The 55,458-nt window shown below is 49.5% G+C and carries 73 protein-coding genes (2 of these 73 only partly in view); 7 read left to right on the forward strand and 66 right to left on the reverse strand.

Going from position 1 to position 55,458, the window contains the following annotated elements; genetic code table 11:
• Together RSX24_RS05010 and RSX24_RS05015 are read right to left on the reverse strand one after the other, a co-directional pair.
• A protein-coding gene (locus RSX24_RS05010) for a cupin domain-containing protein (RefSeq protein ID WP_343259823.1) crosses the window boundary here: on the reverse strand, positions 1-57 show its start. It extends 399 nt beyond the left edge of the window; 57 of the gene's 456 nt are visible here — the first part of the coding sequence; the start codon lies at positions 55-57; its stop codon lies off the left edge, out of view.
• 30 nt (positions 58-87) lie between these two features.
• Positions 88-765 carry a class I SAM-dependent methyltransferase gene (locus tag RSX24_RS05015; RefSeq protein ID WP_343259824.1) on the reverse strand — a complete coding sequence of 226 codons (678 nt, stop codon included), beginning with the start codon at positions 763-765 and terminating at the stop codon, positions 88-90.
• A 182-nt stretch (positions 766-947) separates the two neighbouring features.
• Between RSX24_RS05015 and RSX24_RS05020 the strand changes: the two genes are divergently transcribed.
• On the forward strand, positions 948-1,721 hold the full coding sequence (locus RSX24_RS05020; protein ID WP_236416123.1) for a sporulation protein: 774 nt from the start codon (positions 948-950) through the stop codon (positions 1,719-1,721).
• Positions 1,722-1,868: 147 nt separating this feature from the next.
• On the opposite strand, the gene RSX24_RS05025 is transcribed toward RSX24_RS05020, so the two are convergent.
• The 4 genes from RSX24_RS05025 to RSX24_RS05040 all read right to left on the reverse strand — a co-directional run bounded on the left by RSX24_RS05025 (position 1,869) and on the right by RSX24_RS05040 (position 3,849).
• Complete coding sequence (locus RSX24_RS05025; protein WP_236416124.1) at positions 1,869-2,180, reverse strand: hypothetical protein; 312 nt, start codon at positions 2,178-2,180, stop codon at positions 1,869-1,871.
• Positions 2,181-2,198: 18 nt separating this feature from the next.
• Positions 2,199-2,492 (reverse strand): hypothetical protein, encoded by a 294-nt coding sequence (locus tag RSX24_RS05030; protein ID WP_343259825.1) that lies wholly within the window; start codon positions 2,490-2,492, stop codon positions 2,199-2,201.
• 215 nt (positions 2,493-2,707) lie between these two features.
• Complete coding sequence (locus tag RSX24_RS05035) at positions 2,708-3,268, reverse strand: nucleoside/nucleotide kinase family protein (protein WP_339276981.1); 561 nt, start codon at positions 3,266-3,268, stop codon at positions 2,708-2,710.
• Between the two features lie 11 nt (positions 3,269-3,279).
• Positions 3,280-3,849 (reverse strand): DMP19 family protein, encoded by a 570-nt coding sequence (locus tag RSX24_RS05040; protein WP_438286771.1) that lies wholly within the window; start codon positions 3,847-3,849, stop codon positions 3,280-3,282.
• 271 nt (positions 3,850-4,120) lie between these two features.
• Here RSX24_RS05040 and RSX24_RS05045 point away from each other — a divergent pair, with 271 nt between their 5' ends.
• A complete protein-coding gene (locus tag RSX24_RS05045; protein ID WP_339276978.1) occupies positions 4,121-5,281 on the forward strand; it encodes a glycosyltransferase family 4 protein in 1,161 nt (386 codons plus the stop codon).
• Positions 5,282-5,558: 277 nt separating this feature from the next.
• Here the strand turns inward: RSX24_RS05045 and RSX24_RS05050 are convergent, their stop codons facing one another.
• From RSX24_RS05050 to RSX24_RS05210, 33 genes are all read right to left on the reverse strand, one after another.
• Positions 5,559-6,068: an NUDIX domain-containing protein gene (locus RSX24_RS05050; RefSeq protein ID WP_343259826.1), complete on the reverse strand. Its 510-nt coding sequence runs from the start codon at positions 6,066-6,068 to the stop codon at positions 5,559-5,561.
• Positions 6,069-6,109: 41 nt separating this feature from the next.
• The gene (locus tag RSX24_RS05055) at positions 6,110-7,084 is read right to left on the reverse strand and encodes a S66 family peptidase (RefSeq protein WP_343259827.1); all 975 of its coding nucleotides are present in this window, start codon (positions 7,082-7,084) and stop codon (positions 6,110-6,112) included.
• A gap of 37 nt (positions 7,085-7,121) precedes the next feature.
• Positions 7,122-7,784 carry an HAD family hydrolase gene (locus tag RSX24_RS05060; RefSeq protein WP_343259828.1) on the reverse strand — a complete coding sequence of 221 codons (663 nt, stop codon included), beginning with the start codon at positions 7,782-7,784 and terminating at the stop codon, positions 7,122-7,124.
• Between the two features lie 184 nt (positions 7,785-7,968).
• Positions 7,969-8,340: a DUF3139 domain-containing protein gene (locus tag RSX24_RS05065; protein ID WP_343259829.1), complete on the reverse strand. Its 372-nt coding sequence runs from the start codon at positions 8,338-8,340 to the stop codon at positions 7,969-7,971.
• A gap of 136 nt (positions 8,341-8,476) precedes the next feature.
• Positions 8,477-10,030 carry a PH domain-containing protein gene (locus RSX24_RS05070; protein ID WP_343259830.1) on the reverse strand — a complete coding sequence of 518 codons (1,554 nt, stop codon included), beginning with the start codon at positions 10,028-10,030 and terminating at the stop codon, positions 8,477-8,479.
• Positions 10,030-10,557 (reverse strand): PH domain-containing protein, encoded by a 528-nt coding sequence (locus tag RSX24_RS05075; RefSeq protein ID WP_339276974.1) that lies wholly within the window; start codon positions 10,555-10,557, stop codon positions 10,030-10,032. Before RSX24_RS05075 ends, RSX24_RS05070 begins: the two co-directional genes overlap by 1 nt.
• Positions 10,558-10,602: 45 nt before the next feature.
• Entirely contained in the window at positions 10,603-11,163 is a 561-nt protein-coding gene (locus RSX24_RS05080) for a GNAT family N-acetyltransferase (protein ID WP_343259831.1), read from the reverse strand.
• Positions 11,164-11,191: 28 nt separating this feature from the next.
• Positions 11,192-11,887: a zinc dependent phospholipase C family protein gene (locus RSX24_RS05085; protein WP_343259832.1), complete on the reverse strand. Its 696-nt coding sequence runs from the start codon at positions 11,885-11,887 to the stop codon at positions 11,192-11,194.
• 46 nt (positions 11,888-11,933) lie between these two features.
• Positions 11,934-12,725: a hypothetical protein gene (locus RSX24_RS05090; RefSeq protein ID WP_343259833.1), complete on the reverse strand. Its 792-nt coding sequence runs from the start codon at positions 12,723-12,725 to the stop codon at positions 11,934-11,936.
• 125 nt (positions 12,726-12,850) lie between these two features.
• The gene (locus tag RSX24_RS05095) at positions 12,851-13,327 is read right to left on the reverse strand and encodes an NUDIX hydrolase (protein ID WP_339276968.1); all 477 of its coding nucleotides are present in this window, start codon (positions 13,325-13,327) and stop codon (positions 12,851-12,853) included.
• Between the two features lie 10 nt (positions 13,328-13,337).
• Positions 13,338-13,946: an HD domain-containing protein gene (locus RSX24_RS05100; protein ID WP_343259834.1), complete on the reverse strand. Its 609-nt coding sequence runs from the start codon at positions 13,944-13,946 to the stop codon at positions 13,338-13,340.
• A 23-nt stretch (positions 13,947-13,969) separates the two neighbouring features.
• A complete protein-coding gene (locus RSX24_RS05105) occupies positions 13,970-14,818 on the reverse strand; it encodes a GNAT family N-acetyltransferase (protein WP_343259835.1) in 849 nt (282 codons plus the stop codon).
• On the reverse strand, positions 14,802-15,650 hold the full coding sequence (locus RSX24_RS05110; RefSeq protein ID WP_343259836.1) for an inositol monophosphatase family protein: 849 nt from the start codon (positions 15,648-15,650) through the stop codon (positions 14,802-14,804). Before RSX24_RS05110 ends, RSX24_RS05105 begins: the two co-directional genes overlap by 17 nt.
• Positions 15,634-16,089, reverse strand: coding sequence for a GNAT family N-acetyltransferase (locus RSX24_RS05115; protein WP_343259837.1), 456 nt, complete (start codon positions 16,087-16,089; stop codon positions 15,634-15,636). The genes RSX24_RS05110 and RSX24_RS05115 overlap by 17 nt, the downstream gene beginning before the upstream one ends.
• A 64-nt stretch (positions 16,090-16,153) precedes the next feature.
• Positions 16,154-17,041, reverse strand: coding sequence for a PhzF family phenazine biosynthesis protein (locus tag RSX24_RS05120; protein ID WP_343259838.1), 888 nt, complete (start codon positions 17,039-17,041; stop codon positions 16,154-16,156).
• A gap of 22 nt (positions 17,042-17,063) precedes the next feature.
• Positions 17,064-17,570: a YcxB family protein gene (locus RSX24_RS05125; RefSeq protein ID WP_343259839.1), complete on the reverse strand. Its 507-nt coding sequence runs from the start codon at positions 17,568-17,570 to the stop codon at positions 17,064-17,066.
• A 177-nt stretch (positions 17,571-17,747) separates the two neighbouring features.
• Positions 17,748-18,413: an HAD family hydrolase gene (locus RSX24_RS05130; protein WP_343259840.1), complete on the reverse strand. Its 666-nt coding sequence runs from the start codon at positions 18,411-18,413 to the stop codon at positions 17,748-17,750.
• A gap of 355 nt (positions 18,414-18,768) precedes the next feature.
• The gene (locus RSX24_RS05135) at positions 18,769-19,251 is read right to left on the reverse strand and encodes a hypothetical protein (RefSeq protein ID WP_343259841.1); all 483 of its coding nucleotides are present in this window, start codon (positions 19,249-19,251) and stop codon (positions 18,769-18,771) included.
• 54 nt (positions 19,252-19,305) lie between these two features.
• Positions 19,306-19,707, reverse strand: coding sequence for a hypothetical protein (locus tag RSX24_RS05140; RefSeq protein ID WP_343259842.1), 402 nt, complete (start codon positions 19,705-19,707; stop codon positions 19,306-19,308).
• A gap of 51 nt (positions 19,708-19,758) precedes the next feature.
• Positions 19,759-20,106, reverse strand: a complete 348-nt coding sequence (locus tag RSX24_RS05145; RefSeq protein WP_343259843.1) for a hypothetical protein — start codon at positions 20,104-20,106, stop codon at positions 19,759-19,761.
• Positions 20,107-20,114: 8 nt separating this feature from the next.
• Positions 20,115-20,483, reverse strand: coding sequence for a hypothetical protein (locus RSX24_RS05150; protein WP_343259844.1), 369 nt, complete (start codon positions 20,481-20,483; stop codon positions 20,115-20,117).
• A gap of 71 nt (positions 20,484-20,554) precedes the next feature.
• Positions 20,555-21,196, reverse strand: a complete 642-nt coding sequence (locus tag RSX24_RS05155) for a hypothetical protein (protein WP_343259845.1) — start codon at positions 21,194-21,196, stop codon at positions 20,555-20,557.
• 87 nt (positions 21,197-21,283) lie between these two features.
• Complete coding sequence (locus tag RSX24_RS05160; protein WP_343259846.1) at positions 21,284-21,811, reverse strand: hypothetical protein; 528 nt, start codon at positions 21,809-21,811, stop codon at positions 21,284-21,286.
• An 11-nt stretch (positions 21,812-21,822) separates the two neighbouring features.
• Entirely contained in the window at positions 21,823-22,314 is a 492-nt protein-coding gene (locus RSX24_RS05165) for a cysteine hydrolase family protein (RefSeq protein WP_343259847.1), read from the reverse strand.
• 21 nt (positions 22,315-22,335) lie between these two features.
• On the reverse strand, positions 22,336-23,382 hold the full coding sequence (locus tag RSX24_RS05170) for a translation factor GTPase family protein (protein ID WP_343259848.1): 1,047 nt from the start codon (positions 23,380-23,382) through the stop codon (positions 22,336-22,338).
• 14 nt (positions 23,383-23,396) lie between these two features.
• Complete coding sequence (locus RSX24_RS05175; protein ID WP_343259849.1) at positions 23,397-24,407, reverse strand: translation factor GTPase family protein; 1,011 nt, start codon at positions 24,405-24,407, stop codon at positions 23,397-23,399.
• A 13-nt stretch (positions 24,408-24,420) separates the two neighbouring features.
• Positions 24,421-25,128, reverse strand: coding sequence for an AAA family ATPase (locus RSX24_RS05180; RefSeq protein ID WP_343259850.1), 708 nt, complete (start codon positions 25,126-25,128; stop codon positions 24,421-24,423).
• 47 nt (positions 25,129-25,175) lie between these two features.
• Positions 25,176-25,916 carry a metallophosphoesterase family protein gene (locus tag RSX24_RS05185; RefSeq protein WP_343259851.1) on the reverse strand — a complete coding sequence of 247 codons (741 nt, stop codon included), beginning with the start codon at positions 25,914-25,916 and terminating at the stop codon, positions 25,176-25,178.
• A gap of 160 nt (positions 25,917-26,076) precedes the next feature.
• Positions 26,077-27,096, reverse strand: coding sequence for a GtrA family protein (locus tag RSX24_RS05190; RefSeq protein ID WP_343259852.1), 1,020 nt, complete (start codon positions 27,094-27,096; stop codon positions 26,077-26,079).
• 2 nt (positions 27,097-27,098) lie between these two features.
• Complete coding sequence (locus RSX24_RS05195) at positions 27,099-28,085, reverse strand: phosphodiester glycosidase family protein (protein WP_343259853.1); 987 nt, start codon at positions 28,083-28,085, stop codon at positions 27,099-27,101.
• Positions 28,086-28,267: 182 nt separating this feature from the next.
• Positions 28,268-29,227, reverse strand: coding sequence for a radical SAM protein (locus RSX24_RS05200; protein WP_343259854.1), 960 nt, complete (start codon positions 29,225-29,227; stop codon positions 28,268-28,270).
• Between the two features lie 178 nt (positions 29,228-29,405).
• Complete coding sequence (locus RSX24_RS05205) at positions 29,406-29,882, reverse strand: YfbM family protein (RefSeq protein ID WP_343259855.1); 477 nt, start codon at positions 29,880-29,882, stop codon at positions 29,406-29,408.
• Positions 29,883-30,011: 129 nt separating this feature from the next.
• Positions 30,012-30,593, reverse strand: coding sequence for a GNAT family N-acetyltransferase (locus RSX24_RS05210; RefSeq protein ID WP_343259856.1), 582 nt, complete (start codon positions 30,591-30,593; stop codon positions 30,012-30,014).
• Between the two features lie 234 nt (positions 30,594-30,827).
• Here RSX24_RS05210 and RSX24_RS05215 point away from each other — a divergent pair, with 234 nt between their 5' ends.
• Positions 30,828-31,766 (forward strand): YxiH-YxzG fusion protein, encoded by a 939-nt coding sequence (locus RSX24_RS05215; RefSeq protein ID WP_343259857.1) that lies wholly within the window; start codon positions 30,828-30,830, stop codon positions 31,764-31,766.
• On the opposite strand, the gene RSX24_RS05220 is transcribed toward RSX24_RS05215, so the two are convergent.
• From RSX24_RS05220 to RSX24_RS05270, 11 genes are all read right to left on the reverse strand, one after another.
• Positions 31,763-32,065, reverse strand: coding sequence for an RNA polymerase alpha subunit C-terminal domain-containing protein (locus RSX24_RS05220; protein WP_343259858.1), 303 nt, complete (start codon positions 32,063-32,065; stop codon positions 31,763-31,765). The genes RSX24_RS05215 and RSX24_RS05220 overlap by 4 nt on opposite strands.
• 53 nt (positions 32,066-32,118) lie before the next feature.
• Positions 32,119-32,712 (reverse strand): histidine phosphatase family protein, encoded by a 594-nt coding sequence (locus RSX24_RS05225; RefSeq protein ID WP_343259859.1) that lies wholly within the window; start codon positions 32,710-32,712, stop codon positions 32,119-32,121.
• A gap of 69 nt (positions 32,713-32,781) precedes the next feature.
• Positions 32,782-33,336: a DUF8617 domain-containing protein gene (locus RSX24_RS05230; RefSeq protein WP_343259860.1), complete on the reverse strand. Its 555-nt coding sequence runs from the start codon at positions 33,334-33,336 to the stop codon at positions 32,782-32,784.
• A gap of 36 nt (positions 33,337-33,372) precedes the next feature.
• Entirely contained in the window at positions 33,373-34,092 is a 720-nt protein-coding gene (locus tag RSX24_RS05235) for a hypothetical protein (protein WP_343259861.1), read from the reverse strand.
• 69 nt (positions 34,093-34,161) lie between these two features.
• Positions 34,162-34,848 (reverse strand): formylglycine-generating enzyme family protein, encoded by a 687-nt coding sequence (locus tag RSX24_RS05240; protein WP_343259862.1) that lies wholly within the window; start codon positions 34,846-34,848, stop codon positions 34,162-34,164.
• 275 nt (positions 34,849-35,123) lie between these two features.
• Entirely contained in the window at positions 35,124-35,801 is a 678-nt protein-coding gene (locus RSX24_RS05245) for an ABC transporter ATP-binding protein (protein ID WP_343259863.1), read from the reverse strand.
• Entirely contained in the window at positions 35,798-36,922 is a 1,125-nt protein-coding gene (locus RSX24_RS05250) for an ABC transporter permease (protein WP_343259864.1), read from the reverse strand. Before RSX24_RS05250 ends, RSX24_RS05245 begins: the two co-directional genes overlap by 4 nt.
• Positions 36,923-37,067: 145 nt before the next feature.
• A complete protein-coding gene (locus RSX24_RS05255) occupies positions 37,068-38,462 on the reverse strand; it encodes a sensor histidine kinase (protein ID WP_343259865.1) in 1,395 nt (464 codons plus the stop codon).
• Positions 38,459-39,136, reverse strand: coding sequence for a response regulator transcription factor (locus tag RSX24_RS05260; protein WP_236416345.1), 678 nt, complete (start codon positions 39,134-39,136; stop codon positions 38,459-38,461). The genes RSX24_RS05255 and RSX24_RS05260 overlap by 4 nt, the downstream gene beginning before the upstream one ends.
• A gap of 106 nt (positions 39,137-39,242) precedes the next feature.
• Positions 39,243-39,692, reverse strand: a complete 450-nt coding sequence (locus RSX24_RS05265) for a hypothetical protein (RefSeq protein ID WP_343259866.1) — start codon at positions 39,690-39,692, stop codon at positions 39,243-39,245.
• 65 nt (positions 39,693-39,757) lie between these two features.
• Positions 39,758-40,333, reverse strand: coding sequence for a histidine phosphatase family protein (locus RSX24_RS05270; protein ID WP_343259867.1), 576 nt, complete (start codon positions 40,331-40,333; stop codon positions 39,758-39,760).
• A 198-nt stretch (positions 40,334-40,531) separates the two neighbouring features.
• On the opposite strand from RSX24_RS05270, the gene RSX24_RS05275 reads away from it, so the two are divergent.
• Complete coding sequence (locus tag RSX24_RS05275; protein WP_236416207.1) at positions 40,532-41,509, forward strand: cation diffusion facilitator family transporter; 978 nt, start codon at positions 40,532-40,534, stop codon at positions 41,507-41,509.
• Positions 41,510-41,625: 116 nt separating this feature from the next.
• On the opposite strand, the gene RSX24_RS05280 is transcribed toward RSX24_RS05275, so the two are convergent.
• The 14 genes from RSX24_RS05280 to RSX24_RS05345 all read right to left on the reverse strand — a co-directional run bounded on the left by RSX24_RS05280 (position 41,626) and on the right by RSX24_RS05345 (position 51,592).
• The gene (locus RSX24_RS05280; RefSeq protein WP_343260064.1) at positions 41,626-42,093 is read right to left on the reverse strand and encodes an NUDIX domain-containing protein; all 468 of its coding nucleotides are present in this window, start codon (positions 42,091-42,093) and stop codon (positions 41,626-41,628) included.
• A gap of 56 nt (positions 42,094-42,149) precedes the next feature.
• Positions 42,150-43,307 carry a hypothetical protein gene (locus RSX24_RS05285; protein WP_343259868.1) on the reverse strand — a complete coding sequence of 386 codons (1,158 nt, stop codon included), beginning with the start codon at positions 43,305-43,307 and terminating at the stop codon, positions 42,150-42,152.
• A 154-nt stretch (positions 43,308-43,461) separates the two neighbouring features.
• The gene (locus RSX24_RS05290) at positions 43,462-44,094 is read right to left on the reverse strand and encodes an ABC-2 transporter permease (protein WP_343259869.1); all 633 of its coding nucleotides are present in this window, start codon (positions 44,092-44,094) and stop codon (positions 43,462-43,464) included.
• Complete coding sequence (locus tag RSX24_RS05295; protein ID WP_343259870.1) at positions 44,087-44,953, reverse strand: ABC transporter ATP-binding protein; 867 nt, start codon at positions 44,951-44,953, stop codon at positions 44,087-44,089. The genes RSX24_RS05290 and RSX24_RS05295 overlap by 8 nt, the downstream gene beginning before the upstream one ends.
• The gene (locus tag RSX24_RS05300) at positions 44,950-45,333 is read right to left on the reverse strand and encodes a GntR family transcriptional regulator (RefSeq protein WP_236416347.1); all 384 of its coding nucleotides are present in this window, start codon (positions 45,331-45,333) and stop codon (positions 44,950-44,952) included. Before RSX24_RS05300 ends, RSX24_RS05295 begins: the two co-directional genes overlap by 4 nt.
• Positions 45,334-45,576: 243 nt before the next feature.
• Entirely contained in the window at positions 45,577-46,317 is a 741-nt protein-coding gene (locus RSX24_RS05305; RefSeq protein WP_343259871.1) for an ATP-grasp domain-containing protein, read from the reverse strand.
• Between the two features lie 82 nt (positions 46,318-46,399).
• The gene (locus RSX24_RS05310) at positions 46,400-46,837 is read right to left on the reverse strand and encodes a GNAT family N-acetyltransferase (RefSeq protein WP_343259872.1); all 438 of its coding nucleotides are present in this window, start codon (positions 46,835-46,837) and stop codon (positions 46,400-46,402) included.
• 66 nt (positions 46,838-46,903) lie between these two features.
• Entirely contained in the window at positions 46,904-47,713 is an 810-nt protein-coding gene (locus RSX24_RS05315; RefSeq protein ID WP_343259873.1) for a phosphotransferase, read from the reverse strand.
• A gap of 52 nt (positions 47,714-47,765) precedes the next feature.
• Positions 47,766-48,158 (reverse strand): helix-turn-helix domain-containing protein, encoded by a 393-nt coding sequence (locus RSX24_RS05320; RefSeq protein WP_236416221.1) that lies wholly within the window; start codon positions 48,156-48,158, stop codon positions 47,766-47,768.
• Between the two features lie 128 nt (positions 48,159-48,286).
• Positions 48,287-48,760 (reverse strand): hypothetical protein, encoded by a 474-nt coding sequence (locus RSX24_RS05325; protein WP_343259874.1) that lies wholly within the window; start codon positions 48,758-48,760, stop codon positions 48,287-48,289.
• Positions 48,761-48,800: 40 nt separating this feature from the next.
• Positions 48,801-49,481 carry a phosphotransferase gene (locus RSX24_RS05330; protein ID WP_343259875.1) on the reverse strand — a complete coding sequence of 227 codons (681 nt, stop codon included), beginning with the start codon at positions 49,479-49,481 and terminating at the stop codon, positions 48,801-48,803.
• Between the two features lie 173 nt (positions 49,482-49,654).
• Positions 49,655-50,296: a FusB/FusC family EF-G-binding protein gene (locus RSX24_RS05335; protein WP_236416228.1), complete on the reverse strand. Its 642-nt coding sequence runs from the start codon at positions 50,294-50,296 to the stop codon at positions 49,655-49,657.
• Positions 50,297-50,553: 257 nt separating this feature from the next.
• The gene (locus RSX24_RS05340) at positions 50,554-50,850 is read right to left on the reverse strand and encodes a hypothetical protein (protein WP_343259876.1); all 297 of its coding nucleotides are present in this window, start codon (positions 50,848-50,850) and stop codon (positions 50,554-50,556) included.
• A gap of 13 nt (positions 50,851-50,863) precedes the next feature.
• Positions 50,864-51,592, reverse strand: coding sequence for an ATP-grasp domain-containing protein (locus RSX24_RS05345; protein WP_343259877.1), 729 nt, complete (start codon positions 51,590-51,592; stop codon positions 50,864-50,866).
• A 490-nt stretch (positions 51,593-52,082) separates the two neighbouring features.
• Between RSX24_RS05345 and RSX24_RS05350 the strand changes: the two genes are divergently transcribed.
• The 3 genes from RSX24_RS05350 to RSX24_RS05360 are packed head-to-tail and all read left to right on the forward strand — an operon-like array spanning position 52,083 to position 53,396.
• Positions 52,083-52,472: a DUF5360 family protein gene (locus tag RSX24_RS05350; RefSeq protein ID WP_236416236.1), complete on the forward strand. Its 390-nt coding sequence runs from the start codon at positions 52,083-52,085 to the stop codon at positions 52,470-52,472.
• 19 nt (positions 52,473-52,491) lie between these two features.
• Entirely contained in the window at positions 52,492-53,061 is a 570-nt protein-coding gene (locus RSX24_RS05355; RefSeq protein ID WP_343259878.1) for a TetR/AcrR family transcriptional regulator, read from the forward strand.
• A complete protein-coding gene (locus RSX24_RS05360; protein ID WP_236416241.1) occupies positions 53,058-53,396 on the forward strand; it encodes a DMT family transporter in 339 nt (112 codons plus the stop codon). The genes RSX24_RS05355 and RSX24_RS05360 overlap by 4 nt, the downstream gene beginning before the upstream one ends.
• Positions 53,397-53,922: 526 nt before the next feature.
• On the opposite strand, the gene RSX24_RS05365 is transcribed toward RSX24_RS05360, so the two are convergent.
• The gene (locus tag RSX24_RS05365) at positions 53,923-54,615 is read right to left on the reverse strand and encodes a response regulator transcription factor (protein WP_236416244.1); all 693 of its coding nucleotides are present in this window, start codon (positions 54,613-54,615) and stop codon (positions 53,923-53,925) included.
• A protein-coding gene (locus tag RSX24_RS05370) for a sensor histidine kinase (RefSeq protein WP_343259879.1) crosses the window boundary here: on the reverse strand, positions 54,605-55,458 show its 3' portion. The gene runs 262 nt beyond the window's last position; the window shows 854 of its 1,116 coding nt (coding positions 263-1,116); its start codon lies beyond the right edge, outside the window — the gene reads right to left on this strand; it ends in the stop codon at positions 54,605-54,607. The genes RSX24_RS05365 and RSX24_RS05370 overlap by 11 nt, the downstream gene beginning before the upstream one ends.

Raw genomic sequence — 55,458 nt, forward strand, 5'->3', positions numbered from 1 at the left:
CGTTTTCACGCCCTCCCGGGACGCTTCTTCCGCCGTCATTTCCCTGCTGTGGGACATTCCGTTTTCACTCCTTTGCGCACGCATGCATCAATGATTCTCTGCTCTCCAGATATATTTGCGTTCCCTGACCGCGATGCGGCCATCCACCGTATTTTCCCTCACCCGCAGTTCAAGCTGCTCCCTCATCTCAGGCACGGTGTAGTCCGGATTGCCCGGGGCATCCGATAGAAACAACGCAAACTGCGTTTCATCCGGAAATACAACCCAAGCGTCATTGAACTCCCGGATTTCCATGGCATCATACTGGTTCGCAAGCAATCGTTCCTTCACTTTGCTCACATCCGTATGAATGCCAAAGACCACGCCGCCCTTGCGCAGAACCCGCTTATGTTCGAGGATGGAGGTCGGCCCCCTGCGGTCATAGATCAGATCGAATTGTCCATCTTCAAAAGGCAGTTCGGTTTTGGTTGTGGCGTAGACAAAATCCACGTTTGTGACGCCACTGGACGCCAGTGCCCTTTGCGCGATGGCCAGCAATCCCTTCGAGTTGTCAAAGCCTGTGATCCGGGCCGCATAAGCCGCCATTTGCAATGTAAACTCCCCGTGCCCGCAACCGGCGTCCAGTACGGAATCATAGGCCGGAAGCATTCGAATCAATTGTTCTTCATAGATTTGTTCCGCCGAAATGCCCTCGATCTTGAGCTTCGCTCTTCCCCGGTAACCTCCGTTCCGTTTGGCAATCATGTCGTACCATTCCATGCCCATGGTGATCCCTCCCTCGAAAGGTGCATTACACAACATTCTACATGTTCCTGATTTTCCCTGTAAATATCTGCTCAGGCGACCATGGCAACATTTTTGAAACGGCGATCCTCTAACCGGCGTATTAAGCACGAAGTCGCAATTATTCCTTAGCAAATACCAAATATCATGTGGAGGCTGAGAGCATGTCCTTTTTTAAAAAAATGTTAGCCAGCGTAGGTGTAGGTGCCGCCAAAGTCAATACGGAATTGGATACGCCGGAAGTGATTCCGGGCGGCGTTCTCTCGGGAACCGTATACATACAAGGAGGAGATGTCGAACAAAATGTAGACCGCATCTACCTCACGATTAACACTCACTATATTCGGGAGCGCGACGATCGGAAACACAAAGAGACTGCGGTGGTCGCCAAATATTTGTTGACCGACCGTTTTACGCTTCAGCCTGGCCAACGTCTGGAAAAATATTTTTCGTTCGACCTGCCAGACAACCTGCCGCTTACGCTTCAAAGCGCGGAAGTATGGGTCGAAACCGGACTCGACATCTCCAGTGCGCTGGACCCTTCGGACCGCGATCTGATTCGGGTCGTGCCTACCCAGGAAATGGGTGTCGTGCTGGATGCCATCGACATGCTCGGATTCAGGCTGCGCGAGGTGACCAATGACTATGCACCGAGGCTTGGCGGCAATTTGCCGTTTGTGCAGGAATTCGAGTTTGTGCCGACCAGCAAATTCCGGGGCTATCTGGATGAGATCGAGGTACTGTTCTATCCAATGGGCAATACGCTCGAACTGCTGATGCAGATCGACAGACGCGCTCGCGGCCTCTCAGGCATTTTCTCGGAAGCGATGGGTACGGACGAAACTTATGTCCGCTTTACGCTGGAAGCCAGACATTTGCAGCGCGGACCTGCTTCTGTTGCGCAAGGGTTGGAAGAAATCATTTCCAAACACATATGACCTATGGAACCATTCGCTGCAAACCCGTAACACCCAATATAAACGATCACCGTCCATGACATTGGAATAGAAGATGTAAAAAAAGCGTGCCCGGTTCCGCTCACCACGGATTCGGGCACGCTTTTTGCGTATAAAAGCCATCTCGTATCACGCCGCAGGTCGTATCCTCCTTTTCAGAAGGCGAATGCCTAAATCGATGAGATAACCCGTCAGCATAAACGACAGCCAATGCAGCAGATACGCCGGATACAACACGTTGATCGCTGCGCTGTCATACGGTCGTGACACATTTTCATAATCAAAAATCCAATGGCGCAGCGGTTCGGTATACGCAGCGGCGTTTAAGATCGGATTCAATCCGATCAACAAGATGTTATGTTCATCATATCCGAATCTGTTGATGGCACACAGCGTCAAGCTAAGCAGCGACAGCCAGAATACCGCTTTTTTGATCAACATTGCGGACATCTCCTTTGCTCAAGATCGCTGCATACGACGCTGAATGAACGAACGTACCCCATAATACGCAACGCCAAACAACAGCAATCCGGCTGCTGCCGTTACGTATTCCATCACACCGCCGAGTACGGCAATGCTCCCGAATGAAACCTGGCTTGGGAGCGGCGAACCCGCCATGTACGATGCAGTTACATCGGGAACATAAGCTCTCGTCATGAGCATTCCATAAATCATACTCCCGATCACGAGCAGAACAGGCAATAGACAGCAGACAATGATCGTTTCAAGCAACAACCTTTGGTTGAATCTCATCGCTTCTCCTCCGATATTCGTCTTCAGATCCGATATGGCATGACGTTTTTCAAGCAAGCGAATTCTTGGTTGCAGTAAACTTCTTGGCATTCCCTGAAATCCGGGGATACGCCTTCCCTTCGATGCAGCTTTCCTTCATAAAGCATTTTGCCGGACGCTTCGCTTCTCCAGATTGGTTCTGCCTTCTCCGTTGTCAGGTCAGTGTTTAGTCCAACTTAAATAGCTCTTGCTGGCGGAAGCATATTCAGGATCTGTTCCACCAACACCTGCGGCTCCAGCGTTCCATCCAGCACAACGTCCGAAGCGGGTTTAACCGTCTCCAGCATGATCAGGTATGCTTCGCGGGCACCTCCCGCATATCGTGCAAGCTCTTCGCGGATGTCGTCTGCCGCAGCATCGGAGAAATCACGGGCAACCCTTCTGCACAGCCCTACATCCAACGGGGTATCAATGAATATAGCCAGGTCGATGAAATCTTTCATCCGATCATTCAAATATGCATGCGGGTAGTCCAGCAAAATATAAGCGGGTGTCGAAGACGGACTATCCAACCATTGCCTCAAATCCGTCACCATCGGTTCGACGTTCCACTCGTTGCAATCCCCGCCACGACGCGTCCATGCGATGAAATCGTTCGGACCCTCCAAATCGTAGTCGTCATAAGACAAAGCCGGGCAAGACAAGCGTTCTGCCAAACCGCTTACAACGGTTGTTTTGCCGCCGCCCGAAATTGCCGCAATCGCGATGACAAAAGGTTTGTTCGAAGCCAGGTCCATCACATCCCCCATTATTTGGACAAGATCTGTTCCAACTCCTGTTTTAATTGCTCCTTGTTCGCCTCTGCATAATCGAACAGGCGCTCAAACGCTCCTTCGTTGTCCACCAGCAGACTCAGCTTCTCGGCTTCCTCCTGTACTTGCTGCATTAAATCGCCGATGACCTGACCATGCGTTTGCTGCAAACTCGTAATATCATACTCTTGCTGTTCGTTAACGTTTGCTCTCAGCTGATCAGGAGTCACTCCGGTCGCAGACAGCATCTCTCGAATCCGATCCAGAATCGCCGCATCTTCTTCATGCCCAATACGCTGCATGGCCGCAATCGTCTCCGCCAGCTGCAGTCCGGCCGTATTCTCCAAGTAACCGGAAATGCCCTCCATCGTCAGTTCCGTATCCAGGTCGATGATGAGCATCATGTCGCGCAACAGCTGCGGAAGCTCGGGGCCTCCCGCTCTGACGGTCGCGAATTCGGTGCGATACATATCCATCGCCACAGAGCCCACGATCTCTTCCCCCGTCATCTCTTCCAACTGCTCCAACGGCAGCAACTCGCGCAATTCCTCTTTCAATCGTTCCATCAATCATCCAAGCCTCCTGTCTCTATGTACTCCATCATAGCAGAATATGAGGCGGAAGCCACGCCGATCCGGTGCAGCAGGCGAACGAACCTTTTTTCGCCTTTTATAATATGCGCAATCGCGTCATCCATAGAGGCACGCCTTATGTACTAAACGCAAACGAAACCCTCATGGTTCGTTTCCTAAATAGGAATTTTACTTCCCGTTAACCCGCGGAAAACGTTCTGCTGTTATGCTCTTGGCATCAAGAGTCACGGGAGGGATCATCTGGATGCGCCTGGCCTTGTTTACCGACACGTATGTTCCGGACACGAACGGAGTTGCCGGCACGCTGCACCGCCTGAGCAAACACCTCAACCGGAGGAACATTGAACATCTGTTGTTTACCCCTCAGTCGGTCATTGACGGAAATCATGCTACGGCGGTGCACAGCGTTGCGAATATTCCCTTTTTCCTGTATCCCGAGTGCAGGATTGCACTTCCTAGCCGAACGGTCATTCATCGGGAACTGCAAGCCTTTCGTCCCGACTTACTGCATATCGCCACCCCGTTCAATATGGGGCTTCCCGGCCTGAAATACGCCCTCAAACATCATCTGCCGCACGTCATCTCCTACCACACCCACTTTGACCGATACCTCGAATATTACAAGCTCAAAAGCATGATTCCGCTCTATTGGAAATATATTCAGTGGTTTCACCGGGCAAGCGACGCCACCTTGGTGCCTTCCCAGGAAACCTTCGAGGAGCTGCGTCAGCAAGGCATTCAGCGCTTGAAGCTGTGGTCGCGCGGAGTTGATTGCGAGCTGTATACCCCTGATAAACGAACTCCATCCATTCGCCAACGATACAATATCTCCGCCCCGCTGATCCTTCTCTACGTCGGTCGCATCGCTCCCGAAAAAGATATCGACACGCTCGCCTACGCTATCCAGCATTTGCCGGAACAAATGCAATCCCGCGTGCACTGGGTCATCGTCGGAGACGGTCCGCAGCTTCCCAAACTTCGTCAAGGCGCACCGTCCAACGTCACGTTCACGGGTTATTTGCATGGAGAAGCTTTGGCCACGATGTATGCATCGGCAGATCTGTTCGTATTTCCTTCCCCTACCGAAACATTCGGCAATGTCGTGCTGGAAGCCATGGCTTCCGGCCTGCCTGCCATGGTTGCCAACGCAGGTGGAGTCAAAAACCTCGTAACACAACACCGAAATGGCATCCTGTTCGAACCTGGCGACGGGCAGGCATTGGTTCGGGAGATTTCATATTGGGGAGCAAACGAAGAAGCGCTGCGGAGCATGGGTCTTGAAGGCAGACGTTTGGCGGAGCAGCGTTCTTGGGAGCAGATTTTTGACAAGTTGATTGAAGATTACGAAGAAGCCGTGGAGCGCCGGGGCAGATCTGCCAATCAGCGCATCATTACGGCTGGATAGTTTTTTAATTTTGAAAATCCCTTGGGCAAAGTGCTCGCATAAGTACCAGACTGCCGTAAAAATTGTACGTTCACAGGCAGTCTGGTCGACTCAAGAAGGATCATCTCGGGAGAAAACCAGGGGTTCAACGCCCTATAACCCACCACATCATCCGGCGGATTCCGATTCATCTCCAAGGAACTAAATAACGGCATCGAGTACAGCAGGAACGGATGCCCTTCTTCATCTGAGCTTCGTTTGTCACAACTTCATCCCGTTTGTTGTCTTTGGCCATTTCTCATGCAAACGCGTTCGTTTCCTCAAGGATTTGAAAGCTCACTGGCGATTCCCCAATTAGCCCTTCTTCTTGGATGGCAGTTCCGACCCATATGCTTTGTTCATCAGGCCGGAGCAGCGCATGCTTTAACGTGGCATCAATCAATATGGATGTGTGCAATTCATGCAAATTCGTTTGGGGAATCCAGAAAAGTTCTCCTTCCTCCGAATTTACGAATTGCCTGTGCGTTGTTTCACCGAAATATACAAACTGCTGCCGGATCTCGCCACCGTTCAATCCGAGCAAAATGTAACGCAAGCGGAATCCAACAATATCCTCTGGGGCAAAACCCGTCTCCTCTTCGATTTCTCGATAGCTTGCAAGCATCGGGGCGTTCAGTTCATGCTGTTCCAGATGCCCGCCGATACCACCCCAAAATTCAAAGTTGAACAGCTTGCTGCCCGCCTTTTTCATCATCAGCATGTCATTTCCGTTGGTCAAAAAAGCCGTCGCCATTTGCCGTATTTCCATATGCCTGTTCATCCCCTCTCCCAGTTCATTTCCCGTTTCATTCACTCCGATATGACCAAGCGGAACGAAGGGTTCCGTGCATCGATGGCAGCCCGGCCCCCAATTGGAAAGGTAAACATAGGCGTTGTATGTCCAAAATCGACGTTGGCAATGACCGGCATATGCTGAAGTTCACGTTTGTCACGAATGATCTTTTCGAGCAGTGCTGGCGTCATCTGTGATTCCTTCTGAAAGCGGCCAATGACCAGTGCCTGCACCTGCTCAAAACCGGGCTGGTGAATGAGCGACATCAAGTCCCGATCAAACATTTCTGGAATGGACATCGAGTCGTCTTCCACAAACACGACCGCCCCTTCCAACGAAGGCATATACTCCGTGCCTTGCAGAAGGTTCAGCGTACACAGATTACCGCCTATAATGGTCCCTTCAGCCGATCCTTCATGAATAATGATTGGACCTGCGTTCGGAATAAACTCACGGTTATGCTGGTCCCGGTACCAAGCATCATCACTCCACGTTTCGGAAGGAAGCACCGTTACAGGGGCTGATTCCAACATGATTTTCACAAAATAATCCATCGTATACTCACAGCCCAAGAGCATGCCGAAGCTGGAAAAATTCGGTCCGGAATATGTCACAAGCCCTGTTTTCGCATAAATGGCGCTGCCCATCGCCGTGATGTCCGAGAAGCCGCATAACCGCTTGGGATTGGCGCCAATCAGATCATAATCGATATGACGCAACAGCTGGTTGCTATTGAAACCGCCAATGGTTGTCAATATGCCTTTGACATTCGGGTCGGCAAAAGCTTCATGCAGATCGGCAATGCGGGATTCGACGGAGGAAGACTGCATCTCGTCCGTTTCATTGGCATTGGCCGAAAAGGACACCTTCAACCCCCATTCCTCTAATCTGCGAACGGCCAGTTCTTGCTGATCTGGGGCAATGATGGACAAGCTGCGGGCGGGAGAAATAATCCTGACCTCATCCCCAGGTCGTAATTTTGGTGCAATCATCGTTATCATGCCCCCTATGTATGGCATCGCCGTATGTTCATAGTAATTTCTGCAATTCGCTCAAATGTTCAATAACGTGCACAGGTTTGACGGTAAGGTCATCCCGCCAGGGTTGATTGACTTTCATCCATATTGGATGCAAACCGGCATCGGCAGCCCCTTGCACATCATTGGCAGGATGGTCTCCGATATAAATGCACTGCTCGGGGTTCAATGCCAGACGTTCCAAGGCCATTTCAAATATTCGCGGATCGGGCTTCTTCACGCCAGCCTCCTCCGAAACGATGATCAGGTCGAAATCATCGCGGATGCCGAGTCGATCGATTTTGCCATATTGAATATCTGTTCGGCCATTCGTGATCAGCGCCGTCTTGTACTTTTGCCTAATCTCCCGTACTACCTCCTGGGCCTGCTCCATCAGCACCGCATTTCCCACGTAATGCTCGGCATAGAAATCCATCAATTCCTGATGTACCGGCAGGTTGATCCAAGGCAGTTCCTTAAGAAGCTCGTCGAACAACTGCCCCTTGTCCTTGTACCCATCCTCGTCCAGCTCAATGATTCGCGCAAAAATAGGTTCCGCCGTCTCCAGATGACTGAAGTAGCTCTCAATAAAGCTTCGCGTAAATCCTTCAAACGTACGTGTCCGGTTCAATATCGTATTGTCCAGATCAAAAATAACTGCCCGAATGTCTTGCATAATGCTCTCCCCCAGTTTATTAGTTTGATGAGCCAGTACAACTAAAACCAGCAAACCGCATTATAACAACATTGGAGTGATATGCACGTAAAGTGCTCCCACAATGGAACAACACTCTCTACCAGGAACATTCTTTCGCTTCTGCTCATTCTACACTGAATTCTATAATTGGAATATACTTGATTTATTTTTGTTGTTCCATATCCATAGTGGGCGCAAAATGTTTCAGATCAGATTTGGTTTTTCCCCTTTGGACCGCTTCATCGGAAATGCGATGACTGGACTGCAGCACACCTGCATGAGCAAAATAAATATACTCCACGTCCGGTTCATCTTTGAATTTCACAATGACGAGAAACGGAGGCAGCTTGACGCTCCACACGCCTTGTACAGACGCTATTTCGTCTTTGGCATATCCCTTCTTTTCAATGAGATATTCGGTGACCCGATGTGCATAAATGAATTTGTTCGCCTGCACATAAAGGAAGGGTGAAACAATCAGCATGACCAGCAACACCACAACCGTGATGAAGATGTATCTTTTCTTCTTGTTCACGAGACTCCCCCATTTTTTTCTATTTTACTGTAACATTAGATGCAAAAGATTAACGGATCATCCGAATATATGTATACAAAAAAGGTGCATAAACAGCGCCAACCGGCGTTGCTTCTGCACCTGTTTGTTATAAAGCTTAACGAGTCTGCACGTCTCGTGTCCGCTCCACGTACCAAAGTCGGAATGCCTCCGCCATATTGGACGGGACGTCCTTAACGGCCTGATGAACCACCGGTTTGGCACGATTCACCGTCTGAATGGATGCCACCCCGAACCAGCGCTGCAGCCCGTTTTGCGTAATGCGCGCTTCGATCACTTTTTCCCGCTTGGAGATGAACAACGTCGAAGTGAAGGCCCCTGTTCGCAATTGGATGAAATTCCGGTTCAATACATAACGGGTATGGAAAAATTCCACGACCCGCCCTGTCACGATCAACACCAGCAGCAGGGCCGACACCATCCACCACGCACCTTCCTGACCCAACCACACCGGTTTGAAATACCAGAGTGCCCCTGTAGCAATCGGCCATATCCAGCTGGGCGCAAGCAAACGTAACCATAGCGATTTGGTTGGAAGCCTCTGCATGTCTTCACTGACTTCATACGATGGCAAAATCTCTGATATGATGGCATAAGCCTGCTTCACCGGCAAAAATGGATATAGCGAGTTTACCTCCTGCTCATCTTCACCAACGCCGCCCGCCGTGACCAACTCCACTTCGGCCAAGCCAAGCAACCGTTTCATCGGACTTCGCGTGATCTTCACCGCCTGTACGCGCTGCTTCTGAATCGAGAATGCCGATTGCTCCAGCATGCCTTTGGTGATATAAATCCGTGAATCATCGGATGTAATCCGGTAATTCCCATACTTTATAAAGGTATGCACCATGCCCGCCAGCATGGCTATGATGATCAGCACCACGATAAGAATGGCAGCTGTCCACCATTGATCCAGCCAAGTCAGCAGAAAGCTTCGCGTCACGGTTTCATCCGGGAAAAAATCCTGAATGCCTGAATACAACGAACCCAGAATGGGGATCAGCACCAGGAAGCTGAGTGACGTAAAAGAAGCTCTCACCGTATCCCGGCGCGTGGATTCAAAGTGAATAGCTCGTTTGGCTTGCTCCGTTTGCTTCAAAAAAGCCGCTGTCTCGTTTTCCTCCGCGTGATTCACCGCCAGATTGCTTTGCCCATCCTCACCTGCAGTCGGAGAGTTCATAAATGTTGTATCAGCGGCAGTAACGTTGGACGTTGCCCCCACCACACATTGTTCCAATCGTCCAGCTTCAGCCAACGTCAGCACCGGAACATAAAACGCAGCTTCATCTCCCTTGGTGCCTGTCTCGAAACGGATGGACGTCACCCCAAACAAACGATGGAACAAGGACGTATGCCGATGCACATTCTGGATCTTCGTATAAGGGATCGTACGTTTCTTTCGGTTAAACACGCCTTCATAGGCGTGAAATGCCGCCCGGTCCGTTTCATAACGCTCGGCATACCATTTCCAGATCACCGAAACAACGCCGATGACCATGGCGGCATAGAAAATCCATCGCCCGTACGTAACCCATTTCGCTTCGGTATCGTAACGGACAACAAACAAATAGATCACAAACGCAGCGCTGTTTCTCGCAAGCTTCCACATTCCCCATACGATGCTGAGCGGATGATGTCGTTTCTTCTCCATCACTCGTCCACCTCGTTGATCTTTGCATAGGAAGCGATCTGCTGCCTAAGCGCCACCGCCACGTCCTCTGACAAAGCCGGGATGCGGTGGGACGCACCCATGGTGCCGACCGAGACGGAATACAATCCGTATCTGCGCAGCAAAGGTCCTTGCTCCGTCGTGACCGACTGGATTTTGGCCATCGGGATAATTTGGTGTACCCTTTTCCAGGCTCCATGCTTCAACTGCAGGAACTCTTCACTCACGTCGTAACGCCAATACCGGTACAATAATGAAGGATGAATCCATATTTCCCAAACAGCATACAGTACTGAGAGCCCTGCAATGATCCACAACACCCAACCTATCCATGTCCACCAGTCAAAAACGTGATCCAATGCCAGCAATGCGGCGAGAATGATGAATCCAATTCCATTGCTTATGTACGCGCTCGTTCTCCATATGTTGACCGCATCCGGAGATAACCGCTGCTCCGGCAGGTTCCACTGCATGGCATACAACACTCCTTTCATATGGTTCGTTAACAAAAAAGATGACCCCTGCATCATACAGATCGTCATCTTCCGGAATTTTTATTTTACCGCATAATCCTTCACATTGCACAGCCACACCATGTGATGGACTCCCTCTCCCCAGAAGTCCTTGGCGACGGCATACGGTTCACCGAATTTGCGCCGCCATTTCTGCTGGGCAATCCCATATCCGCTATCCAGACAAAATTGGCGGATTCCTTGGCGGTCCAACTCGCTCGCCAGCGCCCGAATTAATTTCGAAGCGATCCCCCGCCCCTGAAACTCCGGTAAAATGTATAAACTGCCGAGCTCGCCCATCTCCGTAATTCGCTGATCCGTGCAGATCCGGATTTCCTCGCCGCAAGGCCCATACGATATCGTACCGACCACGCGTCCTTCATGCTTGGCCAGCAGGAAAAACACGTTTGCCTCCGGCACATTCCATTGCTGCAATGCAGCCTGAAGAAGCTCCTTTTTCTGTTCGATCTCATGGCGGATATCGTCCTGCAGCGAACCCAGCCCCTCCTGCGCAAACGCCCTTGTGATGGAGGCTTCGAATACTTGATGCGCTCCCTCAACGTCGGAAGGCGCCAGCTTTTGGATCACAATCTGTTCTGTCATGTCGTCTCACTCTTTCTGTTCAATCAATCTAGGATGTCTGTTCTAAGAGAGGGATTCGGGCATCCCACGCCTGAAGCACGGCTTGAAGCCGCTTCGCCGTTTCGGACACAAATCGTTCAACGATTTCGGCCGTAATGTACTGCGGAACAATGCCGGGTTGCTGCGATCCTTCCTTCAAAAAGGATAATGTGCGATCCCGCCAGCGCTCCATCTCGTCGGCTATCAGGAGATCCTGCATGTCGTAGCCACGGGTCCGGCCAAGCCACTGCCACACTTCGGAACTCCACTCCGCTTGCTGATACAGGACGAAGTCAACCTGATCCGTTTCCTGATAATATAAGCGGTTCAACTGGTCCCGTGCCTGCTTCATCCCCTCATCCCGCTCCAGGCCGGTGACTTCTTTCACGAATTGCGGATGTACGCTCCGAAACCATATGTAGTCTGTCAGCACATGCATGAAATAACCACGCACAAACCACTTTCGCCCTTCGTCATTGGTTTGCTCGACAAGCGTTGAATAACGCTCCTGCAGCCTTGCCATGTAATCGCCCTCGGCCTTGGGCTCAAAATGCGTATGCCGTTTGTCTTCGCGCGTCGCTCCATCCCGCATATGGATCGAATCGGGCGCGATATTCCCCAGATAGAACGCTCCTTGGTGCTCACCGACATGCCACTTGTTGGCCAGTAATGAAGCGATATTCAGATGAACCATCGGCAAAGGCATATTCTTATCCCCCTTTTTCGTTAAGGCACGATCCTTCATTCACATGTTAATGCGTTTGAAGCTGCTCCAATCGTTCGGATTGAAGGATGTCGAATAGCTGCTCAAGGTCGGTATGGAGTTCTGAATGGCCTTCGATCAGCAAGCGAATGTATTCAGAGCCGCATTCATAGAAAAGAAGACGATTATACGGCGCATCTTCTCCCAAATGGTTAAGGGCCAGGCCGAAACGGCTGCGAATCCGGTTCTCGATATATCTGGCATAACCTTCGTTCCACTCCAGCCAGCACCAGTATTCGCCCGCTTCCTCGCTTAATGCCTGGAACAAGGCTTGTCTGGCCTGACGAATGCGATCCAACTTTTTCTGTTTCAGGGCATCCTGCAGGATCCCGATTCGCTGCACGATGGTTTCATCGTCATATGGGAACTCGTAATCAAGCTCCCACGTTACTCGCCTTCTTTTCTCCATGGTGCGTTTGATTTCAACCCGGTCTCCGATGTGTTCATAGCTCTTGTGAACGTAGCAATGCACGAACTCGTGGAACAAATATATTTTCATCTCAAAGCTCTGAAAAGCCTCATCGGTGACGATCGCGCACGTACGTTCATTCAAATGATGAACCGGCATTGCCGCCAAACATCCTTCGGGAATATTCAGGTCATCCGGTACCGTTTTGACCCACTCGTACTGCTGTTTCTCAGGCGAATAATCATACATGTATAATAACATTTCATTGGCCACAACGATCGGATAGTGATTCGTAAACAACGGATGAATCTGCACCAGTTCCTTCTGCAGCTCATTCAACTCATTCATCTGTTCCAGAAAAGCATCCATCATGCTCATCCTCACTTTATTGGAAGTATAGCCCAATTATACCGGCGACGAATGAGCAATTCACTGAGAGAAAAATGATAATATTGTGCGAGATTTCTTAAGAACTTCTTCGCAATAGAAATCCTGCGTCATACCTTTGCTCCCTCCTTTTGCACGTTCTGAAGGAATCCCGATTCGCTTAGTACATGTGCTGCATAGGAGTTAAGATTCGGAATAGGTTCGTTCAAATCAAAATAGCGGAGCTCCAATCCCTCATCGTCCATCAGGACAGGGGTGCCTTCGATGCCAATCGCTTTAAAGACGGCCGTAACGTTGTAGACTTCATCGCCGTTGGGATATTGGTAATACGCATCCGCTCCCGATATAACGGTGATCAGCTGCAGAGTGTTCGCCTTTAAACCGCTTTCTTCCCAAAGCTCCCTGTGCGCCGCTTCTTCCAGAGATTCGCCCGGTTCCAATGAACCTCCGATCGTGCCCCAATCCAGGCTGTCTGCACGCTTTTGCAACAACAAATGGCCAAGTTCATTGAAAACGAGCACGCTCGCACCGGCCATAATCAGTGGACGAGACCCAACCTTTTCCCGAAGCTCCATAATGTATCCCATAGTCTCCTCCTCAGTGGTTCTGTTGTTCGTACTCCGACCTCAGAATTCCCCGTTCTACTGCACTGCGAATAAGCTCCTGAGCATAGCCCCATAGCGCTTCGGAGCCATTCGCAATCTCCCGGTTTCGATTCGTAACCTGTTCGCTTGTAATGCCATATTTCTGCCATGTATCGCCTTCGTTTCGGTAATTATGTATGAGCGGCTGCAACCGGTCCAAGGATGCCGCGAATTGCGCTTCCTGTGTCTCTTTGGCCTCAAATTCCAGCCATAACCCCATCAACTCATCCGCTTGTTCCGGTGGCAACATGCCAAACAGTCGGCGTGCTGCCTGCAATTCACGTTCGTGCTTGTTTTCATGCCCTTTCAGATCATAAGCAAACGTATCCCCGGCATCAATTTCAACCAGATCGTGGACGAGCAGCATTTTGAACACTTTCAACAGATCGATATCATGGTTTGCATGCCGATGCAAAATCAGTGCCATCATGGCCAGGTGCCAGGAATGCTCCGCATCGTTTTCCAGCCTGTCCCCGTGCATGATCTTCGTTTTCCGTTCAATCGTTTTCAACTTGTCAATTTCGATCAAAAACTGCATCTCCGCCAGCAAGGCTTCGTTCATATCGCTAACCCTCCATGGTTTCTCTATGTAGATATCGAGTACCAACAAATCCGGTAGCCGAATTTCAAAGACATTCCAAGCCCCTTCGCAAGACGGATCGATCCTTCATTATCAGGGGAACAATCCCAGTAAGGTTCTATTTCTCTTCTTATACATTCATTGATATAGACTTTTGCAGCCATTGAAGCATACCTTTTATAACGATATAGCTCCATGGTTTCAATATCGATGGCATGGATGCGCCCAGCCACGAACGCCGAGAAGCACACACTGGCGATTTGGTGATGCTGCACTACAGCGTATCCCAACCCATGTTGGAAAAAGGCTTCGCCAGAATGCCAAAACTGAAGGATTTTCCCCGCCAGAAATTCGCGGTTCCCATAGCCCTCATCTTCCAAAAGTTCACGACTTATTCTGACGACGCTTACCGTTTCATCCGGACCATTAGAAACGTTTGGCAAAGGATGAGCAAGCGCCACAGCCCTCTGCTCACGCTTCCCAAGAAAACCGAAAACATACTGGACATCGGAAAAAGTCTCTCGATCAACCATGGCTTGACGAAAGGCCTTCTCCCCACGCTCGTTCGTCATGGCAATCTCGATGCAGTCCTTACCGAGTCTTCGCATCTCCGGTTCCATCGTTTCGCGCATGAATGTTTCCAACTCAACGAGCAGCGTCCCGCGCCAAAAATCACCAATGAGTTGAAATCCACCTTGACCTTCAATCCAGAACAAGGCTCCGTTTAGCTCTTCATTCACATATATGCGTCCTGGATTTATGCAATCAGCAACTGCTCTAACTTCGGCGCCCCCGCTTGAATCAATGAGATGCCTCACCTTCCCGAACTCATGCGGATTAAGTTCCGTGATCATTTTCCAGACCCTCCCTGACTGTATTCAGAAAATAATCGCGATGCTCGGGATGACAGGCGATCAGATAAGGCTCGGTGTTCCTTCCTTTGAACGCATTTCCCTGAAAATCCATGACGGTTGCGCCTGCCTCCTGAGCCATCAATACGCCTGAATACAGATCGTCTCCTTCAGAGTTGTAGAGCACGATGCCATCGATATTTCCTTTGGCTAACATGCACCATTGCAAGGTTGGAGCCCACAAACGCATCATTCGTTTAAAAGAAACATCCAGATAAGAGCGGAGCTTCACGGCCCGCTGTTCATGTTGAACTGCATGTCCTTGAATCCAGCCAATAGTGCCTTTGCGGATCTCCTGTTTCTTTTTGACTAACAGCTGATTATCGTTACAGAACGCCCCTTGTCCGCGAACCGCAACGAATAAACGATCAACCATTGGTTCATATATGACGCCAAGCAGGGGTTCAGCCTGATACATCAACGTGATGGAAACCGAAAATACCGGCAATCCGATCGCAAAATTGTTCGTTCCGTCCAGCGGATCGACCATCCAGAGCCAGTCGCTGGTTATGCCATTGTGACCGCGTTCCTCGCTGTGGATGGCATGGGTAGGAAAAGCGCTGCTGATCGCATCCCAGATGAGCTGCTCCGTTTCGTGATCCACGGCGGTAACGATGTCGCCAAACTCATCTTTCTCCACCAGACAGGTAATGCGATCAAATTGATCCAGCGCAACTTGCCCTGCTTTCCGGATGATGTTTTCCGCCAATAAGCGGGCGGCTTGGATGGTCTGTTCGATCTCACTCACTCCTAATCGCTCAGATGGAATATTCATAGATTCGTACTTCATCCCCATTGAACAGGTAACCTTTTCCGTTATAGCTCCAACCCTGCTTCTCGTAATACCCGATCAAGTCGGTGCACAAATACAGCTTGCCAAGCCCTATTTTATGCGTCTCTTGCACTCCGTGCTTTAGCAGCTGTCCGCCCAGATTTTGGCCGCGATATCCCGAATCGACGTGCAGGCATGCAAACCAAGGAAATAAATCCTGCCTGCTGTTCAAATCGCTCTGCAACAAAGCATATCCGCCCACGATCCGCTCTCCGTCCAGCAGCACATAGAAACGCGGCACCACGCTGTCGGTTACCATGGACCGTTCGATGCAGTCCCGATAAAAGTCAAGGTTCGTTTCCGTTCCCCACTGTTTCCAGAAGTACTGTACAGCGGACTGCAACAGCTCCGGCCTCTGCCGGATATCCACGATCTTTAACATGGTCAATTCTCCCTCCGCGTTACGTTCGGGTCTAGGATTTCACCTCGTTTAGGTGACCTGAAAATCAATACTGAATGACTAGCTCACGCACAAAAACAGCCGTTCCCTGAATATAAATCTCCATGCCTTGCGCAGTTTTTTGCGCTTTGACTCCAACTCTTCCATCCCGCCCGATCTCCTGTCCCTGTTCGACTGTAAACTCGGCATGGGATTGTCCGGGTTGAACATAGGTCAGATAATAAGCTCCCATCACTCCGGATGCCGTTCCGGTTACAGGGTCCTCCACCGTCCCCGAATACGGAGAGGAGAAATGCCGGGCGTGCATGAATGCCGACGAATCATGGGCTTCCATACAAAACGGGTGCAGGGAGGATTTGGGGTTTTCAAGCAAAATGTCGGGAAAAAGCCGACTATCCGGCTTCATGCGTTCGAATGCTTCCAGGCTGCGAATCGGAATCAGCAGCGTCCACGTACCGGTGCTTCCATATACGATTGGAGCCGTCGGATCAATATCGCTTGCCCTGAGACCCATGGAGGCAGCCAGCCTGTCCACATCGCCGTTAAACGGCAAAAAGCGAGGCAGATCCTGTTTCATTTCCATGCGCAGCGTCTCCCCGTCCTGCTCAAAACGAATCGGCAGGTTGCCCACATTGGTCTCGATGACTACCGACGTTTTGCCGTTTAACATCCCTCTCGTTTTCAAACCAAACAGCGAAGCCATCGTGGCATGGCCGCACAGATTGATCTCATGTCCTGGCGTATAATAACGCAACCGAAGATCGGCCGTATCCGAGCCCAGCACAAACACCGTCTCGTTGAAACCGACGTTGTGCGCTATAAGCTGCATTTCCGATTCGCTCAAGTGATCTGCGCCGAATACAACGCCTGCCGGATTGCCCTTGCCCGGTGTGGATGCAAAAGCATCATAGTGGTATACGGTAATTTCGCTCATGGATTAGTCCCCCACTCCATTTTTATTTGGCAGCCTGCATATAGGTCCTTACTTGCCGTGCAAAGTCAGCTGCCTCGACTTCTGTTTGAAAAGAACGTTTCGGAATAATGTGCGCGCTTGCTTTATTGATGAATATAAAATAATATGCCTTCGTTTCCTGAAAGCTTTCCAATCCCTGCCACTGCGTCGTCCCTGAAGTCATATCATTGCTCCAACGAATTTCCGACGCCGTGATTTCCAGCTGCTGGTCACCCAGAATGCCTTTGCTCTGACGAGCCAGCTTTTTGATTTTGCCCTTCGTGCGAAGATATGTATAGATGTCGACAAATGCACTTAACAACAATGAAGCAATGAGACTGTACGTCAAGGAGCGCCCCATTTGCATAAAGATCACCGTCATAAGGATCGGTAGCGCCACCACCGCGATGAGCATGCCGATGCCGTACATTTTGAGGATCGCTGTTTTGTTCAGATGCCAGTAATCCTCTTCCGTAATATGAATCCGAATCGTATTGTCTTGTTGTTCCACGCTGACTTGCACTCCCTGTCATTCATAAATTTTGCCCATGTACAAAATCTGGGCACATCGCTTCCATGCGTTGTCCGGCTTTTCATAAAATGGCAATCCTTCGCTGGACGCTGCCCCCCATCTCGCTGCCGATTCCGCAAAAGAAGCGATATCATCGTTCTGCCATTCATCGGCTCTTCATAACAAATCCAGGACCTGCATCAGATCGCTGCATTCGTTATCTGGGATACAATCTCCTTTTAAAGGTCTGCTGTTCCGGTTCAACCAAACGGCCCGAATACCGACGCTCTGCGCACCATACACGTCGCTGACCAAAGAATCGCCGACATGTATAACCCGCTCAGGCTGCAGTCCGTACCGGGCGAGTGCTTCTTGAAACATCTCCGGTCTTGGTTTGTAGGCACGAACGTCTTCACTCGTGATGACTCCTGCTGCGTTCAATCCGTGATGTGCCATCGATGCCATAATGTCGTCCGTATCGATATTGGACAAAATATATACCGGTAGCGGTACAGCCTCCAGGAAGGGAATCGAGTCGGCAAAAATGCCGGGACGACGCCAATGCGCCAATTGTTCGCGATTCAATTCCCGTGGTTGCAGGTCTGCTTGAAAATGCCGGAGCGTTTCCGCCAAAGACCGTACATTCAGTTCCCTTTGCGATACGAAACGGCTGCCATGGCTATCGTGGAACATTCGCGAAAAGGCCTGCCACCAATAGCTCCCGATGTCGTGCGTTGTACAGTCCACACCTGCCGCCGCCCGCACCTGCTCGTAGATCGATGGAAGAATATGATCATCTTCATGCACGACCGTGCCGTAAAAGTCCAAGAAAATGGCGTCCATTCGTTTCCTCCTCAGGAATGAAATTAGCACGCGCTTATGATGAATATGGATATGTTGGAAAAATGCCACAAAACTATCATAACCGATCTCTACCATTTTGCGAACCGCCTGAGCGGATATAAAGAAAACGCCCCGCGCCTCTGTTTCGTTCAATAAAAAAGCCGCGCCACAGGCGAGAAAATTCCACCTGAATGACGCAGCGTTATGATAAAATCGGGTATTCACCCCAAAGTAAAAATTGATCAAAAAGAAGTTGTCCACATCCGAATACTCGCCAGCGCACATATACTACCTGGTTCATCCCCTTCCGGTTTCAGGCACAGTCCGTGAATCGGCTCCATCTTGCTGCGTCATCTCAATCATCTTTTTTTAGAAAATGAACGGTTTGGCGATATGTCTCCAAGTCATCCATGAACTTCAGGTTGACGGACGCCATCAACCGATCCAATTGCTCATAACCATGCAGCAAATCTTCTGCGAACCGGATCATGTCATCTCTGGAAAAGGAAAACCTGTGGGAGTGAGGAAGTGTTTTGTCTTCAAAAGGAGCCTCTTCTGTAATCCACCTGATCCCTGTTTCCTCATGCAGCACGTCGACGTAATATCCTCCACAGCCAAAGATACCGCAAGTGCAGGTAAACATGGGATACTTCCCAGGCTTCAACAACGAGCGGAAAAATTCCGCTTGGACAAAAACTTCGTCCTCACTCAGCTTCATACCGTTAATGTACAGCCGAAGCGACCACTCCACGACAGGCTTTCGCACACGCTTGTGTTTGGAAATATGGTGGAATGCCTCCTTGGTTGCCATCTGAAACTCGGCGGTTAACTTATCCATCGCTCTTAAAATTCCCCATTTGTGTCTCTCTCCCTGCGAAATATGCTATCAAAATTACGTGACGCCGTAATATTGCTTATACCCTTGCACCCACTCTTCCTTGGAAAAGTCGATGAAATCAAAAGGTTCGCATTCTTTAAGATACTTGAGTTCCTGCTTCGCTTGAGGATCGCCCCGTCGCTCAAGATAGTCCACCGTTGCCTGATATCCGGCTCCACATAATAATTGAACATCGATGTAGCTGGCGGCATCCTGATTTTTTTGCTTGGCTTGCCATATGATGTGCGTGTCCTCCACTTGCCCGATACAAAACAGCATAACGCACAACGTTCGCAGCAGCTCGTGATCCTCAGCCGCCATATGTTCAATCTCGCGCTTCAACAACTGACGGATCGGTTCCCGGTAAGCAGGATCAGGGTCCAATCCGTACAGCTCGAGTACAGCCTCTTCGTTCATCGAAGTCCCTTCCCGCTTTTTTCAGTATTTTATTTAACCGAACTCTTCATTTCAATACTCTCCGTTGTACTCCACATAATCAGTGCGTTTGAATCGTGCCACGTGATATGGAAGATAGATACCATGCGAGTGAGGAGAAAGGCTTTCGATGAACGCGATGGCCGCATCCACCATATCCTCGGAAACAAACCACGATTCATCCAAAAAACCGCTCAATAGTCCCTCATGTTTTCCTTTGCATTTCAATTGTAAATAGCCGTATCCCGGATCAACGAAGACCAGATTCACGATTTCATCGGCGGCAGGTTCGTTCTGACCATTATAAAATCGGACCATGATATCGTTTCCCTGACGGAAAATATCTACGTCGCATGAAAATTTTTCATAAACAAATTTCATCGTTTGATCTACCTTCCATGCATCAAGGAGCGATACGCCTCTTCAGCAGATAAGCCGTCCTTGACCAGATTGCCTTGCGGGTCGAATACCCGTACCCTGCCCCACATCTGATTAAGCCAGTCAGCATGCCGATCCGCTTCCCATCGTTCCTCATGCATCCAGTTTTCGTGCATCCGAGGCCGAATATGTTCAGGCACCCAACAGACCCGGAATCTCTCCAGCTTTTTGTATGAGATGTACTTTTCGATCCTTCTCCCATACTTGGACATGCCATATACCAATGCACTTTCTGCCATGCCGTGATGAAATAAAATGTACACCTTGGCCCCAACTCGAAGCTGGTTATCCGTAATAACATTTGCGATGACCGCATACATAAAAAACTCACCTCTGTTTCGCTGACGAACTTCATCGAGTCTCAACACGAATCCAGCCTATTCCCCTTCATTCAGGGCTCCCCGACTTGAGCGATAAATGAACTGCACCCCCATTGTTCAAACAACGTTCTAAGCGCATCCGCCGTATCCTGAATAAACGCATCCATCTCGGCCATTGAGATTACAGTCAAATCTGTATCAGGCTCTTGCGAGGCATCATTCAGGAAATCCAGCTTAGCTTCCCGGTATGGATAAATTTCCTCTTCCCCCAAACCTGCCAATGCATAAGCTTTGCCTTCGCTGAGCCGATCCAACCATTGACGGGCATCAGGGCGGTCGCGCAGCAGCATGAACTCCAGCTTCGCCACATCCTGGTTATATACTCTTCTGCCATCGGGATGCGTTTCATAAGGAGGGTAGATATCAAACGTCCATACACGGTCCGTGTACACATGGGCGATGTATCCGCGTAAGTAATCCATAAAAGCCGGATCAGAGATCGCCCGGTGTCTGTTAAGCTCAAGGAAATCTCCCAGTTCCTCATCGGTCGCAAACCTGCCTGCTTCAATCATCAGGTGGGTTTTGGCTTTTTCGGATCGATCATTACTTCTTGTATGTATGGCATCAGGAGCAAGGCTCCCGAGCAAAAACTCGGGAGACGGATTAGGCTCGATCGCAGCAGCAACCGCAAAATGAACCATGGGCCATGGCATCTGGCATTACTCCATTCTTTTATTATTTTGGAAAGATGGTACATCCATCAGGGAGGGGATGGCAGACACTGCATGGTTAGTCTGGATTTACTCCTCGGCATTGCAGATGATGCAGCCCAAGCAGGACAAATATACGCCATGAGCTCCGCACTTGGGATATCCATCGGGGATGGTTCCTTCGTCCTCGTCATCATCCAGCGCGCTCCACTCCAGGTAATGCCGGGCATCCACATCTTCTTCCTCAAAGGCTTCGATCATCCGGCGAAAATGTTCAAAACAGCTTTGCACCCATTCTTCATTCGGTTCGTAATCCAACACGGACCATCGTGTTCGAGCGATGACCCCATCAATGACGGATAACAAAAAGATCTTGCTCTCTTCAACGTCTTCGGGCAGCCACGGCATCTCCTCAAGATCGAAACCTACCGTCCCCCTGCCCAAAACGTTCTGGTCCCTCTGGGCAAGCCAAATGACAAATTGTTTGTCCCGGTCGGTTGAAGCTAGCGATGATCCGCTTAGTGCAAGCAATTCCATGAAAACCTGCATCGACGTATTGGACATGCGCAGGGACTCCAATTCGTTTTCCAATCGTTCAGGCACCGATATTTGATTCATTTCTTTGTGCCCTAGACTCGCGTCAGATAATCGACAACCGGATACGAAATCACGTTTCGATCCCGATACACAGAAGCTACCGCATCCGTATGCGTGCTGAGAATCCCGTTTTGAAGCATTACTGCCTTGAAGCCCCGTTCGAGCGCACCGTTGTATGTAAACAGAACACATTCCTCTGCAGCAAATCCGGCGATAACGACCAGTTTCACGCCTTTGCTTTCGAGCACCTGCTCCAGTTCGGTCTGCCAGAACGCATTCGAGCTCTCCTTGGTGATGATAAAATCAACGTCCTGCAGATCGACTTCGGGAATGAAATGAAGCTGCTCCCGGCCGGCTTCGTCCATACCCTCCACGTCCTGCACATGAACGACAAAGTGACTGTTGGACCGAAGCTGGTCCGCCACGTGATTGATGTACTCGCAAGCGTGGTCAATCGTTTGTTGATCCAGCTTGTTCCTTACGACCGTTTCCTGCATGTCTACTATAACCAAAGCTATACTCAATATATCGACTCCTATCGTGGTTCAACCCTCTCCCCAAAACGATTCAATCAATTGCTTCAGATGCCGCTCTGTTTCTTCTGTATCCCAGTGTTCAGAAAAGTGATATTCATGACTGTAATGATAGGCATCTTTCAAGTCGGACCGATCAATGATATCGTTTTCGAGTTCAGGAGGAACTTCATCATAATATGAAAATTGTACCATGAAATCCCTGTTATTTCGTATTTTATTATTGAAATAAGATAGGGTGGAAGCTTCCATGCCGCTCACGATCTGGTATAGTTGCCCCGGCATAAGGAGTCGCAGCGCTACATCTGCAACGACAGCGCCTCCTCCCGTCATTTCCACATATTCTATATTGCGTGCATTGATGCGTTCCAGTACATCGTTCACTTGTAAAATGTGCTTCTCTTCAACGGGAAACCTGACCTTCATCCATGGTTCGAGTACAACGGGCGACGCCTGATTGTAGGCTTCCCGGAACCCAAGAAATCCGGCGATTTTGTAAGCCATCATGCTCGCATCCGTGCTGTTGTAGGAACCGTTGAGCAGGCGTACGCGGATGTCCACAATGGGAAAGCGTCCTAGAATTCCACGGTGCATGATGCTCTGAATACCTTCGTCAATCGCCGGAATATATATTGCCGGGATAACGTTCTCATCCTCAACCTCATTGATAAACATGTAACCCTCGCCTCTGGGCAGCGGTTCGATGGCGATCCAGCAATGGCCATAAGTATCCCTGCCGGAGCTCTGCCTGATAAAGCGTCCTTCGGCCGTGACTGCTTCACGAATCGTCGTTTTGTACAATATTTGCGGATCTCCTACCGACAACCCCAATCCAAACCGATCTTTCAATTGTTCTGCCATTTCTCTAAGATACCATTCGCCCGGACCTGAAAGAATGATCTGTTTATGATCCTCATCCGTGTACATATCAAAACTCAAGCCCTCGTCAGCCATGTTCTTTAAGGCACGGAACATACCTTCAAATTCTCCTTTGGTATCCGGTCTCGATACCGTTATGTACATATAATTTTCAGTGTTGCTGATCTGCACTTTCTTCACTCCTCCCTCCTGTTTTAGCCTCTCGAATCTTCCCAGAATGAATCCACATAGTCACTCAGATAACGATCCTCAGACTCCTTGCCCCACTTTTCCCATTGAAAAAGATCCCGGTAATAGGCATCTGCCAAATGGGATGTCGCAATTATCGTTTCCTTCAAATCCTCTGGGATCGGATCATAATACGCCAACTCTACGGTACATTGCCCGGCACTTTTCAGGTTTTCTTGGATCTGCTCACGATACTGAAGCCACTCCCTTAAAGGAACTTCGGCTTGCAACGAAATGCTGCCATCCGCATGTTCGCTCACATTACTGCTAGGACCAAGGAGTTGTGCAGCAAGTGACAGCAGGTTGGCATTGTTGTGGGTTACCTTCATTTCAACGTTCATATACGGCTCAAGAAGAACAGGATCGGCCTGACTGTACCCATTCCTAAAACCTATAGATGCAGCAATCTTATATGAAAATACGTTTGAATCCTGTTCATGGTATGCCCCGTCATACAAACGGACTAAGACATCGACGATAGGCAAACCGCCGGTAAGTCCCCTATACATCGTGCTCTTCACACCTTCTTCAACCGCTGGAATGTACTCCTCGGGAATCACTTCATCATCTTCAATTAAATTGACAAACTCGTATCCTCCGCCTCTCGGAAGAGGCTCACACCTGAGCGAGCAAACGCCGAATTTATGTATGCCTCCGTTTTGTCTGACGTACCTTCCTTCAGATTCTACCGTTTTTCCAAGCGTCGTTTTATACAATACCTTGGGTTCCTGCTCCGCAACCATCACTTCCAACCCAAACTCACGCTTAAGTCGATCCATGATTTGATTGAATTGTTGCTCCCCTTGTACCGCAATGATGAACTGTTTTCGAACCTCTTCCCCGTAAACCGCAAAATTCAATCCCTCTTCTGCCAAACGTTTAAGGGCCAGCAGCATTCTTTTCAGTTCTTCCTTCGTCTTAGGCCGATCAATCGTGTAAGTCATGCAGAGATCAGCCCAATGAACGGTTTTCATCATAATCCCCCCTCTTTTAATCTCTGAATAATTCATCCAGCATCCGCCTCCGGTTTTCCAAAAAGCTGCGCGTGATTTGATAATGCTCTGTCTCCTCATAGTCCACCGTACAAATGCCGCTCTCGTCAAACCTCCAAATCTCCGCATCCGGATATCCGAGCAAAATCGGGGAGTGCGTGGCGATGATGAATTGGGACGTGGATGACATGTCATGCAATATTCGCAAAAGGGACAGCTGCCGGGCCGGCGACAACGCTGCCTCGGGCTCGTCCAACAGATAGATGCCTTTCGAATCGAAGCGATTCACGAACAGGCTCAAAAAAGATTCGCCATGCGATTGTTCCAGCAAAGAGCGTCCGCCATATCGTCCAGTTGCTCCTACATCGTCAATATGCTCGGCGAACTGATAGAACGATTCCGAACGCATGAAAAAGCCGTTGGACATTTTGGGCAGCCAGGCCAGACGCAAATAATCGCCCAACGCCGATTCGGAGGCATGCACGTCATAGACGTTGTTCTTCCCGCCTCCGGCCGTGTTGAAGCCGCATTGGTGGGCAATGCCCTCCAGCAGCGTCGACTTGCCCGATCCATTCTCCCCTACGAAAAACGTGACGTTGCGTCTGAATTTCAGCCGGGTCAAACGTTTGATCGCCGGGATGGTGAACGGATATTGACGCGGCTTGTCCACGTGCCCTTTCATCAATTCCACGCTCCGCAAAAACATGGGCTCACTCCTTTTTTTGATGGGTCAGTCTATAAAGCAACCTTACCTTAAGGTTTGGCTTTCCCCGTTCGCAATGCAAACGCATAGTCTTCTCGTCCGTTCTGCAAGGCAATCCGGCTGGCTTGTTCCCAATCGTATTCGACCAGGACATGCTCCACAACCCAGTTCCCTGCTTCCTGACGATGCGCCAGAACATACTCTGCATAGGGAGTTCCGGATTCCATGACATGTGGATAGGGCTCTTCGTCCTCATAGGCGGGCAGTCCGACGCTGCCGGCATTCACCACTATTTTCCCTCCTGGTAAGTGCAGCGATTTGAACACATGGCTATGCCCGCAAAACACGACCTTCTCCGGGATCGGATCAAGCTCCTTTTCCAATCGGTCAGCATCCTTATAATGAACCCCATCGGGAGTTACCTTTTCCAGCAAATACGCATGATTCAGCCAAGGTGTCCCATGACAGAACAATAACTCTTCGTAAGACCAGGTTGCTTGGAACGTACCGATCCATGACAGCATGGTTTCATCCAGCAGCGGCCTGACGAAAGCATGGGTAAGCGATTCATGCTCTGCCTTTAGCAGCAGTGCGTCGCAATTCCCCATAATGTGAATCATACGTTCATGCCCCATCAATAGTTTTGCGGTCGCCAGCGGATCGATGGGTCCAAACAGGCTGTCTCCCAAGTTAACGACCAGATCCACATCACGTGCAGCAATGTCCTGCAGCACCGCCTCCAGCCCAAGATGGTTGCCATGAATATCGGATATGACAGCAATCGTTTTCATGCTTTCCCTCCTGTGAAACAATATGTTATTCCATCATACAACACACCAATGCATTATCGGGACATATTTCGTCGCCGCAACTTCTTATGGGGATCACTTACCAACATTCTCGCGTCACATTTCAAGCCAAACAAAAGAGCAAGCTTTACGCTTGCCCCTTTCAAGAACGGTATACGAATCTGCGCTGCGCCCAATAGCTGAACAGGAAAACGGTCACTTCCGTCAGCACCTTGGCAATGATCAGTGGAATGATCAACTGTTGGTTATAGAAATACAGCAGGCCGTAGTTCATGAACAAAACCAGAACGACGAGCGCAAAATACTTTGGCATCGATTTGCTGATCTTCGACGTTTTGCCGCCTGAGAAGACATATTTGCGGTTCATCGTATAATTGAAGATCGAGCTGCACAACCTCGCGGTCACCACCGACAGGAACAGATTGCTGGTCATGTATTGGATGAGGAACAGCAGCGCAAAATCAATCAAAGCCGATATGACGGACGAGGTGCTGAACATGAGAATCGGCAAGTAGATGCGGAACGAGTCGACGAGCGGACGAAAGTGGGACGATTTGTTGTGATCCAGATACACCGTATCAATGAACACCTCCGTGACGGGATAGCCTTCCTTGTTGGCGTTCAGCAGCATGTTCATCTCGTACTCGAAACGGTCGCCCGGAACCTCGCAGAGCCAGTCCAGCATGGAATACGGAAAACCGCGCAAACCCGTTTGCGTATCATACACCTTCGTTCCGGTCGTTAATTTGAATACACCTCTCGTCACGCTGTTGCCGAAACGGCTGCGAAGCGGGACCTTGCCCGCAAACTTCCGGCTGCCGAGCACCATGCCCGGCCCGGTTTGCTGCTGCAGCGCGTCCACGACGCGTTTGATGTCATGCGGCAAATGCTGTCCGTCGCTGTCCGCGCAGACCACGTATCCTTGCGGCCCGAATTCGCGAATGTGCCGGAAACCCGTTTTGAGCGCCCGCCCCTTTCCCAGATTGACGGGATGCGTCAGGACGGTACAGCCATAAGCTTCCGCCGTTTCGAAGATTCCCCGGTATTTCGGGCCGCTGCCGTCATCCACAATGACGATGGGACCAAGTCGGAACGTCTGGAGCTGCATGATCAGGTTGAGCAAACGGACATCCGGCTCATATGCGGGTATTAAAATCGTCATGATCATTCACTCTCCTTCAGGTACAGGATGTCGCTTACGCCGCGTTCACTGTTTTTGCCCAGCGGATTGTTTACGACTCTGCCCATGAAATACATTGTTGACGAACCGCCGCCGTCCAGATTGTAAGCCTCGGTCGCCCCCAGATCCTTCATCGTCTGCGCCAGCTCGGCGAGCGTCATGCCCCGGCTGTCTTGCTGCCGACCGTCAACAACGACGAACACATAATGGTTCGGTGCAATCATGCCGATGGCGGTGCGTGGATTCGCATCCTGAATGGATCGGTTGCCAAAGTTTTTGTCGATCTCGACATGGCTGAAATCACTCGTAATCTCGCCGTCCTTTACCAGGATCGGCCCAAAAGACAACGTATTGGTCACTCCTTCAGCCAGCAGTTCCGAGGAGGAGACCTCCGTTTCGCTGTACGTCTTCATCGTACCGTCGCTCAGCAAAGCCATCGCGTCCCGGACCGGTTCATCCCGGTAGAGCGTGCCATTGCGAATAATGACGCCATCGTCACGAAAACCGTAATAGTCGCCGTTGATGGCAAAGATCGCATTGTTCGCTGCAGCAATGTCCGACGTATCTTCGGTAATGTTCGTTCCGAAGCTGTTGTCTGCCAAAGCGGCTTGCAGGCTGCTGGCATCCTTCATCACAACGTCGGCAACATAGTAGGTAATCTGGTCCGAACCGGAGCCAGTCTGCACTTTATCAATGCTGATGTCCAGGCTGTCACTGGAATAGTTCCAGTCATCGTAATTGGCATTGGCTTCCGCGGCAGTCGTCGTGACGTCGGTCGATGAGCTGGCCTGTGCGGTATTGTCAGCCGCAACGACGACTTCGACGTGCCGGATCAAATAACGGTCCGCGAGGCTGTACACGACGGTTCCGAGGCCCAGGACCACAACCATCGAAGCCGTCAGCCAGATGCGTGTTCGTTTGCTTTTCGTGCCGGAGCGCTGCTCCCGTGGGGGATTATATGGTTTCATCATTTGGACGTTCACCTCATCAAGTTCTTTCATAAGCACATGATAGAGCCGGTTGCTTAAATGAATCTGAAACATGCCGGCTCTGCCGAAGGGCAAAAAAAAGAAGGCCGCCCTCCCTTTATTCAGGGATAAGGCTGCCTTCATTACTTTTGATATACCTTGGAAGGAAGTCATCTTTCCAATCGTTATGCTTTATTTGAAAAGAGTGCATCGTAGGCCGGGCAAGGGCGTTGGGTCAAAAACTCCGTGAGCGCTTCCGGTTGCTGTACATAAATGTCTTTCAGCGATGTACCGTTATAAATGTTGCCGATGACGACCGGGTGGCATAATTCGCAGATCAGGATGTCTCCGTTGCCGTGCAAATGCAGCTGCTTCGTGCCGTCCACGCAGTTGGAGAAGTACACACCCGGCTGTTCATGTAACCCGAGCCGCTCCGCAAAACGATCCATGCACGTGAAATACAGCGTCGTATCCTCCCGTTTGTTCGCAATCAATTCATTCACCGATTGAACTAGCGCTTCCTGCGTCGCAATCCTGTCCCAATTGCTGTGCGGCATGACGATACTGTTCTGTATTTCATGGATGCGTACGCCTAGCTCATATACCTTCTCGCTGATCGCGGCCATGTTGGATTGAGTGCCTTCGAAGAGTAAGGTCTCTAATACCGTTTCCAGTCCGGCTTCCGCACACATGCGGATGTTCTGCTCTAACCGCGCATACATCCGAGGATGCACTCGGTAATAAGCCGCGTATTCTTCCGCATTGGTATAATTGAACGAAATATGGATGTTGGACAACCCTGCGTCACGCAGCGCAACAATCCGTTCCTCCGTCAGTAGGCTGGCGTTGGTGTTCAGCTGTGTATCAATGCCATTCGCCCCGCAGTAAGATACGATGTCCAAACAATCCTGGTACTTCAGCGTCACCTCTCCCCCGGACAAGCGCACACGCTTCAAAGCAGGAAGTTCACGGATGATGCGTATAACCTCCTCCCCGCTGATGCATTGCCCGTCGTCCCGGTTATAGGCGCAGCAATAATCGCATTTGTAATTGCAGTTGGAGGTGACCCCGACCTCCAGTCCTTCCAAATCGTATACGCCGGGCGTTTCAAGCTCCAGCGCTTTGTACTTGTTTTTTGCAGTCATGCCATAGACCTCCCGTACATCCTGATTCGGCATTGCCGATAACCCAAAAAGTATACAGGACTCACGTACGGCCTGAATATGACATTTCCCATATGGCATACTCGTCCTCAGCTTTTCAACGCCATTGTTCAAACGAAGAAAAACCATCTCCCGGAAACGAGACATGGTTCTATTGCCATCAGAAAATATAAAACACGATACCTTTCCCCTCTGCCACGCTCTTGGCATAAAAACGCCCGATTTTGTCCAAGTTGACCTTCAGATAGTCGTAAAATTCCTGTTGTTCGTCTCCCTCCACAAGAGGGTAGATCTGCTCGTCCACCATCGTTTGGAAGTCATAACGTTCCTTCAGCTCATCTTCGGTCACCCTTTCCAAATAAACCGCTGCTTCCTTCACTTGATCGACAAATAGATAGAACGCACCGAAACTCTCAAAATCGAGATACTGCTCGTCCCGCAGAGGTACGACATAGCCTTGCGGCGGTTCACCGTCATTCAACTCTTCGGTTAACCAAAAATGAATGCCTTCCCAAGACTTATCAATATCCAATCCCTCGTATTTCTGCAGATCCACGTCATTTAAAAGCAAACTGCCTTCTGCTAATTTCACGATTAACTCGTTCGGCATTGCCACATATTGTCCGATCATTCCCATGGTTTGGCCTCCTTATCCATAAAATCCACCCAGATGTATCCTGAATCCAGAAATCTCCGTGGAAAAAGACGTCAATGCTTGAGCTGGAGTATCAGGCATTTTTCCTGATGCGCCCTTCATAACCGTACCCTAACTGTCACTACATCCTGACTCAAAATCCACACGAATGATGGCATAGAGCTTCAAGTTCAATCTCTGTTCTTTCACCTGCATATAGCTCCGGAGCGTACCTTCATAGGTCATACCTGCCTTCTCCATGACTCTGGCTGATCCTATATTTTCCACCATGCATTTCGCCTCAATACGCTCAAGCCCCATCTCCTCGAAGCCAAAACGGATCACCCTGCGAATAACCTCGCTCATGATGCCTTTATTCCAGTATGAAGGAGACAATACATATCCAAGCTCGGCGGTAAGCTGACTTTGATTGCAATTGACATAGTTGCAGCTGCCAATCAGATTTCCTGATCCTTTGTCTTCGATTCCCCATGGCCCTATTTTTCGCGTCTCGTACTGATTTTGGATAAAATCGATAAATCCCCGAGTATCTTCCCTGCTCTGATGCGCATCCCATGTTGTGAACTGCGAAACGACGGGAATCGAGCAATATGCGTACATATCTTCCAAATCTTCATGCGTAATCGGCCGAAGCCAGGTACGTTCCGTTTCCAGCCTCGGAAATGGATCAAAGCATTGCTCCATCGTTTGCATGAAACCGCCCCCTGATTTTGAATTACAAATCTCATGGAAAATATTTCATTCGGGATATTAGACTAATCTATAGGATTTGTTATTTTTAGGAAACTAAAAAATGAGCAGCCATAATCCCCTTCTTGATATCGCTATACTTTTGCCATGTTCTGTGCACAATTCCGGCGCCATAATGAATGTATGCATTTTGTGGGAACGGTATTGATTCGGAGAAATAAGAGAGGAGAATGGCCTATGGCTAACCCAAAAATAAAACTGCATCCCCTGCACGACATCGCTGCGTACACGGAGGGATACGAAGTGGTATCGACCCAACTCGGCGGAGATGGCCGGATTTACGTGCTGCTGATCGACCGCATCCCCGAAAGAGAAGAGGGCATGTTCGTTCCAGCCAAGCTGCGGCAATTCCGGACGTACAAAGCGTTGATCATCGGGGATTCCTGCATTCAGGAAGTGCTGCTCTGGGGACAAACGTTCAACTATCATTACTTGCAGCCTCTGGGTGAGCATTTGCTCCTGGTTGGCGCACGCTGCACGCGTTATGGGGACGGCAAGCATGATCTCAACGCCAAAGTCATCGATGCCGAAGGAATTACGGTTCGTGAATTTTTGCTGGGAGACGGCATCCAAGATGTTCAGGTGACGGAGGATGGCACGATCTGGACCGGGTACTTCGACGAGGGGGTATTCGGCAATTATGGCTGGGGTGAACCCGTTGGGGCACAAGGACTTATTGCCTGGGACGATCAAGGCAACAAACGCTTCGAAAATCAAGCAGCCGACATCGCAGATTGTTATGCCTTGAACGTCGTGAACGAACAGGAAGTTTGGTTCTACTATTACGCGGATTTCAAGCTTGGCCTGATTAGAGGCGGCACCCATCGCCCGCAGACCACGTTCATCAATCCTGGCCTGTCGGGCTCTTCCGGGTTCTGCACGGATGGTTACCACTTCCTGTTCGACGCGGGGTATGGCAAGCATGGTTTCTTCGTTTTGAAAAAACAGGATAAGCCCGGCCGTCTGACCAAAGGGCAGCGCATTTCATTTGTAAATGAAGATTCCCAACCATTGCAGGCCGCGCGGCAAAGCTTTCGCCAGCATCAATTGCTCTTAAGCGAAGGAAGCAAGCTGTACTTGACCGATGTTGGGCAATTGGCTGCAGTGCTGGACTAAGGCGTGTTCTCCTTGAAGGACAATCCGGCCTCAGCAAGCGATTGTCTGAGCTTGGGCATGGAAGAGGGGCCGATGCCGTGCAGCTTCAGGATTTCTTTTTCGGTATGGGCGGACAGTTTGTCTAAATCCGTGATTCCCTCCCCTGCCAATGCCCGTCGGGCTGGCGCGGACAACTGTGCCAGGAATCCGTCCCGGGGTTTCCGTTCCTGCTCGCAGACCGGACAGGTCGGGCAATCGCTTGTTTTGTAATACACGTGGCCCCCGGCACAGGTTCTGGCTTCGCTTTTTTCCTGAGTCATATTGCGCGAACACCCTTTCTTTTTCGTTTTATTCGTTTAGGGATAACATATACTCACAAATGGCTTTTACTATTTTTCTCGCTCACGACCCACTGATCCTGCCTCTGCTCAATGACATGCATACTTGTATGCTCTGCCGGAAAAAAAGGAACCCGATTCGTCCACCGTTCTCCGGATAAATGATAATATAACGCGTTAATGACGCCACCATGGGTGACGAGCATAACGTTGGATTCAATCTGCCGCACTGCAAGCTTGGCGCACAATTCATCGAATGCTCGCGTAATTCTCTCGTAAAAATGCGCCGGGGTTTCGCCGCCCGGAAAAGGGGTATCCATCTCCAGCGTATTGAAATACACGCCGGGATACTTGGCTTCTGCTTCCGAATGCGGTATTCCGGCCAGCAAGCCGTTATTCATTTCACGCCATGCCGGCAACAATTCGGCTTTTAACCCCACCCCTTGTTCAAGCACCTTGACCGTCTGGGCAGCACGCGTGAGGTCGCTGCTCAGCAGACTCGCTTGGCGCTGTAAATGTTCAGCAAGCCGCTCCGATTGCCGAATACCTTCATTCGTCAAGCCCCGGCTGCTCCATCCACCCCGGTATCCTTCCTCATCGCTCCCATGCCTGACCAAAATGATTTTCATAATGACACGCTCCTGTTATGTCTGATTGCAATCAGTCACAACCCCATAATCTCACCAGTCCAACTTGAACTATAAGATGACGTCACTTTGCCAGGTATGGATGAGGACGTCATTTCTTTTCAGTGTGGCCGACCGAAGGCGCTGCCGCTGTTCCTGTTCGTTGAAAGCAGAATCATAGGCTGCCTTTAACTCTGTCCACTCCCGGAATTCCGTGTTAAACCGATGATCCCCCCACAAATATCCTTTGATGTCTCCGGTTCGTTCATCGCTCCAGTCCCCGATCAGAAATCCTTTCCACTCTTCTCCAAAAACGGAACCCAGCGTTCGCGATCCAGTGTAAGGTTCTGTTTTGACGAAACGCTCCAACCCTCCATCAACTTTATCCACGATTAAGGCTCCGCATTCCGTACACTGGTATATCGTCCTTTCCAGCTTGGACAACAACCTGCGCATATGCATGGCTGCATGCTCTTTCTCTTCCGCAGAAGGTCCCGACTGCTCAATGGCCCGATCCATCGCATCCATCAAATCATCCCAGTCCTGATCCGAAATCAGATGACCTTTATACGAAAGATTGTCGGTAGAATCCACAATGACGCCACCGCATGCGCAGCTAATTTTCATCGTTCCCCCTCCTTCTTCGTTTCACGTTGATTTCGCTTATTTAGCTTCTCCGGTGTTCACCTTGTCATGTTCTGAAAATACATAAACATAGCTATTCTCGCTTCCTTGGTATTCTTCATATAAACGAATCAATTCCAAGGTCTGTTCCCGGATCAATTCAGCCTTTCGCAAAAGGGACGCACTCGTAGCCAACGTTCCGTAGCTTCTATTCGCAGGTTGTTCCTCAATATCCGTAAAAGAAAGTTTCTCCAGGACGGCAGCCTGTTCCACGAATGCTTCATAATTTTGTTCAAGCCGATCCAACGCGTCCCGGTCCTCTTCAAAATCCATTAACGTCCGTAACTGGCTTATTACGTTCTGCCACTCCTCCCCCCAAGCCTGTGAATATTGCTGCCCAAACTGATTCATTTCCATCGTGGATGCGGACAACTCAAAATGCTCGTCAACGCCGTAGGACCGGTCAATCACGTTATCATACGACGTATCCGTTACGGCTGACGCTATCACAGGCCCTTCGTCCGACGGATTTGAATTCGATTCTCCAGAATGATTCTCTTCTTCCGTTCGTGCCGCTGCTCCGTGCTCCTGAGCGTCGTTAACATGGTCATCCAATGTCTCTGCCACCTTCATTCCGCTGGACAAAGCACTGCCGGAAGCATCGTCCTTCATACTCTCTACCGTTGGACTTGCACTTGAGCAGCCTGCAAGCAGCAGCCCGATCACCCCAGCCACCAAACCTAGCCCATATTTCCTCATATAACCTCCAGAACGAAACGATTAAAATGGTTGGAACTTCAACACAAACGTATGGGTTAACCCGATGTGCTACCTCGACCTCGCCAGGCGAAATCCCAAATCCTCGATCCCGAATGTCGGGTGACTGCGCCGTCGGCATGTCGCACCGCAGCCTCTCGCCTCTTCCGCCCAGCTTCCTCCGCGAAAAATGCGGTACGAACCATAAACCTCCTCATCGTAAAGATCCCAGCACCATTCCCAAACGTTGCCGAGCATGTCGTAAAGTCCCCATGCATTGGGTTCTTTCTGGCCCACGGGCTGGGGCTTGCCGTTGGAATTTTGCGCATACCAACCGATGTCATCCAATTCCCCGTATCGGTAACCGGCTGTTCCGGCTTTACACGCATATTGCCATTCAGCTTCCGTGGGGAGCCGATAGCCGTCCGCTTCCTTTTTCCATCTGACCGTCTGACCATCCTCATGAATGCAATAGGATTCGGGCAGTCCGGCTTGCTGCGACATGGCATTACAGAAACGTATGGCGTCGAACCAGGACACATTCACCACAGGAATGCGCCCCTCGGAAGATGAAGCGGCGTTTTCCCCGGTACGCGTAAGGGAAGCATAAAGCTCCTGCGTGACCGGATAAACTGCTAATTCAAAGGGCAGAATCGTCTCGGTCCATTGCGTCTTTTTTCGATCATCCCTTAATTCAACAACGCCCTCTGAAATCTCCACCATAGGTGGAATGTGAATTCGATCATTTGAACCTGGCATCGGATTCCCCCTTGAAAATGAAAGAATAACTGGCGGTATGCCTTTCTCCCCTTCATATCGCATTTTGAAGATTATACCATCCATTTTTCACCATTGCTTATTATTCTTATTATGGATTCCACTTGTTTCATCCTGCATTGGTTCTGGACTGGTGCTGCGCTGCATGGAAAAAAGCCGCCTCCCCTGCCAAACCGGAAGGAAGAAGCGACTCTTTAATGATAATGCCTACAATGAGACCGTTGAAATTCATTCAAACCATGTTCAAACTAACGCCTTTACTCTGCAGCCAGCTTGCCGTTCTTCAAGAACAGCACCCGGTCCACGAATGGCAGCACGCGTTCATCATGGGTTACCATGACCGCGCTCTTGCGCTGCTCCTTCACTTGAGCAGCCAGCATGCGCACAACGTCGAGCCCCCGCTCGGCGTCCAGGCTGGCGGTCGGCTCATCCGCGAGCAGCACGGCCGGATCGTTCATCAGGGCACGAGCAATCGCAACCCGTTGGCGTTCCCCGCCCGACAGCTTTTCGGCATACGCTTTGCGGCGGTGGGACAAACCCACCTTCTCGAGCAATTCGTCGATTCGTTTCGCCGCCTGCCCTTGATCCATTCCTGCCAGCTTTGCGATCAGCATCAACTGCTCATCAACCTTCAGGTACGGAATCAAATTCGCGCTTTGGAACATAAATCCGATCTTCTGCAGCCGCAGGTCGGCGATCCCCTGCTTGCCTTTGGCTTGGATCGGCTTGCCGTCCAGCAGCACTTGTCCTTTCGTCGGTTCAAGCAGCGCACCAGCGATGGACAGGAACGTGCTTTTTCCGGAGCCCGACGGACCCATGACCGCTACCAATTCCCCTTCTTTCACCTTCAGCTCCAGCTTGTCCAGGATCGTGCGTTTGCTGCCTCCATCTTCGAAGGCATGCGTTATGCTGTGCATTTCCAGTCGGTTACTCATGCTGCCGTCCTCCCAATCGCATCCAATGCGTCAATTCTGGTGACCTTCCATACCGAAAACAGCGATCCCGCCAGCGACATGGCCAAGAACAGCACGCAAGTCAGGGTTAGCGTGGAAGCGCCGAGTTGGAATGGCATCGAAGCTGGCAAAACCGACTCGAACAATCGGACCAACAACACGCTGATCGCCAAACTGCCGACGGAAAGCAGCAATATCTGGAGCGTAACGCTTCCGGCAAGATACCCGTTCCGGGTCCCGATGGCTTTCAGAATGCCGAATTGGCTCGTTTTTTGGATCGTGATGACGTAAAAGAAAACGGCGAGCACAAAGGCCGAAATCACGTACAAAAATGCAATCATCATCAGGAGAGAACCTTGCTCCTCTTTGTAACCGGGGATGGCCGAAATCGCTTCGGATTTCGTGATTACTTCGGTGCCGGGTACGGCAGCCGCCAGACGTTCGGCATCCATGTCTGCACCCTTGACGGCAATCGCGTTGTATACGAGAGATTGCGCAGATGCCGCTCCTTCAGCATTCCGCGCCGGCCCCCGAAGTTCCCGCCAATCTTCGTCGGTCAAATAAACCACCGGCGCATGGCTGAACGATTCGTCGTTTACGAACCCGCTCACCGTCCACTCCTTGTCCGAGGCCTGATCGACCAGCACCGTGCCGATCTTCACGCCGGACTCTTCCAGCTTCCGGTCCACAATGACCTGCCCCTGCCGCAATTCAGCCATGGGAGTCCCCTCCGTTACTGTCGGAGCCAGCCAGCCCTTCGGGTGAACCGTAAATAGCGCCACGTCAACCTTCGTCGTTTCCCCTGACGGGCTGACCGTCGTCATTTTCACGCCCAGCGATTCGGCATTGCCTTGTCCCGCCAAGGAGCCCGCTTGATCGACCTGCTCCTGATTCACCTGGGAGCGTGTAAAGCGATGATTCGAATCCTGCTCCAACACAAAGTGGGTTGCTGCCATATTTTTGATCGATGCCGCATTGTCGTAGGCGAGCCCTTGAGCCAGTCCCGTAACGAACAGCACCAGAAACGAAATCAGCACCATGATCGCCCCGATCAGCGCATAACGTCCTTTTGCAAACCTTATTTCACGAATAGCCAAATACACGTTGTTTTTCCCTCCTTCTTGATGACTCAAGTATAGGAGGCGAAAATGAACGGCGCATGAATAACACATTACAATCCGCTCGGGGGTGAACGTCGTATCCGGTTCATGCTAGGACCCAAGAGCAGGCCAACATGACAAAAATGAGTCAGTCTGATCCATATTGTTTCTGGCCCGGGAGCGTGACGGTAAACACCGTTCCTTCCGGCGAACTGGACACCTCCACTGTGCCGTCATGCAGCCGCACGATCTTCTGCACGATCGCCAGCCCGAGGCCCGTGCTTCCGGATGAGCGTTCCCGCGCCCGATCCACCCTGTAGAACCGATCGAACAGAAACGGCAAGTGCTCGGCAGGAATGCCATCGCCCGTATCATGAATTTGCACGACGACATCATCATCGCGCTGTTCAGCCTGGATGTGAATGCTTCTGCCGGAAGGCAGATGGTTCACCGCATTGCCAAGCAGATTCATCCACACTTGCATCAGCAGCACGTCATCCCCGTATAATTGGATCGTTTCCGGTACGGACATGCGGAGTGACAGCTCCTTTTCCTCCAACTGCCACTGCAGCACTTGCACGGCTTGTCGAATATGGCCGCGCAGCGAAATTCGTTCCTTGTCCATCGCTTCATTGCTCTGCTCCAGCGAGGACAGCAGCAGCAATTGCTTGCTAAGCCGGGACAGGTGCCGGCTCTCCTCTTCAATGACCGAAGCGTAATGCTCCCGTTCATCCACAGGCAGATCCCGCTTCGCCAGCAGTTGGGCAAAACCCTGAATGGAGGTCAGCGGCGACTGGATCTCGTGCGAAACGTTGGATACGAACTGCTGCCGCGCCTGGTCCACCCGTTCGAGCTCACCGCTCATCGTCATGAAATGCCGGGCCAGCTGTCCGATCTCATCCCTGCGGGCAGTGGGCAGCTTCAAATTGTAGTTTCCCTGCGCGATTCGTTTCGTCGCTTCCGACAGTCGTTCGATCGGCTGGACCAGATACCGGGTGCTGAATAAGAACAGCAGGACGCAAATCGCTACCGCGAGCAGCCCGATCAGGGCGAAAAAAATCCGCAGCTCGCCAAATTGCAGTATGACGTCGGGACGCATGAACATGGCGTAGCTTCCCTGCCCGATGTGCAGCGGCACGCCGACCGTATTGCTGAGCGCATTGTCAAAGAAACCGGAAATGAACGGCTGGCCCGGAAATTCCGCCACGCCATGGTATATCTGCCCGCCCAGCACCTGTTCGATGGCGCGCCCGTTCAGATCCTGCTCGCGAAACTCGCGCCCGTAGTACCGTTCGTCCCCTTCTCCGTTCGTTAGATAAATCTCGTATCCGAGTGCAGCCGCATTGTGCAAATACGCATCCATATCCTCGGGAACCCGCTCGACAAACCGTTTCATCTGTTCCGCGATGCCCACCAGCTTCTCGTCATTAAAAGGCTTCAGCTTGGCGTGGTAATATATGTTGGATAGAAGAAAACCAAGCATGGCCCCGGCGAAAATCACCGCCATCGTGATGAGAAACACGCGAAAGTACAGCGTTCTCACGGCGACTTCACCTCGATCTTGTACCCGATGCCGCGTACCGTCTGAATGACGAAATCATCCGCATAGTCGGCAAATCGCTGCCTGAGCCGTTTGATGTGCACGTCCACCGTACGGTCATCCCCTTCATAGTCCTCGCCCCAAACCAACCGGATCAGCTCTTCGCGGGAGAACAACCGGCCCGGAAACTGCGCCAATTGCGAGAGCAGCTCAAACTCCTTCATCGGCAAAAAAAGAAGCGATTGCCCGTCCGACACTTCTACGTTTTTCCGATCAATGACGATGCGGTTCATGCGAATGAGGTCGCTGAAGGTGCGATTGTAGCGCCGAAACAGCGCCTGGACCCGATATACCAGCTCTTCGGGCTCGAACGGCTTGGTCACGTATTCGTCCGTCCCTTTCAGATATCCCTCCCGCTTGTCCGCCAATTGATCCTTTGCCGTAAGCAGCATGATCGGGAGATCGTAGTTCTGGCGGATGAAATCGCACAATTCCAGTCCGTCCATACCAGGCATCATAATATCGAGGATCGCCAGATCGATGGTTTCCTTTTGCAGCAGGTTGACCGCTTCGAGCCCATCCTTCGCTTCGTGCACCTTATATCCTTCTCTCGTCATGACATGCCGCAGCAACGCCCTGATGTTTGCATCATCGTCCGCCACAAGCAGTTGTTTCATATCGTTGTTCGTCCCCTTTTGTCCCGTTTCATCCGATGCCGCAGCGTTCAGCGCTGCGGCAACAAGCCTGCACAGATGGTAGCATAAATGACCGGCGCAATGCCAGCTAAATGCCCAGCACCGAGATGTATTCATGCATCTCCAACTGTTCGCGCAGCCATGTCCGAAATCCATGCACCAAATCAGCCAGCCATGCGATATGCTCATCATAGGATTGACGGAATTCCTCCTCGCCATCGCCATAGAAAAAATCGACGTGCTGTTTAATCGCCTCCATAGAAGGACGTTCCCGCAACAATGCAGCGAGCACATCCAGCCTTTTCAATATGCGTGCCCATTCCTGCTTGGAAATGACATTAAAACCATAATGGTCATATGCCGGTACTTCTCGTTCTATGGACGTCTCTATATAGGCAAACGTCTCTTCCGTAAAGAAAACCGAGCCTTCATTCCAGCATTTCCCTTGGTAAGTGCCCGGTAAAATTTCAATATAACAACTGCCATCCAGCTCACTTTGATCCGTAATCATGCCTCTGCCTTGATACTCCGCCTCCATGCTAACCAAGCCTCCCGAAAACCGATTCATAAACGATGCGCTGCTTTGGCCTTGAAACGATGAATCTAAATACTTATCGTATGCATCCCTGCTTCACCAAGAAAGTCCTGTCTGGACAAGCCCTGTTCTCCTAACAGCAAACGATAATGCGTAATCGTGCCATCATGCGAGATGATCCACGCCCGGTCAGCCTTTTCTCGCACCCATTCCAGCAGCCGGGAGGCTTGCGCCTCGAAACGTTTTTGCTCCATCCGGTTGATGCCCTCGCCCCCTTCCCAACAGTCCATTTCCCCATCCCAAATGTAGGCCTGCGGAACAGCCAGACTCACTTCTTCTCGGGAATAGATGCGGTCGCATGCTAAAAACGAATACTCCGGATGCTGTGGAAGCATTCTCGGCCCGACGAGCGGCGTAACGATCATCCCCGGATGATTGCTTCCCACCAAAATGAATGCCGTTTCAATCGTTCTTTTTGTCGGACTTATAAGGATTGCATCATTAGGGTGGATAAAACATCTGGCACGCAAGTGCTCCACCTGTCGTTTCCCCTGTGGCGTAAGGCCAGGATGCGTCGTATTCAACCGATGCGGGTAATCCAGCAGATGTTCCGCATGTCCATGTCTAATAAAACTAATGTCCATCGCCGGAAGCCTCCAGAAAATCCACATACTTGGCATAATTGTTCTCCCATTTGGTTGACACTGGTATAGAACCCTCCTATAATAAGGATAACAAAACATATGAATGAACGCTCATATGTTCATGCAAAATGGTTTTCATTGATTTACACTCAATCACAATCATAACCGAAACAATGCATTACAAAGGAGAGGATTTCAATGTCCGCACAGCAACACGATCATCAGCATGACCATGGGCATCACCACCATGGAGCGAACGCCAACAAAAAAGTGCTTTTATTCTCTTTCATCATCATTACGGGTTATATGATCGTCGAGGCCATCGGCGGTTTTATGACCAACAGCCTGGCCCTGATCTCCGATGCGGGTCACATGCTGTCCGATGCCATTGCGCTTGGCGTGGCGCTGCTCGCATTCACGTTTGGCGCAAAAGCCGTCAATATGGGCAAAACGTTCGGCTATCGCCGCTTTGAAATACTGGCCGCCGCTCTGAACGGGATTACGCTTATCGCCATTTCCTTGTACATTTTCTATGAAGCCATCGAGCGCTTCCTCCATCCGCCCGAAGTCGCCACGCTCGGCATGTTGATCATCAGCGTCATCGGCCTGCTCGTCAACATTCTGGTCGCGTGGATCATGATGCGTGGAAGCGATACGGACCATAACCTGAACATGCGCGGTGCCTACCTGCACGTCATCAGCGACATGCTGGGCTCCATCGGCGCCATCGCTGCCGCCCTGCTTATGATGTTCTTCGGCTGGGGCTGGGCCGATCCGCTCGCCAGCGTCATTGTAGCTGCACTGGTGCTGCGCAGCGGATTTTACGTCACCAAATCGGCGCTGAATGTGCTGATGGAAGGAACGCCTGCCAACGTGGACGTGGGCGATCTGGTAGAGACGATCCAACAAGTCGACGGCGTAAAAGGCGTGCATGACGTACACGTTTGGTCCATCACGAGCAACCTGAATGCACTGACCGCCCATGTGGTGGTAGACGGAACGCTGAGCATTTACGAAGCCGAGGTGCTTGTGCAGAAGATCGAACATATGCTGGAGCATAAAGAAATCAAACACGTCACCCTGCAAGTGGAGTCCGAGAAACATCTGCATGACACCTCCGTGTTATGCACCGTCAAAGCCGATGCGCCGGATGCGCATGCGCATCATCATCACTGAGTGAACGACAAGCCTGGCATCGCAAAAAATAATACGAGGGTCGTCTCCTAGATCGAAGGAGCGGCCCTCATTTTATTTTAGTGATCTAGGCGGCAACGCTGCTATCTTACTCTTCGCTACAAATCGAAATCCGCCCGTTCTTGCTGGCCAGAACTAAAAATAGAACTAGGATAATTTATGGCTATAGGCGGAATGCGATCTTCCGGAAAAAATTGAAGCTGCTTCATCTCTTCGTTTTCCCGCTGCAGCTCACCCTCGCGAATCGTACACTCAAACACAATCGTGATATATTCAACCTGGTGCCCGTTCGCATACGTAAATCGGTAGGTTTCTCCGCCATATACGCCAATAATCCGTTTCGGTTGAATCGTTAAACCTGTTTCTTCGAATGCTTCCCGAATCATGGCTTCCGCCGGCGTTTCCCCTAACTCGATCGCTCCCGCGATCAAGCCCCACTTCTCTTCATGATGCTTTCTGCCAAACAACATTTCACCATGTTCATTACGGATCACTCCGGCCACGCCTGGCATAAAAATCAGCTGGTTTCCGACCTGTTCTCTCAAGTTTTTATAATAATCCGACATGCTCACAGCAGGACACCTCCTATACTCGCTCTACCCGTCTGCCGCCTGCCTTCCGTTCATTCCTCCTGAGCACTCGGCTCATCTGCAAAATGTTCGAAATACTCGGCAAACATCCGATAAAGCCACACAAAATGATCGACCTCAAGCTCATAATGACCCGTGAATTCTACATGGGTTGGTTGATCTTGATCCTGGATAATTCGGTGTCCGTATTCACCTAACCATACGCTCTGAAAAGCCAGCTTGGCCTGAACCGTAGCGCCTAGTTCTCGAAACCAGTCCCTGATGGAAAGCGATTGCGAGAAGACGCCGTCCAATTTCCATTTTTGCGGAATGAAATGCACGATCATTTCGTCTTCCTCGCCTTCCATTTCCTCTTCCACGACTAGGATCCCGCCTAGCGACACTTTTAAATTTTCGCCAATGTGCTTATAAGCCAATGCCTTTCGAGATTGAGGGACCGAACCGTATGACACGCCATACTCGTTCTCTCCATACCCGTCTTCCAGATACTTCATAATGGGTGCATCCAGATCTACAAGGATTACAAGTTCGTCCTCTTCCATGATGCGCCCGTGATTTTCAACATATTGACGCAGGGCTGCTCTCTGCTCTTTCCTGATGATAAGAGAGTACTTCTCCTGCTGACGATAATGCGTCCCGTACCGCTGCAGCTCTCTGGGCCAATGCCTGACAAACCCGTTCATCCTGCGGACAAAATCCATCCTGGTCCCTTGAGAAAAACCATCTTCTTTGAACTCCAGCAACGCTTCTTTGCCGTTTCCGTAAATAATCCGCTGCCCCTCGGCTTCCATATCCATGTATGTAATGATCGCATCCACATGTTTGCTTAACGCGACAAACCAGCTTCTGACCGCATTCGATTCTTGAAGCATGAGACTCATATCCGAAGTCACGGCGGCAAAACGAATACGCAATCGTTCCGGATCGTGATCCAGCTGATCTTCCGAATACTCTATAGCGCCAATTCTTGCCTTATTCCCTGGAAGGAGCGAGCGTCCAATTTCATCCTGATCATAATGCGGCCTAAATGAATACCCTCCCTCCAAATACTTCAATATCGCGGAGTCCACGTCAAAATGAAGGCAAAAGCTGTTCGTGCCTGTCAGCTCCCCATGTGCTTGGACATAACGGAATAGACGCTCCTTCTGATCCTTGTGAATGATAAGCCTATAGTTATAGTCGAGTCCCATTCGATCCCCCCAAAACATGAAAACCAAGTGCGCAAACACTTGGCTTCCTATTTTCCTGTACAAATATGAATTCAACATCGCAGAAGGGCACATGCGGTATACCATTTTATCTATATTTTACCGGCATACGCTCCTGGGCACAATCACTGTCGTGCTACAAATCTTTTCTTTTGAACAAATACACTGTCACATAAAAGGAAGCGATGAACAGTGCCAGAATGCTAATCGCAATGACAAGCAGTAACGGAAAACCGACCAGATTGCGTTCATTCGCCAAATTGAGCAAGTACGCCGCCGGCTGAGCCAGCAAAATCATGGCAACCAAAAACACCACGTTGATGACGCCTGCCCCCTTTTTGCTCAATGAATAAAACAAAGGCATGTAGATCGAAATCAGCACCAGCAGTATGCCCAGCGTAACCAGAATACCCATCATCGTATAATCTGGCTTGTTCAAGCTGTACTCCGGCGCAAACCGTGCCACGGCGGCATGGATGACAAAGGAGGCCAGTATGCCGAACAGCGAGTACAGGATCGCCATCATGTATTTCGCTCGCACGATCTGCTTGCGGCTAATCGGCAGCGTGACGAGAAAATTGTGGTTGTGGTTTTTGATATCGATCATCGTCGCCAGCATGACGGAACCAAACGCGGTATAGATGCCGACATAATGGAAGGACAACTCCATGCTCGGAATGAACGTCACGCTGAAAACAACCAAATACAGGAGCACCGTCCATTGCGAGCTCTTAAGCGCGATAAAATCTTTGCGAAGCAGGTTAAGCATGAATGCGTCCTCCTTTTGCCGTGAAATACATGATGTCCTCCAGCGAAGGTTTCTCCAGCAAAGCATCATGCTCGAACAATCGTTTGGCGTGACTCCGGTTATTTACCAATCCTTCAAAACCAATCGCCGTCTCGCGAATGCCGACGAATTCGCTGCGAATGTCCGCATCCAGCAGCTCCGGGCCTCCTTTGACGATGGCGTACCGCTCCAGCACTTCCTCTTTGGCTTCATTGAACACCAGCTTGCCGCGATGAATGAAGGCAATGTAATCCGCGATGCGGTCGAGATCCGTCGTGATATGCGTTGAGAACATGATCGACTTGTTCTCGTCTTGCATCATATCCGCAAGCAGGTCCAGCATCTCCCGGCGGAACACGGGGTCCAGCCCGGAGGTCGGTTCGTCCATGATCAGAAGCTCGGCATCGTGGGATAGCGCAAGGGCCAGCGCCAGCTTGATTTTCATACCTTTGGACAGCTCCTCGACCTTCTTCCGGGGAGACAGCTCGAACTGCTCCAGCAAATCGTTAAATTTCCCTTCATTCCAGCGGTCGTAGAAGGGGGCGATCATTTTTTTCAGGTCACGGATATTCAGATGCTCGTAATAAAAGCATTCATCGGATACAATCCCGATACGCTGCTTGATCTCTACTTCATGCTTGGACATGTCCCTGCCGAATATTTTCACGTTTCCTTGGTCTGGGCGAACCAGGCCGAGAATCATTTTGATCACCGTGCTTTTGCCGACGCCGTTCGGGCCGATCAAGCCGGTGATATATCCTTTCTTCACGTTCAGGGACACATTGTCCACGGTAAACTGAGGGTACCTTTTGGTGAGATGGCGTGCTTCAATGGCATTCATTCTGTGCGTTCCTCCTCAAACAATAATTGGAAGTGCTCAATGACTTCCTGCCTGCTCATGCTTAATTCCTTGCTCTCGCGGATGACGTCCAGCATTTTGGCTTCCAGCCGTTTCATGCGCTGTTCCCGGATAAAATCCGTATTGGCTCCCGACACAAAGGACCCCTTGCCCAGAACCGAGTCGATCAGCTGCTCCTTTTCCAATTCCTCGTAGGCCCGCTTCGTCGTGATGACGCTGACCTGCAAATCCTTGGCCAACTGCCGAATGGAAGGCAGGCTGTCCCCCGGGGCCAATTCGCCGCTCAGGATGCTCTGCCGAATCTGGCTGATGATCTGAACGTAGATGGGATCGGTCGACGCGTTCGATATGATGACTTTTATGCCTGTAACCTCCTTGCGGTGTATCCGTGTATATACTGTATATGTATAATATATACACTATACACTCTTTTGGTCAATGCCTTTTTTATTTTGGACCGTCGTTTATGGGTAAAAGAAACAAAAAGACAGCCGCAACTGCGGCTGCCATCCAGGTGTTCATCGCTCACAACGCGCAGCATCGGCATCATGAACTTTGAATTAAACCTGTATTCTGTTTTTCATAACTGTCAGCCAGTCCCTTCGTTAAAGGCTTCGCAGTTCGTCCGTCGTGCCTGTAAGTTCCGCCCATCTGGCCGATAGGAATTTGGCATAATCCAAAGCCCCGATGCCGTATGTCCCCAGCGAATGACCATCGTTGATTTCCACCAGCTTCATATGGCCTTCCTTGTCGATGCCAAAGTCCATGCCATAAGCCGCCGGGGCATCCTTAAAATCGTTGACCGCGTTTCGTATGACGTTGACGTCCAGCTTGGAATCCCACGCCCCTTTATATCGGCGGATATCCAGGATCTCTCCGTATCGAATAAAACAACGCCATTCCGTCACGAAGTCCACCACTTCGGAACACCAGACTGCGGCATCTTCCTGATCATCCATGAGTCCGATAAAATCTTTATATTCCTTCACGACGGTTCCAGCAAACTTTTTGGTGACATCCTTCGGTTTGACGAATACATTCCAGTGCTCCTGATCCTTGAACAGCTCCCGCATCGTCGTAACCCACACCTTCCGGCCCAAATAGCCGGCCAAAGAGGCTGGATAATCGATTTCCTCGCGGTTGCCGGCCAGCCCCAATTGTTCCAGTCGTTTTCTTACATTGCCGATGCCGCCCACGACGACATGTTCCGGATGCCTCTCCTGAATACCGGCAATATTATGGTACTTGACCGTTTCCCAGCCCAGTGCGGTGAATCCTTCATTGGCGATAAAGGCATTGACGTTATAAAAGTCACCATTTGCATTCGTCTGTATGTACGCTCTCATCGACCGTTCTCCTCGCTTTTTGCTTTTCGTAAAATACCAGTCTCGTCCTCAGAGGCCATCTTCCCACCACCTACTCAGGACCCTAAATCAATCCCTTAACCATGTGTATAGTGATCATCGACTTCTCTTCCGTCTTTGTTATACGGAGATCAAAAGGTTTGAAACCCTGCTTGGCGTAAAAAGCCAATCCTCGTGAATTGGTGCTATGGCAGGCCAAACGGAGCGTTTGGCTGCCCAGGCTGTTTTTCGCTTTGTCCAGCATGACGCCAATCAAAAATGGCGCCGCCCCTGTGCCCCGATACCCGGGTGAGACGATCACATTGCCAAGCCAACACGTCCTTTCGGCAGGGTCGTTTCCGTATATGTTTGCATAGGCCACAGCTTCATTCGTATGTTTATTCAGAACAACCGTCGGCTCGTGGCGATCCTGCAAGAGATTCAGAATTTGATCGGGCGTTAGCGGGTATGTAAATCGGGGACTGATATAGTAAAGTCCTCCTCGTTCTGCGGAAAAGTACATATCGTTTCCAAATCGATATTTTCAAGATTTCTGTGAATGTACATTGTCTGCCCTCTCCTTCCAAGGTCATATCCGCTCTTCCTGCCACCATTCATCAAAATGCTGTTTCAGAAACTCTACCTCTTTCTGGTAATGATCAAGATGGCCTTCTTCCACCATTTTGACGAATGCGGCCTCTCCAGCAGCTGCGCGCTCGGACAACGTTGTACACATGTGCTGAATTCGGGAGATTACCCATGCTTTAAGACTGCCGGGCACTAAAATACCATAAGCATCTAAAAAAAGTCCGATGCGTCTTCCCCGTTCGGCAGCATGAACCTTGGAGTCATACTCCACGACAACGCGATCCTCACCTCCTGGTGAAATACCCGATAAAGGAACCGATGTATACAACATATACACGATGTCCCAAATGCGAGGCCCCGGACCTGCCATATCGAAGTCAATCAGACCAACGGGATGTTCTCCGTCAAAAACGACGTTATACAAGGCCGCATCGTTATGGCAAACCACCTCATGCAAGGAAGGATCAGGGTAAGCCTGTAGGGAGTCCACCGATGACTTGAAGCCGACGGTTGCATCATGGTAGCTTCTAAGAAGGGTTGCAAGCGAAACCAGTACTTCATCCGACCACATAGTTCCGTCTATTTCGGGATAATCGTTTCCCGGAACTACGCCCTCCAGATACGTCAGAATTTCTCGCCCCTTCTCATCCATCCCCCTAAACCTGGGCGTATTCGGATAACCCACCTTTTCAAGATGCTGCAGCAGTTCATGTACATACGAATTGGATTGGACGCTGCGGCGCACTGTTCCTCCAATTCGGACGACGTGATTCACGTTTCCTCCAGAAAGAATTTCTTCACGCTCCGGCATGCAAAGGTCTCCTTCATCTATGTATTTTTCATATCGCCATATCCTTTACTCTTTATTGCAGCACGGTGCCGTTAAGATACTGTCTCTTTTGCTCGATCGTATCTGCAAGCCACACAGCCAATCCTTCTTTGCTCACATATATCACCTCGCCGATTTTGAAATAGGGGAACATCGTTCCTGGAAAAGTTCCATTATCATTTAGTTTCTTCTGTTCGGAAGCGATAATATTTTGAACATCGTTTTCCGAGAGATTCAGATAATCGGCCGCCTCAGCGATACTTAAAATTGGCCCGTATTCATTAGGATTAGACGACGACGCGACGGTTGGGACGCTTGTGTCCACGATGATCGACTCTGGTTGATTGCTTACGAAAATCCAGCTTCCTATAATGATGGACAACCCGATAATCCCGCTGGATATGGCGGAATAGTTATTGGTTTTCATCTATTGATCCTCCTCGTTACGCCTCTTTTCTTCCTTGCTTTCACATACGAGTCCGTACTCAACCATCTTATTCGAACGCAGTCTTAAGACCAAACTCAAATTCCCTCCTTGATGGTGATATGCTCCAATCAATTCCATTTCTCATAATCCTTTAAAATAAACTCCCCTTCTACTTCAAGAATCGTATCTGGTTTACTGCCATCGTAATAGCTGATGTCTGTCGTTCTCCCTGCCCACTTGAGATAAAAAACGCCCTTGTCTCTATACTCCAGTTCTACGGTGTTTTCATTAACTGCCTCATGCTCGAAATAATAGAGCCTCGCATCCAGACTTCTCGTTTTCGGATTGTATCCGTTTATAAGTTCGTATGACATGGCCTTGAATTCTTTGAGGGCAAGATGTTCAAGGATCAACGTTATTTCCGCATCCGGATTCATGGAAAGCTCCGCCGTATCCTCAACAGACATTATGGCCGCAGGGTCTGTCTCCGTTTCAAACCATAACATAATCGTACCATCATCGTTTCTGACGGCAAAAACATTGGAATTCACCAATCGGAATTGTTCAATGCCGTTAAAACGTTTAAGCGTTAACGTTCCCATTTGTTCTCTCCCTCACATTGATTCGGTAGGCTTTTTAAGATTATTGATAAAAGATCCGTTCTCCTCGCAAAAAAGGCCGGCATCGCTCCGCACACAAGATCGGCATTCGCTCACGCATCCCATCGTGATGCTTCTCGTTCCCAATCTGAAAGACATAGAACCCGATGATCGCTGCAAGCGTTAAACCCTCCAGCAGCAGCACTTGGGACACGCTCGAATGAATGACCTGCGCCATTCGTTTGTTGTAAGCCTTCCCCTGGCTCGGCCGTGCTTCCATGCCGGATGGATTGTACTGCCTGAAAAAAGCATGCAGCTCCGCCATATGCTTGCCCAGTTTCTTCGCAATATCGGCATCCTGCACATCTTCTTGGCTCAGATCCCGGCCTTCCATCCACGTAAGGAGCGATGCATTCATTTTTTGTCCATCTGTTTCAAAGGTCGTGACAAGTTCTCCGTTCTTGTTCCGTACAGGCACCTGTACTTCATCCCGACTCCATTGTCCCCACTGCTCCAACATGTCCAGTTCTGCCAAAATCCCTGCTTCAGTATGCTGCAGTCCCTTCATCTCCTGGACAAAGGGTTCATGGATACGAAGCAGATACCGTTTGCCGTCGCTGTCCTGCACCCGATAAGTTCGGTTCTCGTTATGCCGCAAGAACGTCGGCTCGGGCCGATCCATCTCATAAGCATGTAGCAGATGCATCAGCTGCTCATGGGTCATCTCCATCACGCTCCTTTTTGTATTCATTCCCGCCATGCGGCCTGTTCTGCCTCTCCGTTAACGTGTGGATGTTTTTTGCGGTTTGTATAGAATATCCCTTATTCTAGCATAGATGGAAATGGAGTCATACGCAAAGAGGCCGCTCCGAAGAGCGACCCTGTTCGTTCCTTGCGTTATTTTCCCGTCGAGAGAAGAAACTTCTCCAGCATGGCGGTGTCGGTAATGCTATGGTTGCAAGCTGTATCGTCCAAACACACATACTGGCCGATGGAAGAAAAGTTGTCCGGCGAATTCCCCTTCGTCTTCACATTGAAGAATCCCAGCTCCTGATGGCGATTGCAGAACATGCAGTACCCTTTCTTGTTCGCGGCCGTGATCCGCCCCTCGATGCCGAGGAACTTGCCTTCATGCGGATATACGATGAACAAGCGGTTGGTCGCGATGTCGGTCCATCTCAAATACGTCGTATGCGCGTAATCCACCGTTTCCAGGTTCGGCAGCTTGAGCTTCTTCGCCTTCGGAAACAGCTTCTGGATTTGCTTCGCCGTCACTTGCGGAAATGGAATCAGGTGTGTTTCCAGCCGGTCCAGATATTCCTGCAGTTCATGCGCTGCCTCGTAAGAGGACAATTGCTCCAACAGCTGCCTTTGTTCGTCAGTCAGCTCGTCGAAAGCCGCAATCGCGTTCGTGACGACCGTATGACGGACGGTTTGCAGCACTTTTCGATCCGCGACTGTGCGCAGTGTTTTCAACAGGAAATCAGCTTGTTTTTGAATGACATTCAATTGATGGTTTTGGATAAATGGTGTTTGCATGGCTTTCAGCCCCTTATTTTTATTGGAAAAGCAAATAAGGTGCAAAGCCTGCGGGATGAAACGTTATGGTTTATTCAGGGCGATCGATTCTCTTCTCGTCGCGCCCTACACAAAGTCCGCCCCTATTCAGGCTTTGCGTAAGGCCTTTCTAGTGAACGAGCAATCCGGCACTGCCAATATTGCCACGGTATAACCCCCAATACAGTAGATATACTGGAATTATAGCAGGATTTGGGTTATTCGGGCAATGGTTCAACCTAGGAAGAATGGCAATAAACGATCGAACCTGCAGGTATCGATTCCGCTGTGATTCCCTTGCCTAAACAGATGCCGATATTCTTTTTTCCAATAATGGAATAACTGATTTGAAAAGAAACCACTTCGAAAATTTGCTCTTCCATGTCTGGTTTTTGGATCATAATCCGTTCCCCGATCATCTCTTTGATCTCTGCGGGAGTCATGTCATCCAAGTCCGCATTGGCCCCTCCAACAATCGTTCCATACTCCGGTGTATCAAACACCAAACCAACTCTAAAAAGCATTCCAGCATTCATCCGTGCGACCTCCCTAGAAATTGCACTCATCCGTAGTATTGGTTAACTCTGCCCACCTTGCTGATAACAACTTGGCATAATCAAGAGAAGACATGCCGTAATGCCCCAGTGCATATCCATCATTAACTTCAATCAAGAGAGTTTCTCCTTGATCCGTTAACCCAATGTCTACCGCATATCCTTTTGGCGCTGATTGGAATTGATCAACGATCCCTTGAACGATCCGGGCATCAAAATGTACTCGCCAATCCCCACGATACCTGCGGACATCCAAAATGTCCCCGTATCTTACAAAGCATCTCCACTCGGCTACAAACTTCACCACATCGGAACACCAAATTTCAGGATCTTCACCATAAGTCCCGCAGCCAACCAGATCCTTTGTGCTTCTTACCACAATACCCGTAAACTTCTTGTCCTCTACCGGTTTGATAAACACATTCCAGTTCTCCGGGTGATTTGCAATGACACTTAACCTGGATTTCCACACCTTTCTCCCCAAAAATGCGGTTAACTCTTCAGGATAATCGATCTCTGGCGCGACGATGTCATGTCTGCGAAGCATGCTTCTGACATCCTCGACGTAACTAATAACAATATCTTCCTTCTGGTGCCCAGATAACGTACGGATATCTTGAAAATAGCATATTTCAAAGCCTAACTGTTTAAACCCATCATAGGCAGCATAGAAATTATGATTGGCAATTTCATTGTCTAATCCTTTTTTCACAAAAACTTTCAAAGGAATCATCACCTACCCAATATACTCAAATCTAGCATAATTACTGCTGGTTTATTAATTTCATTAATTTCTCTCTGGTTTCGTTTAAACGCCCCTCGGCATTCGTTGCAATATCCAGAATGCAAATCACGTGATCGTTCTCATAAACCGTATTTGTTTCAATGATTTGCAAGTTGACAGCCTAAACACGTACGATTTGGCATCTTTTACTCCCCCATGTTTCATGATAAACACCCTGTTTTCTTCAGTAGTTCCAACTCTTCTGCCCGTTACCTTTATGTAAAATGGAGCAACTGCCGACAGTAAACTGCTTTATGTCATTTTATACTACTATTTGAAGCTTGGGGGCTAGAATCAATCTGGCCTGGACCATTGAATAGATGGTACTTGCATTGTACAGATGGAACTAGTATTGTATAATGGAAAACAAGGAAAACGAAATGATATTTTTGTTTTCCGCGCTAATGTATAAAGAAAGGAGCTCAAATCATTGGGAAAAACATTGAAGACAGCCATGCTGGTCACCGATCTGGGATTCGTCGTGTACTGGCTTATCGTATTTCTTCAGCTGCTGCCGAAGGAGTTTCTCTACAAGGATTACGATAATGAAATGATGGTGGCATGGAATTTATCGTTTATTCCGCTGGACTTGTTGATCTCTTTTACCGGGTTAACGAGCATTTATGTTTATCAGAAGCGGCGGCAATTTGGAATTTCCTTGGGGATCATATCGTTAACGCTCACGTTTTGTTCTGGCTTGCAAGCCATCGCGTTCTGGGGACTGCGGCATGATTTTGATGTGTCATGGTGGATACCGAATTTGTTCTTAATGATTTACCCACTGTTCTTCCTGCCTCGATTAATTCGGAAAATAAGCTAGGATTGGATGTGAGCCTTTTATGAAGCAGAGAATCATGGAAGCTGTAAGAGAAGAAATCATGAAGCGGGGGCTGAAGTTTTCGCTTCGGGATATCGCTGCCAGTCTCGGGATGAGCACGAAGACGATCTACCAATTCTATGAATCAAAGGAGCAAATGATAAGCTATCTGATCGATCAATCCATTGCGGATATGCGGGAAGCCGAGCAGGAAGTGATGAACGATGCTTCGTTGACTGACGTAGAGAAACTGAGAAGGGCATTAGTCATTTTGCCTCAAGGATTCGTAATTAAAGACGTTCGTGTTCTTCATGAATTAAAACAACGCTATCCGCAATTGTGGCATGAGGTGGATACATACTTAAACCATGGATGGGATAACATTCGGATCTTGATCCGGGAAGGAGTCGCGGCAGGAAGCCTCCGGCCATTTCATGTCGAGCTATTCATTCAGACTTACATCGGGGCTTTAAACCAGCTTATGGACATACATGTCGCGAACAAAATCGGATTGTCCCTGGATAAGGTATTGGCGCAAATGGTCGAGTTCTTGATGCAGGGGATTTTAAATGAGGGGAATGGATCGGAATGAAGCCGTACCTTTTTTTGCTTGTGGCTATTGTTGGCGAACTGCTGGGTACATCGATGCTGAAATTATCGAACGGATTTACGAAATTATATCCAAGTATTGCGGTGGTCATCTGTTTTGGGCTGGCTTTCTATATGCTTTCCTTGAGTTTGCAACACATTTCCCTAGGCATCGCTTACGCGATATGGTCGGGGGTAGGAACGCTGGCTACGGTGATCATCGGGATTCTGATCTGGAAGGAAAAGGTGGGTTTAATAACGGTTCTTGGTATTGCGCTCGTTATTGCAGGCGTTGTATTGATCAATCTTGGCTCTTCTCCTATGGAACAGGAAGCTTAACAAAAGAGAGCATCGTCGCCGCGATTTGAAGACATCTTCCAAAACGGAGCGCTTTAAAGCCCACCCGTTGGTTAAACTAAAGCAGCCGATCTTTTGGGGCCGGCTGCCGAGTCATCGTTATTTCAAAACATCAGCACAATACCCATTTTATTTTAGTATGTTGCCTACTGACCTTGCAATCCAATAAAAGATTTCGCCGATTGTTATTACTTTTTCAGCATTATTAATTTTATCATCAATTTCGTCTTTGCTATTTTTATCAGTGAGCATTTTAAATCTATCCCCTTTTCAGTTGATTCAATCCTGTTCTTATCGCAACAAGTACAGACACAGCTAAAACCAGCCAAAATTCGTTATACTCTCCCAAGTAACGGATGTAAAAAATGGTATAACGAATAGTATCCCCCTATAAGTAAATTCACTGATTCTTATATTAAAGCAACCGGTTAAACACCTGTTAAATCCATTCTTAACATCACCTTAATTCAGGTTGATTAATCATTTCAGTACACGGATTTCATCTAAGTTAAGCTTCAATCTTATACCCCACACCCCATACGGTTTGAATGAGCTTATAGCCTAATATCTTGTCTACTTTCTCTCTTAGATTACTGATGTGCACCATCACCGTATTATTGCCCTCATAAGACTTTTCCTTCCATACCTTTTGAAAAATGTCTTCGGCAGCAAATACCTGACCCGGATGACTTGCAAGTAAATATAGAATATCAAACTCTTTTGCGGTGAGAACGATTTTTTCTTCATTGTACCTTACTTCGTAACGTCTATGATCAATGGTGAGTGGTCCGTACTTCAAAACGGAAGGATCTTCATACGTACTTTTATTTGCTGGGTAAGCCCGTCTCAATAATCCTTTTACTCTAATTACTAACTCCAGTAGATGAAACGGCTTGGTCATGTAATCATCCGCACCGATCAATAAACCTTCTATTCTATCCATATCCTCTGACTTGGCGCTGAGCATGAGAATCGGAATATCCTCACTCCTCTTCCTTACTTCCTTAGAGAAGGTGAGTCCGTCCATCTCGGGCATCATCACATCTACAATCATCAGATTTATTTCCTGTTCCTCAATGAATTGCAAAGCTTCCCGTCCATTAGATGCAGTCAATACAGTATAACCCTCTTGTCGAAGTGCAAGCGCCACAAGTCTTACAATTTCAAGATCATCGTCTACCACCAATATATTAGCATTCATCCTTATTCTCCTTTATCAAAAACAACGTAAAGAAAGCTGTCCCGCTCACATCACTTTCCACCCAAATTTCCCCTTGATGAAGTTCAACAATATTTTTTGCAATAGCTAGACCAAGCCCTGAACCTGCCTCGGTACGTGCTTGATCCGCTCGATAAAACCGCTCGAAAACATAAGGAATTGCATACGGAGGAATTGGTTTCCCATAATTTCTTACTTCGATACGGATCCCACTTGTATCCTCCTGAAGCTGTATGTCAATCCATTTTCCATCCGCACCGTATTGTAGAGCGTTATTTATAAGATTTTCGTAAACTCGTACTAATTTCTCAGCATCTGCATGTAGCCAAACTTCACTATCTGGTAAGAATAAGCGATACTCCATATGCCTTGCTTTAAACTCAGGAATAAACTGTGCAGCAAGCTGTTGAAGCATTCTGGTCAAATTTACCTGTTCTTTATGAAGCGAAAGTTTTGGACTTTTAGTACGAACATACTCAAAAAGTTCATTAACAAGACGATCTAAATTTTTGCTTTTCTCATAGATTATAGACGTATAGTATCGCATCTCCACTTCATCTTGGTAACGATCTTGTTCAATAATATAGAGATAACCAAGAATTGATGTTAGAGGCGTACGTAGATCATGGGATACCGAAGTAATAAGCTCATTCTTAGATTCTTCTGCTGCTCTTTCCTGCTGAAGGGAAAGCTCTAGCTGCTCAACGAGTTTATTGATGTTCTGTGCCAGACCTCCAAAAACCGAATCCTGTTCGCTAACAGGCAATTTTAAGTTTCGATTTCCTTCTACCATGGATTGAAGGGTTTGGGATAACTCCGCATAGT

Origin of the sequence: Paenibacillus hubeiensis (assembly GCF_032334105.1) — a bacterium.
GTDB lineage: Bacteria > Bacillota > Bacilli > Paenibacillales > Paenibacillaceae > Paenibacillus > Paenibacillus hubeiensis.

Coding starts and splice junctions, on each gene's coding strand:
- RSX24_RS05040 (WP_438286771.1), bottom strand. CDS start 3,849: ATGGAACGATTGAAAGAGGAATTGCGCGAGTTGCTGCCGTTGGAGCAG.
- RSX24_RS05225 (WP_343259859.1), bottom strand. CDS start 32,712: ATGAAAATCATTTTGGTCAGGCATGGGAGCGATGAGGAAGGATACCGG.
- RSX24_RS05315 (WP_343259873.1), bottom strand. CDS start 47,713: ATGCCGGAGCGTGAAGAAATTCTTTCTGGAGGAAACGTGAATCACGTC.
- RSX24_RS05135 (WP_343259841.1), bottom strand. CDS start 19,251: ATGGATAAGTTAACCGCCGAGTTTCAGATGGCAACCAAGGAGGCATTC.
- RSX24_RS05360 (WP_236416241.1), top strand. CDS start 53,058: ATGAAGCCGTACCTTTTTTTGCTTGTGGCTATTGTTGGCGAACTGCTG.
- RSX24_RS05090 (WP_343259833.1), bottom strand. CDS start 12,725: ATGATGGATGCTTTTCTGGAACAGATGAATGAGTTGAATGAGCTGCAG.
- RSX24_RS05175 (WP_343259849.1), bottom strand. CDS start 24,407: ATGATGAAAACCGTTCATTGGGCTGATCTCTGCATGACTTACACGATT.
- RSX24_RS05060 (WP_343259828.1), bottom strand. CDS start 7,784: ATGCAAGACATTCGGGCAGTTATTTTTGATCTGGACAATACGATATTG.
- RSX24_RS05085 (WP_343259832.1), bottom strand. CDS start 11,887: ATGCCTTTGCCGATGGTTCATCTGAATATCGCTTCATTACTGGCCAAC.
- RSX24_RS05295 (WP_343259870.1), bottom strand. CDS start 44,953: ATGAATGCCATTGAAGCACGCCATCTCACCAAAAGGTACCCTCAGTTT.
- RSX24_RS05020 (WP_236416123.1), top strand. CDS start 948: ATGTCCTTTTTTAAAAAAATGTTAGCCAGCGTAGGTGTAGGTGCCGCC.
- RSX24_RS05180 (WP_343259850.1), bottom strand. CDS start 25,128: ATGTTTTTGCGGAGCGTGGAATTGATGAAAGGGCACGTGGACAAGCCG.
- RSX24_RS05280 (WP_343260064.1), bottom strand. CDS start 42,093: ATGTCGGATTATTATAAAAACTTGAGAGAACAGGTCGGAAACCAGCTG.
- RSX24_RS05100 (WP_343259834.1), bottom strand. CDS start 13,946: ATGAACGAAGCCTTGCTGGCGGAGATGCAGTTTTTGATCGAAATTGAC.
- RSX24_RS05115 (WP_343259837.1), bottom strand. CDS start 16,089: ATGTTAAAGATCGTGGATATCCGGCAGAGGCCGGAGCTGTTGCAGTCC.
- RSX24_RS05025 (WP_236416124.1), bottom strand. CDS start 2,180: ATGTTGATCAAAAAAGCGGTATTCTGGCTGTCGCTGCTTAGCTTGACG.
- RSX24_RS05320 (WP_236416221.1), bottom strand. CDS start 48,158: ATGAAAACCAATAACTATTCCGCCATATCCAGCGGGATTATCGGGTTG.
- RSX24_RS05330 (WP_343259875.1), bottom strand. CDS start 49,481: ATGACCCATGAGCAGCTGATGCATCTGCTACATGCTTATGAGATGGAT.
- RSX24_RS05245 (WP_343259863.1), bottom strand. CDS start 35,801: ATGAGTAACCGACTGGAAATGCACAGCATAACGCATGCCTTCGAAGAT.
- RSX24_RS05190 (WP_343259852.1), bottom strand. CDS start 27,096: ATGACGATTTTAATACCCGCATATGAGCCGGATGTCCGTTTGCTCAAC.
- RSX24_RS05195 (WP_343259853.1), bottom strand. CDS start 28,085: ATGATGAAACCATATAATCCCCCACGGGAGCAGCGCTCCGGCACGAAA.
- RSX24_RS05105 (WP_343259835.1), bottom strand. CDS start 14,818: ATGATCACGGAACTTAATCCGCATGAGTTCGGGAAGGTGAGGCATCTC.
- RSX24_RS05290 (WP_343259869.1), bottom strand. CDS start 44,094: ATGCTTAACCTGCTTCGCAAAGATTTTATCGCGCTTAAGAGCTCGCAA.
- RSX24_RS05130 (WP_343259840.1), bottom strand. CDS start 18,413: ATGGACGCCATTTTCTTGGACTTTTACGGCACGGTCGTGCATGAAGAT.
- RSX24_RS05095 (WP_339276968.1), bottom strand. CDS start 13,327: ATGGGATACATTATGGAGCTTCGGGAAAAGGTTGGGTCTCGTCCACTG.
- RSX24_RS05150 (WP_343259844.1), bottom strand. CDS start 20,483: ATGTATGCGGTCATCGCAAATGTTATTACGGATAACCAGCTTCGAGTT.
- RSX24_RS05215 (WP_343259857.1), top strand. CDS start 30,828: ATGGCTAACCCAAAAATAAAACTGCATCCCCTGCACGACATCGCTGCG.
- RSX24_RS05235 (WP_343259861.1), bottom strand. CDS start 34,092: ATGAGGAAATATGGGCTAGGTTTGGTGGCTGGGGTGATCGGGCTGCTG.
- RSX24_RS05365 (WP_236416244.1), bottom strand. CDS start 54,615: ATGAATGCTAATATATTGGTGGTAGACGATGATCTTGAAATTGTAAGA.
- RSX24_RS05220 (WP_343259858.1), bottom strand. CDS start 32,065: ATGACTCAGGAAAAAAGCGAAGCCAGAACCTGTGCCGGGGGCCACGTG.
- RSX24_RS05260 (WP_236416345.1), bottom strand. CDS start 39,136: ATGAAACAACTGCTTGTGGCGGACGATGATGCAAACATCAGGGCGTTG.
- RSX24_RS05050 (WP_343259826.1), bottom strand. CDS start 6,068: ATGGAAATACGGCAAATGGCGACGGCTTTTTTGACCAACGGAAATGAC.
- RSX24_RS05110 (WP_343259836.1), bottom strand. CDS start 15,650: ATGAATATTCCATCTGAGCGATTAGGAGTGAGTGAGATCGAACAGACC.
- RSX24_RS05240 (WP_343259862.1), bottom strand. CDS start 34,848: ATGCCAGGTTCAAATGATCGAATTCACATTCCACCTATGGTGGAGATT.
- RSX24_RS05305 (WP_343259871.1), bottom strand. CDS start 46,317: ATGAGAGCGTACATACAGACGAATGCAAATGGTGACTTTTATAACGTC.
- RSX24_RS05285 (WP_343259868.1), bottom strand. CDS start 43,307: ATGGGACTCGACTATAACTATAGGCTTATCATTCACAAGGATCAGAAG.
- RSX24_RS05120 (WP_343259838.1), bottom strand. CDS start 17,041: ATGAGCGAAATTACCGTATACCACTATGATGCTTTTGCATCCACACCG.
- RSX24_RS05045 (WP_339276978.1), top strand. CDS start 4,121: ATGCGCCTGGCCTTGTTTACCGACACGTATGTTCCGGACACGAACGGA.
- RSX24_RS05035 (WP_339276981.1), bottom strand. CDS start 3,268: ATGGACCTGGCTTCGAACAAACCTTTTGTCATCGCGATTGCGGCAATT.
- RSX24_RS05210 (WP_343259856.1), bottom strand. CDS start 30,593: ATGCAAACGATGGAGCAATGCTTTGATCCATTTCCGAGGCTGGAAACG.
- RSX24_RS05160 (WP_343259846.1), bottom strand. CDS start 21,811: ATGAATCAAATATCGGTGCCTGAACGATTGGAAAACGAATTGGAGTCC.
- RSX24_RS05275 (WP_236416207.1), top strand. CDS start 40,532: ATGTCCGCACAGCAACACGATCATCAGCATGACCATGGGCATCACCAC.
- RSX24_RS05080 (WP_343259831.1), bottom strand. CDS start 11,163: ATGACAGAACAGATTGTGATCCAAAAGCTGGCGCCTTCCGACGTTGAG.
- RSX24_RS05200 (WP_343259854.1), bottom strand. CDS start 29,227: ATGACTGCAAAAAACAAGTACAAAGCGCTGGAGCTTGAAACGCCCGGC.
- RSX24_RS05355 (WP_343259878.1), top strand. CDS start 52,492: ATGAAGCAGAGAATCATGGAAGCTGTAAGAGAAGAAATCATGAAGCGG.
- RSX24_RS05155 (WP_343259845.1), bottom strand. CDS start 21,196: ATGCCATGGCCCATGGTTCATTTTGCGGTTGCTGCTGCGATCGAGCCT.
- RSX24_RS05340 (WP_343259876.1), bottom strand. CDS start 50,850: ATGAATGCTGGAATGCTTTTTAGAGTTGGTTTGGTGTTTGATACACCG.
- RSX24_RS05310 (WP_343259872.1), bottom strand. CDS start 46,837: ATGTACTTTTCCGCAGAACGAGGAGGACTTTACTATATCAGTCCCCGA.
- RSX24_RS05070 (WP_343259830.1), bottom strand. CDS start 10,030: ATGGAGAAGAAACGACATCATCCGCTCAGCATCGTATGGGGAATGTGG.
- RSX24_RS05030 (WP_343259825.1), bottom strand. CDS start 2,492: ATGAGATTCAACCAAAGGTTGTTGCTTGAAACGATCATTGTCTGCTGT.
- RSX24_RS05055 (WP_343259827.1), bottom strand. CDS start 7,084: ATGATTGCACCAAAATTACGACCTGGGGATGAGGTCAGGATTATTTCT.
- RSX24_RS05145 (WP_343259843.1), bottom strand. CDS start 20,106: ATGAAATTTGTTTATGAAAAATTTTCATGCGACGTAGATATTTTCCGT.
- RSX24_RS05185 (WP_343259851.1), bottom strand. CDS start 25,916: ATGAAAACGATTGCTGTCATATCCGATATTCATGGCAACCATCTTGGG.
- RSX24_RS05265 (WP_343259866.1), bottom strand. CDS start 39,692: ATGGAGGCGGAGTATCAAGGCAGAGGCATGATTACGGATCAAAGTGAG.
- RSX24_RS05205 (WP_343259855.1), bottom strand. CDS start 29,882: ATGGGAATGATCGGACAATATGTGGCAATGCCGAACGAGTTAATCGTG.
- RSX24_RS05015 (WP_343259824.1), bottom strand. CDS start 765: ATGGGCATGGAATGGTACGACATGATTGCCAAACGGAACGGAGGTTAC.
- RSX24_RS05335 (WP_236416228.1), bottom strand. CDS start 50,296: ATGCAAACACCATTTATCCAAAACCATCAATTGAATGTCATTCAAAAA.
- RSX24_RS05270 (WP_343259867.1), bottom strand. CDS start 40,333: ATGGACATTAGTTTTATTAGACATGGACATGCGGAACATCTGCTGGAT.
- RSX24_RS05230 (WP_343259860.1), bottom strand. CDS start 33,336: ATGAAAATTAGCTGCGCATGCGGTGGCGTCATTGTGGATTCTACCGAC.
- RSX24_RS05140 (WP_343259842.1), bottom strand. CDS start 19,707: ATGAACGAAGAGGCTGTACTCGAGCTGTACGGATTGGACCCTGATCCT.
- RSX24_RS05325 (WP_343259874.1), bottom strand. CDS start 48,760: ATGGGAACGTTAACGCTTAAACGTTTTAACGGCATTGAACAATTCCGA.